This is a genomic window from uncultured Methanobrevibacter sp. (assembly GCF_902764455.1).
GTDB lineage: Archaea > Methanobacteriota > Methanobacteria > Methanobacteriales > Methanobacteriaceae > Methanocatella.
Window position 1 is genome coordinate 1 of sequence record NZ_CACWVY010000001.1, and the last position, 57671, is coordinate 57671.

At 33.6% G+C, this 57671-nt stretch carries 62 protein-coding genes and 2 tRNA genes (1 of these 64 running past the window's edge); 16 read left to right on the plus strand and 48 right to left on the minus strand.

What is annotated here, in order from left to right:
- Nucleotides 1-272: 272 nt before the first annotated feature.
- Nucleotides 273-1064: a diphthine synthase gene (dph5, locus tag QZU75_RS00005; protein WP_296880896.1), complete on the minus strand. Its 792-nt coding sequence runs from the start codon at nucleotides 1062-1064 to the stop codon at nucleotides 273-275.
- A 35-nt stretch (nucleotides 1065-1099) separates the two neighbouring features.
- Between dph5 and QZU75_RS00010 the strand changes: the two genes are divergently transcribed.
- Complete coding sequence (locus QZU75_RS00010; RefSeq protein WP_296880897.1) at nucleotides 1100-2104, plus strand: class I SAM-dependent methyltransferase family protein; 1005 nt, start codon at nucleotides 1100-1102, stop codon at nucleotides 2102-2104.
- A 178-nt stretch (nucleotides 2105-2282) separates the two neighbouring features.
- On the opposite strand, the gene QZU75_RS00015 is transcribed toward QZU75_RS00010, so the two are convergent.
- From QZU75_RS00015 to QZU75_RS00055, 9 genes are all read right to left on the minus strand, one after another.
- A complete protein-coding gene (locus QZU75_RS00015; RefSeq protein WP_296880898.1) occupies nucleotides 2283-2609 on the minus strand; it encodes a hypothetical protein in 327 nt (108 codons plus the stop codon).
- Nucleotides 2610-2828: 219 nt separating this feature from the next.
- Nucleotides 2829-3758, minus strand: a complete 930-nt coding sequence (mtnA, locus tag QZU75_RS00020; protein WP_296880899.1) for an S-methyl-5-thioribose-1-phosphate isomerase — start codon at nucleotides 3756-3758, stop codon at nucleotides 2829-2831.
- A 225-nt stretch (nucleotides 3759-3983) separates the two neighbouring features.
- A complete protein-coding gene (locus tag QZU75_RS00025; protein WP_296880900.1) occupies nucleotides 3984-4904 on the minus strand; it encodes a manganese-dependent inorganic pyrophosphatase in 921 nt (306 codons plus the stop codon).
- A 147-nt stretch (nucleotides 4905-5051) separates the two neighbouring features.
- Nucleotides 5052-5918, minus strand: a complete 867-nt coding sequence (locus QZU75_RS00030) for a radical SAM protein (protein WP_296880901.1) — start codon at nucleotides 5916-5918, stop codon at nucleotides 5052-5054.
- Nucleotides 5919-5989: 71 nt separating this feature from the next.
- Nucleotides 5990-6544, minus strand: a complete 555-nt coding sequence (locus tag QZU75_RS00035; RefSeq protein WP_296880902.1) for a methanogenesis marker 17 protein — start codon at nucleotides 6542-6544, stop codon at nucleotides 5990-5992.
- An 18-nt stretch (nucleotides 6545-6562) separates the two neighbouring features.
- The gene (locus tag QZU75_RS00040; protein WP_296880903.1) at nucleotides 6563-7804 is read right to left on the minus strand and encodes a methanogenesis marker 15 protein; all 1242 of its coding nucleotides are present in this window, start codon (nucleotides 7802-7804) and stop codon (nucleotides 6563-6565) included.
- A gap of 2 nt (nucleotides 7805-7806) precedes the next feature.
- The gene (locus QZU75_RS00045) at nucleotides 7807-8262 is read right to left on the minus strand and encodes a methanogenesis marker 5 protein (RefSeq protein WP_296880904.1); all 456 of its coding nucleotides are present in this window, start codon (nucleotides 8260-8262) and stop codon (nucleotides 7807-7809) included.
- Between the two features lie 13 nt (nucleotides 8263-8275).
- Complete coding sequence (locus QZU75_RS00050; protein ID WP_296880905.1) at nucleotides 8276-8743, minus strand: methanogenesis marker 6 protein; 468 nt, start codon at nucleotides 8741-8743, stop codon at nucleotides 8276-8278.
- On the minus strand, nucleotides 8715-10262 hold the full coding sequence (locus QZU75_RS00055; protein WP_296880906.1) for a methanogenesis marker 3 protein: 1548 nt from the start codon (nucleotides 10260-10262) through the stop codon (nucleotides 8715-8717). Before QZU75_RS00055 ends, QZU75_RS00050 begins: the two co-directional genes overlap by 29 nt.
- Before the next feature lie 126 nt (nucleotides 10263-10388).
- On the opposite strand from QZU75_RS00055, the gene QZU75_RS00060 reads away from it, so the two are divergent.
- On the plus strand, nucleotides 10389-11126 hold the full coding sequence (locus QZU75_RS00060) for a thermonuclease family protein (RefSeq protein ID WP_296880907.1): 738 nt from the start codon (nucleotides 10389-10391) through the stop codon (nucleotides 11124-11126).
- Between the two features lie 13 nt (nucleotides 11127-11139).
- Here the strand turns inward: QZU75_RS00060 and QZU75_RS00065 are convergent, their stop codons facing one another.
- The 4 genes from QZU75_RS00065 to QZU75_RS00080 are packed head-to-tail and all read right to left on the minus strand — an operon-like array spanning nucleotide 11140 to nucleotide 14554.
- On the minus strand, nucleotides 11140-11931 hold the full coding sequence (locus tag QZU75_RS00065) for a DUF4013 domain-containing protein (protein WP_296880908.1): 792 nt from the start codon (nucleotides 11929-11931) through the stop codon (nucleotides 11140-11142).
- Nucleotides 11932-11943: 12 nt separating this feature from the next.
- A complete protein-coding gene (locus QZU75_RS00070; RefSeq protein ID WP_296880909.1) occupies nucleotides 11944-12918 on the minus strand; it encodes a methanogenesis marker 2 protein in 975 nt (324 codons plus the stop codon).
- 17 nt (nucleotides 12919-12935) lie between these two features.
- Nucleotides 12936-14051 carry a DUF2117 domain-containing protein gene (locus tag QZU75_RS00075; protein ID WP_296880910.1) on the minus strand — a complete coding sequence of 372 codons (1116 nt, stop codon included), beginning with the start codon at nucleotides 14049-14051 and terminating at the stop codon, nucleotides 12936-12938.
- On the minus strand, nucleotides 14048-14554 hold the full coding sequence (locus QZU75_RS00080; protein WP_296880911.1) for a type II toxin-antitoxin system VapC family toxin: 507 nt from the start codon (nucleotides 14552-14554) through the stop codon (nucleotides 14048-14050). The genes QZU75_RS00075 and QZU75_RS00080 overlap by 4 nt, the downstream gene beginning before the upstream one ends.
- A gap of 267 nt (nucleotides 14555-14821) precedes the next feature.
- Here QZU75_RS00080 and QZU75_RS00085 point away from each other — a divergent pair, with 267 nt between their 5' ends.
- The 4 genes from QZU75_RS00085 to QZU75_RS00100 are packed head-to-tail and all read left to right on the plus strand — an operon-like array spanning nucleotide 14822 to nucleotide 17232.
- Nucleotides 14822-15613, plus strand: coding sequence for a winged helix-turn-helix domain-containing protein (locus tag QZU75_RS00085; protein WP_296880912.1), 792 nt, complete (start codon nucleotides 14822-14824; stop codon nucleotides 15611-15613).
- On the plus strand, nucleotides 15610-16404 hold the full coding sequence (locus QZU75_RS00090; protein ID WP_296880913.1) for a winged helix-turn-helix domain-containing protein: 795 nt from the start codon (nucleotides 15610-15612) through the stop codon (nucleotides 16402-16404). Before QZU75_RS00085 ends, QZU75_RS00090 begins: the two co-directional genes overlap by 4 nt.
- Nucleotides 16405-16424: 20 nt before the next feature.
- Entirely contained in the window at nucleotides 16425-16715 is a 291-nt protein-coding gene (locus QZU75_RS00095) for an ArsR family transcriptional regulator (RefSeq protein ID WP_296880914.1), read from the plus strand.
- Nucleotides 16716-16725: 10 nt separating this feature from the next.
- The gene (locus QZU75_RS00100; RefSeq protein WP_296880915.1) at nucleotides 16726-17232 is read left to right on the plus strand and encodes a molybdenum cofactor biosynthesis protein B; all 507 of its coding nucleotides are present in this window, start codon (nucleotides 16726-16728) and stop codon (nucleotides 17230-17232) included.
- Between the two features lie 27 nt (nucleotides 17233-17259).
- Here the strand turns inward: QZU75_RS00100 and pyrE are convergent, their stop codons facing one another.
- Together pyrE and QZU75_RS00110 are read right to left on the minus strand one after the other, a co-directional pair.
- Nucleotides 17260-17787, minus strand: coding sequence for an orotate phosphoribosyltransferase (gene pyrE / locus QZU75_RS00105; protein ID WP_296880916.1), 528 nt, complete (start codon nucleotides 17785-17787; stop codon nucleotides 17260-17262).
- Complete coding sequence (locus QZU75_RS00110; protein WP_296880917.1) at nucleotides 17787-18017, minus strand: PRC-barrel domain-containing protein; 231 nt, start codon at nucleotides 18015-18017, stop codon at nucleotides 17787-17789. Before QZU75_RS00110 ends, pyrE begins: the two co-directional genes overlap by 1 nt.
- Before the next feature lie 132 nt (nucleotides 18018-18149).
- Between QZU75_RS00110 and xseA the strand changes: the two genes are divergently transcribed.
- Nucleotides 18150-19403, plus strand: coding sequence for an exodeoxyribonuclease VII large subunit (gene xseA / locus QZU75_RS00115; RefSeq protein WP_296880918.1), 1254 nt, complete (start codon nucleotides 18150-18152; stop codon nucleotides 19401-19403).
- Nucleotides 19404-19622 (plus strand): exodeoxyribonuclease VII small subunit, encoded by a 219-nt coding sequence (locus QZU75_RS00120; protein ID WP_296880919.1) that lies wholly within the window; start codon nucleotides 19404-19406, stop codon nucleotides 19620-19622.
- On the opposite strand, the gene QZU75_RS00125 is transcribed toward QZU75_RS00120, so the two are convergent.
- The 11 genes from QZU75_RS00125 to QZU75_RS00175 all read right to left on the minus strand — a co-directional run bounded on the left by QZU75_RS00125 (nucleotide 19612) and on the right by QZU75_RS00175 (nucleotide 31252).
- Nucleotides 19612-20616 (minus strand): adenosylcobinamide amidohydrolase, encoded by a 1005-nt coding sequence (locus tag QZU75_RS00125; RefSeq protein ID WP_296880920.1) that lies wholly within the window; start codon nucleotides 20614-20616, stop codon nucleotides 19612-19614. The genes QZU75_RS00120 and QZU75_RS00125 overlap by 11 nt on opposite strands.
- Nucleotides 20617-20659: 43 nt before the next feature.
- Nucleotides 20660-22249, minus strand: coding sequence for a thermosome subunit alpha (gene thsA / locus QZU75_RS00130; RefSeq protein WP_296880921.1), 1590 nt, complete (start codon nucleotides 22247-22249; stop codon nucleotides 20660-20662).
- Nucleotides 22250-22668: 419 nt separating this feature from the next.
- Nucleotides 22669-24201 carry a hypothetical protein gene (locus tag QZU75_RS00135; protein WP_296880922.1) on the minus strand — a complete coding sequence of 511 codons (1533 nt, stop codon included), beginning with the start codon at nucleotides 24199-24201 and terminating at the stop codon, nucleotides 22669-22671.
- A 230-nt stretch (nucleotides 24202-24431) separates the two neighbouring features.
- Nucleotides 24432-25481, minus strand: a complete 1050-nt coding sequence (gene asd, locus QZU75_RS00140; protein ID WP_296880923.1) for an aspartate-semialdehyde dehydrogenase — start codon at nucleotides 25479-25481, stop codon at nucleotides 24432-24434.
- Between the two features lie 8 nt (nucleotides 25482-25489).
- Nucleotides 25490-26311: a 4-hydroxy-tetrahydrodipicolinate reductase gene (dapB, locus tag QZU75_RS00145; protein ID WP_296880924.1), complete on the minus strand. Its 822-nt coding sequence runs from the start codon at nucleotides 26309-26311 to the stop codon at nucleotides 25490-25492.
- A gap of 12 nt (nucleotides 26312-26323) precedes the next feature.
- Nucleotides 26324-27217: a 4-hydroxy-tetrahydrodipicolinate synthase gene (gene dapA / locus QZU75_RS00150; protein WP_296880925.1), complete on the minus strand. Its 894-nt coding sequence runs from the start codon at nucleotides 27215-27217 to the stop codon at nucleotides 26324-26326.
- A complete protein-coding gene (locus tag QZU75_RS00155) occupies nucleotides 27214-28434 on the minus strand; it encodes an aspartate kinase (RefSeq protein WP_296880926.1) in 1221 nt (406 codons plus the stop codon). The genes dapA and QZU75_RS00155 overlap by 4 nt, the downstream gene beginning before the upstream one ends.
- A gap of 227 nt (nucleotides 28435-28661) precedes the next feature.
- The gene (locus QZU75_RS00160; RefSeq protein WP_296880927.1) at nucleotides 28662-28859 is read right to left on the minus strand and encodes a 30S ribosomal protein S17e; all 198 of its coding nucleotides are present in this window, start codon (nucleotides 28857-28859) and stop codon (nucleotides 28662-28664) included.
- Nucleotides 28859-29188 (minus strand): chorismate mutase, encoded by a 330-nt coding sequence (locus QZU75_RS00165; protein ID WP_296880928.1) that lies wholly within the window; start codon nucleotides 29186-29188, stop codon nucleotides 28859-28861. The genes QZU75_RS00160 and QZU75_RS00165 overlap by 1 nt, the downstream gene beginning before the upstream one ends.
- A gap of 115 nt (nucleotides 29189-29303) precedes the next feature.
- Nucleotides 29304-30170 carry a shikimate kinase gene (locus QZU75_RS00170; RefSeq protein WP_296880929.1) on the minus strand — a complete coding sequence of 289 codons (867 nt, stop codon included), beginning with the start codon at nucleotides 30168-30170 and terminating at the stop codon, nucleotides 29304-29306.
- A complete protein-coding gene (locus tag QZU75_RS00175) occupies nucleotides 30167-31252 on the minus strand; it encodes a glycosyltransferase family 4 protein (protein ID WP_296880930.1) in 1086 nt (361 codons plus the stop codon). The genes QZU75_RS00170 and QZU75_RS00175 overlap by 4 nt, the downstream gene beginning before the upstream one ends.
- A 1044-nt stretch (nucleotides 31253-32296) precedes the next feature.
- On the opposite strand from QZU75_RS00175, the gene budA reads away from it, so the two are divergent.
- Both budA and QZU75_RS00185 read left to right on the plus strand, forming a co-directional pair.
- Entirely contained in the window at nucleotides 32297-33106 is an 810-nt protein-coding gene (budA, locus tag QZU75_RS00180; RefSeq protein ID WP_296880931.1) for an acetolactate decarboxylase, read from the plus strand.
- Between the two features lie 110 nt (nucleotides 33107-33216).
- The gene (locus QZU75_RS00185; RefSeq protein ID WP_296880932.1) at nucleotides 33217-33684 is read left to right on the plus strand and encodes a DUF2115 family protein; all 468 of its coding nucleotides are present in this window, start codon (nucleotides 33217-33219) and stop codon (nucleotides 33682-33684) included.
- A 158-nt stretch (nucleotides 33685-33842) separates the two neighbouring features.
- Here the strand turns inward: QZU75_RS00185 and cbiD are convergent, their stop codons facing one another.
- Together cbiD and QZU75_RS00195 are read right to left on the minus strand one after the other, a co-directional pair.
- On the minus strand, nucleotides 33843-34931 hold the full coding sequence (gene cbiD / locus QZU75_RS00190) for a cobalt-precorrin-5B (C(1))-methyltransferase CbiD (RefSeq protein ID WP_296880933.1): 1089 nt from the start codon (nucleotides 34929-34931) through the stop codon (nucleotides 33843-33845).
- A gap of 24 nt (nucleotides 34932-34955) precedes the next feature.
- Nucleotides 34956-35219 (minus strand): thioredoxin family protein, encoded by a 264-nt coding sequence (locus QZU75_RS00195; protein WP_296880934.1) that lies wholly within the window; start codon nucleotides 35217-35219, stop codon nucleotides 34956-34958.
- Nucleotides 35220-35348: 129 nt separating this feature from the next.
- On the opposite strand from QZU75_RS00195, the gene QZU75_RS00200 reads away from it, so the two are divergent.
- Nucleotides 35349-37427 (plus strand): DEAD/DEAH box helicase, encoded by a 2079-nt coding sequence (locus QZU75_RS00200; protein ID WP_296880935.1) that lies wholly within the window; start codon nucleotides 35349-35351, stop codon nucleotides 37425-37427.
- A gap of 17 nt (nucleotides 37428-37444) precedes the next feature.
- On the opposite strand, the gene QZU75_RS00205 is transcribed toward QZU75_RS00200, so the two are convergent.
- Together QZU75_RS00205 and QZU75_RS00210 are read right to left on the minus strand one after the other, a co-directional pair.
- A complete protein-coding gene (locus QZU75_RS00205) occupies nucleotides 37445-37744 on the minus strand; it encodes a DUF2098 domain-containing protein (RefSeq protein ID WP_296880936.1) in 300 nt (99 codons plus the stop codon).
- A gap of 17 nt (nucleotides 37745-37761) precedes the next feature.
- Nucleotides 37762-38037 carry a PRC-barrel domain-containing protein gene (locus QZU75_RS00210; RefSeq protein ID WP_296880937.1) on the minus strand — a complete coding sequence of 92 codons (276 nt, stop codon included), beginning with the start codon at nucleotides 38035-38037 and terminating at the stop codon, nucleotides 37762-37764.
- A gap of 101 nt (nucleotides 38038-38138) precedes the next feature.
- Between QZU75_RS00210 and QZU75_RS00215 the strand changes: the two genes are divergently transcribed.
- Together QZU75_RS00215 and deoC are read left to right on the plus strand one after the other, a co-directional pair.
- Nucleotides 38139-39803, plus strand: coding sequence for a tRNA uridine(34) 5-carboxymethylaminomethyl modification radical SAM/GNAT enzyme Elp3 (locus QZU75_RS00215; protein WP_296880938.1), 1665 nt, complete (start codon nucleotides 38139-38141; stop codon nucleotides 39801-39803).
- Nucleotides 39804-39854: 51 nt separating this feature from the next.
- On the plus strand, nucleotides 39855-40592 hold the full coding sequence (deoC, locus tag QZU75_RS00220; RefSeq protein WP_296880939.1) for a deoxyribose-phosphate aldolase: 738 nt from the start codon (nucleotides 39855-39857) through the stop codon (nucleotides 40590-40592).
- A 114-nt stretch (nucleotides 40593-40706) separates the two neighbouring features.
- Here deoC and QZU75_RS00225 read toward each other — a convergent pair.
- The 7 genes from QZU75_RS00225 to tes form a co-directional block, all read right to left on the minus strand.
- Nucleotides 40707-40779 (minus strand) — tRNA-Phe (locus QZU75_RS00225).
- A gap of 3 nt (nucleotides 40780-40782) precedes the next feature.
- Nucleotides 40783-40854: transfer RNA gene (locus QZU75_RS00230), tRNA-Val, on the minus strand.
- A 167-nt stretch (nucleotides 40855-41021) separates the two neighbouring features.
- A complete protein-coding gene (locus tag QZU75_RS00235) occupies nucleotides 41022-41222 on the minus strand; it encodes a histone family protein (RefSeq protein ID WP_042691314.1) in 201 nt (66 codons plus the stop codon).
- Nucleotides 41223-41421: 199 nt separating this feature from the next.
- On the minus strand, nucleotides 41422-42702 hold the full coding sequence (locus QZU75_RS00240) for a tRNA (N(6)-L-threonylcarbamoyladenosine(37)-C(2))-methylthiotransferase (protein ID WP_296880940.1): 1281 nt from the start codon (nucleotides 42700-42702) through the stop codon (nucleotides 41422-41424).
- Nucleotides 42686-43330, minus strand: coding sequence for an HVO_0476 family zinc finger protein (locus QZU75_RS00245; protein ID WP_296880941.1), 645 nt, complete (start codon nucleotides 43328-43330; stop codon nucleotides 42686-42688). Before QZU75_RS00245 ends, QZU75_RS00240 begins: the two co-directional genes overlap by 17 nt.
- A 24-nt stretch (nucleotides 43331-43354) precedes the next feature.
- Complete coding sequence (gene hacB, locus QZU75_RS00250; protein WP_296880942.1) at nucleotides 43355-43840, minus strand: homoaconitase small subunit; 486 nt, start codon at nucleotides 43838-43840, stop codon at nucleotides 43355-43357.
- 98 nt (nucleotides 43841-43938) lie between these two features.
- Nucleotides 43939-45441 carry a tetraether lipid synthase Tes gene (gene tes, locus QZU75_RS00255; RefSeq protein WP_296880943.1) on the minus strand — a complete coding sequence of 501 codons (1503 nt, stop codon included), beginning with the start codon at nucleotides 45439-45441 and terminating at the stop codon, nucleotides 43939-43941.
- A gap of 146 nt (nucleotides 45442-45587) precedes the next feature.
- Here tes and QZU75_RS00260 point away from each other — a divergent pair, with 146 nt between their 5' ends.
- On the plus strand, nucleotides 45588-46148 hold the full coding sequence (locus QZU75_RS00260) for a CDP-2,3-bis-(O-geranylgeranyl)-sn-glycerol synthase (protein WP_296880944.1): 561 nt from the start codon (nucleotides 45588-45590) through the stop codon (nucleotides 46146-46148).
- Between the two features lie 34 nt (nucleotides 46149-46182).
- Here QZU75_RS00260 and QZU75_RS00265 read toward each other — a convergent pair whose 3' ends face one another.
- The 9 genes from QZU75_RS00265 to QZU75_RS00305 all read right to left on the minus strand — a co-directional run bounded on the left by QZU75_RS00265 (nucleotide 46183) and on the right by QZU75_RS00305 (nucleotide 54988).
- The gene (locus QZU75_RS00265; protein WP_296880945.1) at nucleotides 46183-47205 is read right to left on the minus strand and encodes a hydantoinase/oxoprolinase family protein; all 1023 of its coding nucleotides are present in this window, start codon (nucleotides 47203-47205) and stop codon (nucleotides 46183-46185) included.
- 1 nt (nucleotide 47206) lies between these two features.
- On the minus strand, nucleotides 47207-48295 hold the full coding sequence (locus QZU75_RS00270; RefSeq protein WP_296880946.1) for an ATP-grasp domain-containing protein: 1089 nt from the start codon (nucleotides 48293-48295) through the stop codon (nucleotides 47207-47209).
- Nucleotides 48279-49601, minus strand: coding sequence for a non-hydrolyzing UDP-N-acetylglucosamine 2-epimerase (wecB, locus tag QZU75_RS00275; protein ID WP_296880947.1), 1323 nt, complete (start codon nucleotides 49599-49601; stop codon nucleotides 48279-48281). The genes QZU75_RS00270 and wecB overlap by 17 nt, the downstream gene beginning before the upstream one ends.
- Nucleotides 49602-49646: 45 nt before the next feature.
- On the minus strand, nucleotides 49647-49967 hold the full coding sequence (locus QZU75_RS00280; protein ID WP_296880948.1) for a hypothetical protein: 321 nt from the start codon (nucleotides 49965-49967) through the stop codon (nucleotides 49647-49649).
- A gap of 30 nt (nucleotides 49968-49997) precedes the next feature.
- Nucleotides 49998-50867, minus strand: a complete 870-nt coding sequence (truA, locus tag QZU75_RS00285; RefSeq protein ID WP_296880949.1) for a tRNA pseudouridine(38-40) synthase TruA — start codon at nucleotides 50865-50867, stop codon at nucleotides 49998-50000.
- Between the two features lie 55 nt (nucleotides 50868-50922).
- Nucleotides 50923-51429, minus strand: a complete 507-nt coding sequence (locus tag QZU75_RS00290; RefSeq protein WP_296880950.1) for a GNAT family N-acetyltransferase — start codon at nucleotides 51427-51429, stop codon at nucleotides 50923-50925.
- Nucleotides 51430-51482: 53 nt separating this feature from the next.
- Nucleotides 51483-52337 carry an ABC transporter permease gene (locus QZU75_RS00295; RefSeq protein ID WP_296880951.1) on the minus strand — a complete coding sequence of 285 codons (855 nt, stop codon included), beginning with the start codon at nucleotides 52335-52337 and terminating at the stop codon, nucleotides 51483-51485.
- Nucleotides 52330-53259, minus strand: a complete 930-nt coding sequence (locus QZU75_RS00300) for an ABC transporter permease (protein WP_296881018.1) — start codon at nucleotides 53257-53259, stop codon at nucleotides 52330-52332. Before QZU75_RS00300 ends, QZU75_RS00295 begins: the two co-directional genes overlap by 8 nt.
- A gap of 109 nt (nucleotides 53260-53368) precedes the next feature.
- Complete coding sequence (locus QZU75_RS00305) at nucleotides 53369-54988, minus strand: ABC transporter substrate-binding protein (RefSeq protein ID WP_296880952.1); 1620 nt, start codon at nucleotides 54986-54988, stop codon at nucleotides 53369-53371.
- A gap of 343 nt (nucleotides 54989-55331) precedes the next feature.
- Between QZU75_RS00305 and QZU75_RS00310 the strand changes: the two genes are divergently transcribed.
- A complete protein-coding gene (locus QZU75_RS00310) occupies nucleotides 55332-56024 on the plus strand; it encodes a 4Fe-4S double cluster binding domain-containing protein (RefSeq protein ID WP_296880953.1) in 693 nt (230 codons plus the stop codon).
- Here the strand turns inward: QZU75_RS00310 and QZU75_RS00315 are convergent.
- The gene (locus tag QZU75_RS00315; protein WP_296880954.1) at nucleotides 56019-56579 is read right to left on the minus strand and encodes a GNAT family N-acetyltransferase; all 561 of its coding nucleotides are present in this window, start codon (nucleotides 56577-56579) and stop codon (nucleotides 56019-56021) included. The genes QZU75_RS00310 and QZU75_RS00315 overlap by 6 nt on opposite strands.
- Before the next feature lie 146 nt (nucleotides 56580-56725).
- On the opposite strand from QZU75_RS00315, the gene QZU75_RS00320 reads away from it, so the two are divergent.
- Nucleotides 56726-57671 carry the 5' portion of an ABC transporter ATP-binding protein gene (locus QZU75_RS00320; protein WP_296880955.1) on the plus strand. 14 nt of this gene lie beyond the right edge of the window, so only the first 946 of its 960 coding nucleotides appear in the window; the start codon lies at nucleotides 56726-56728; its stop codon lies off the right edge, out of view.

A 57671-nucleotide genomic window follows, 5' to 3' on the forward strand; every position in this document is an offset into this window, starting at 1 on the left:
AAACTAAAGAAGGAATTCTGACATTTTTAGACTTCCAAATGCAAAATTGGACTCAAAATCACATAAAAATTAAATAAGCCTATAAAATTTTACAGACTCGAATAAAATAATAATATTTAAATAATAATAAAACAAAATTAATAAACGATATGAATTAAATTACATATCTAAATCGGAAATCAATCACCCTTTTTATAATCTTAAAAAAAGTTATAAAAAAGTTCTAAATTCGGGAAGTGGAAAAACACTACTTCCCCACTCTCCCTTTCAAATTAAACATCATCAAGAATACTTGAGTCTGCTCCAGCAATTTCTACCAGATATTCAGCTTCTACAATGTGAAGTTTTGAAGGAATTATAATACAGTGTAAAGGACCTCCAAAATCAAAATCAATCAATTTGCTAATTTTTCCGGCTCTGACACAAACATTTTTTGAACCAACACGGGCAATACCCATAGCCAAAGTGTCCTCATCTATCAATCCCTCACGGTCAAGGTCATTTTTAATGTTTAAAAGATATTCCAAACCCTGATTGACAGTCATGTAACGGTCTTTGTGGGCCTGGATGTCTAGTAAAACCAGAGTATGCAAATCCATTTTAAGATTTTCTTCAATGGCTTCATATGGTGATTTCGGATAAAAGTTATAATCCGGAAACGGAATGGTTGTAACTTTACCGAACTTGTATCCCTGAAGACCTGAAATGGCTGGTGCTGAGGATAAAATTGAAGAACCGTGAATAACTTCAAATTCTATGCCTTTTTTGGAACACTGAACTAAAAAATCACTGTGAGTTGTTGCAATCAGAGGATCTCCTCCAGTAACTAAAGCTACATTCTGGGTTTTTGCCTCTTCAATAAATTTATGTTCCTCTTCAACCTCGTTTCTAACCAAAACTTCAATTTCCTTACCTATCAGTTCCTCGATTGTATCGAAACTGGAACCGAATAATCTTGAAGTGAAAAATTCGGCATATATCTTATCTACATTTTTTAAACATTCCAATCCTTTAAGGGATATGTCTTTCTCATCAAATAATCCTAAACCCACTAAATAAAACATATACATTATATAATAATTTAAACATAATAAATGTTATGAAATGCGTAAAAGTTCCATTAAAACAAATTAATGATACCCGTTTAAAATTAATGGCCGACGGTCAGATGAATATGGATTACAGGATAAAAACATCCGACGGATTTGGATACATTCCTGTAAACAGCGAAATCGAAGGCCATGAAATTGTAGACATTGAACTGGAACCAATGAAAAAAGTCGCCCACAATTTTTCAGAGCTGCTTGAAGGCGAATTAAGCCACGAAGAAATTGAGAATCTGAAAACCTCCTTTGATACAATTGGAAATATCGTGATTTTGGAAATTCCTGACAATTTATATGATAAAAGGCAGATGATTGGTGAAGCAGCACTCAAATTTACAGGTAAACAGGCCATCTACATGAAAAAAAGTGCAATTAAAGGAACAATACGCATTAGAGATCTGGAATTTTTAGCAGGAACAGACGATTCAGTTACAATTCACAAGGAACATGGAGTTCGCCTAAAGCTTGATGTCCGTGAAGTTTATTTTTCACCTAGGCTTGCAACCGAAAGAATACGCATAAGCAACAGTGTATCTGACGGCGAAAGGATTTTAGATATGTTCTGTGGAATCGGACCGTTTCCAATTTTAATAGCTAAAAACCATAATGTCGACATTGCTGCAGTTGACATTAATGAAGCTGCAATAAAATATCTGAATGAAAATATTGAACTTAACAAACTAAAAGGAAACGTTAAATCATATTGCGGAGACATAAGAGATGTTAGCGAGTCATTTAACTGCAAGTTTGACAGAATACTTATGAACCTTCCGGGCCTTGCATATACTTTCCTTGACGTTGCCGTGAATCTGATTGAAGAAGGAGGAATAATCAACTATTATGAGTTTTCAGATTCATACGAACAGGGAATAAACAGGTTAAGGCATGCTGCAGCCCAAATCGGAAAGGATGTTGAAATCATAAACACCCGCAAAGTGAAGTCAACAGCACCGGGAGAATGGCATGTAGCTATTGATGGAAAGGTCATATCAAAATGATTTTAAAATTGAAACTATCAAAATTATAAAAGCAACTTTACATTAACAGTGAGCAATTGCAGTTAACAGTTAAACGAAAAACAAGGATATATATCAAGCACTAAAAAACAGAAGTTCAAATAAAAAAAAGTTAAATTAATGTAAAAAAAAATAAAAAAAAGAGAAAGGCATTCAAAATTTAGAACTGGATTCTATTACCTGTCCATAAATCATCATCATTGAATGCATCAGCTTTCTTCTGGTCTTCCATGTATTTATTTATATCTCTGTATACTTTTACTCTAAAGATATCAGGATAAGCTATGTATAACATATCCCCATTAGCGCTTGTTTCTTTAACGTAGGTTTCTTCAAATTCAATAATGCAGTCAGTTTCCTTATTAAAATGATGAACCTCATTGGCACATAATATTTTGAAATGTACAAAATCGCCTTTCAATAATTCCTTTACTAAATCCTTAATCAAAGGGGGATAATCTGTTGATTTATTACTTTTAACTTCCATATTTTCTCCTCACCATTATCAACAAGTTTCAAATCTCTAAGTATTACAATATTTTTGTAAATTTCATCAAAAATAAACTCAATACTTTAATTTATTTTGATGGGTATTAGTAGAAATTATCTCAAATGTTATTTAATAATTTTAATTTTTATTGTTTAAATACTTAACATATAATCAAATTTCAATTAATAAAAAAAATTAAAGGTAAAGAATTATCATCTAAATCGGGTCAATAATTCCTTTTTCTGTTATGATACCTGTAATCAGTTCCTTTGGAGTTATATCAAATGCAGGATTAATGACTTCAGTGCCTTCAGGACAGATTCTTGCACCTCCATAATACCTTACTTCATCACCGTCACGCTCTTCAATAACTGTATCATAGATATTGATTTCATTGTCAAATGTTGAATAAGGTGCAGCTACATAAAATGGAATATCATGGTGTTTTGCAGCAAGAGCTACCATAAATGATCCTACCTTGTTTACAACACCGCCTTTTGCTATTCTGTCAGCACCGATTACAACCTTATCAATCTTTCCTTGAGACATTAAAAATCCTGATGCAACATCAGGAATCAATTTAACTGGAATGTTTTCCTGCTGCATTTCCCAAACACTCAGGCTTGCACCCTGCCCGCGCGGACGGGTCTCGTCACAGATTACATTGATGTTTTTGCCAGCATCCCTTGCAGCCCTAAATACTCCAAGTGCAGTTCCATAATCAACACAGGCTAATGCTCCTGCATTACAATGAGTCAAAACAGTATCCCCATCATCAATTATCTCAGAACCATATTTTCCTATAGCTCTATTTGTAGCCATGTCTTCCCCATACATTTTTAGTGCTTCTGCAAGTGCATCATCACTGCCCAATACCCTGTCAACTGCCCAAAACAGATTAACCGCTGTCGGTCTTGCCGCTTTAATTTCTACAGCTGCTTTATCCAAGTCAACACCGTTAATGTCAGCCAGTGCCATTCCAAAAGCAGCTGCCACTCCAATAGCAGGAGCTCCTCGAACAGTCATATTTTTAATTGCAACAATAACATCCTGATAGTTATCACAATAAACATAAGTCAACTCATCAGGAAGTTTTCTTTGATCAATAAGTTTTAATTTGTTATCTTCCCATTCAAGTGTTTTCATTTTAACACCTTAAAAAAAATAAAATAAGAAAAAAAGCATAATTAAGTGTTAGTTTCTAATTTTGTTTAATGCTTGAGCATCGTTTATAACTATGCTTTTTTATAAAATATCCTAAAAAGGATTTGATTAGAGACGTATTAAAAATACATCTTATATATTATTTATCAAGTTATCATTTATAAGTTTTTATATGAAATTGAAAAAAGCAATGCAAAATGTAATACTTTAAGCATTTTCAGTCATAATAGGCACTACTTGTTTTTTACGTGAAACAACACCTTCAAGCAATGCAGTATTATCTTCCAATTTCACACCGTATGCTTTTTCAACAAGTCCTGCATCTTTTCCAAGGACAATTACCTGAGAGTTGCTGTTAACAATATCAGTTATTAAAAGCATGAACAAGTCCAAATCTTCATCTTCAATGATTTTATTAATTCCAGCTTCCAAATCCTCTTTCATTGCCATTACATCAGAAATATCTGCAGTATTAACCTGATTTACAATGGATTTAACATCTTTAAAGTCGATCTGTTTTGCATCCAATGCCAATATTTCATCAATGGTGAAACTGCTTAAATCAGTTCCAGCCTTAAGCATATCCAAACCGTATTCCTCATAGTTAATTTCAGCGATTTTTGCAAGTTCCTCAACAGCTTTCTTATCATCATCAGTTGTTGTAGGAGATTTTAAAAGTAAAGTGTCTGAAATAATAGCAGACAACATTAATGTTGCTATTTCTTTAGTAATTTCAACACCGTTTTCTTTATATAATTTGCATAAGATAGTTTCAGTACATCCAACAGGTTCAAACCTTAAAAATAAAGGATATGAAGTTTCCAGAGCCAATTTATGATGGTCAACGACTTTTAAAATATTTGCATTTTCCAAATTGTCAACAGATTCTGCCGGAGAGTTGTGATCGACTAAAATAACATCGGCACCATCTTCAACATCCTCCAAAAGTTCAGGTGCATCAATGTCTAAATAATTTAAAATAAATTCTGTTTCTTTATTAATGTTACCTAATCTGTAAGCCTGAGCTTCAGAGTTTCCTAATTCTTTTTCCAAGTTAGTCATTACCAAACTTGAAGTAATACTATCACTATCCGGACTTTTATGTCCAAAAACATAAGTTTTAACCATATTATCGATTCCTTAAAAAAATTAATATTAATAACACTTAATAATATCTTTTTCATCTTATTTAATATTGCCATTGCAAAAAAAATCAGTAAACTCTCAAAAGAAACATATTTTGAAAAATTTAATAGTAAAAATAAAAAAAAGTATTTAGTAATGACTTTGTGGAGTCATTCCCAAATGATGATCTTCGCTTTTCTTACCAGGTATTCCATAAGCATCTGCTCTGCATTGAGTACATGCTCTAAATACAGGTATAATCTCTTCAACTTGTTCTCTGACACTTTCCATCATGGAACAGTCAGGACGTGAATAATGTTTCATCTTAGCTAAAGGAATTAACGGCAAGATATTCATTAAAGAAGCACCGCGTTTTTTAACTTCCTTTGCAATCTCAACGATATGTTCATCATTCAATCCCGGAATTAAAACGGAATTAACTTTTACAACCATGCCATTGGCTGCTGCTTTTTCAACACCATCCAATTGATTTTTGATTAGAATATTGACTGCATCATAGCCTTTATAGATTTTTCCCTCGTATTTAATGAAAGAATAAATATCAACAGCAATGTCCGGATCGATTGCATTTATTGTTACAGTAACAGAATTTACTCCAAGTTCTGCAAGTTTATCTGCATATTTTGGAAGTAAAAGCCCATTAGTACTCATACATTTAATTAAATCAGGCTGCTCTTTTGCTAATTTTTCAAAAAATTCAAAAGTTTCTTCGTTAGCAAGAGAATCACCAGGACCTGCAACACCTACAACTGAAATAGGACCTTCTGCAGTTACATCATTAACATGTTTTATTGCGGCATCAGCATCCATAACACAGCTTGCAACACCCGGCCTGTCTTCTTCATTGTTAATATCTCTTGTACAGAAGTTACAAAAGATATTACATTTTGGTGCAACAGGCACATGTGCTCTTCCTACTTTATCATGCATTTTTTCATTAAAACATGGATGTGCTTTTGTTATGTGTGCGAATCTTGAACCTTTATGCTCAGCCATACTATCACTTCCCTTCATATAACATCTGTTAATTTGTATTGATACGAACAATTATATAAACTTTTCTATATTTATCCGTTTAATTCAGATATATATTCATTAGCTTTTTCTATCCATGCATCCTTGATTAACTCATCAGTAGCCACTACAGTTACAATATCTTCAGTGGACATGTCTTTAATGATTTTAAAACCTTCAGGCAATATTCTAAATATTGCATCGTAAATTCTCCTTTGTAAATTGGAATGAGGATCATCAATAACAATGGTTTTCAAATCTACATGGTCGCCTGCAATTTCGAGCTGATACCTGTTCGGCTGATAAATTTCATCTCTTGAAAATCTTCTCCACAACTGTTTTAAAATGTTCGGGAGATAATTTTCGTTATCAACAATAATACGAGTAATATCATCTTCTTTAACATAGCTAAGATTAGCAACATCTTCAAATGTAACCACACTTGAAGTTTTCTTCATTTTAATAGCTAAGACAAATACAGGATCATCAGGATTTACATAAGCTCTCAAATCATCAACGGCAGCTCCCAAAACCAAATCCTGAAATATCTGCTTGATGATGATTTCATAAACTTCTGCACCTCTTTCATCATAGCATTCAACTAACATTTTATCAACCCTTAATAATTATTTGTCATCTTGTCTGTGTCCCATTCCTGATACTAAAAGAGCTGCTCCTACAGCACCGATATGTTGAGAATATTCAGGAACAATAACTTCAATTCCACCTAAAGTTTCACTTACCGCTTCAACAAGACCTGAAATTAAACTTGTTCCTCCAACTTGGATTAAAGGTTCACGAATATCAATTTCCTGAAGTTGCTGTTCATAAACCTGTTCAGATACTGAATGACATGCTGCAGCTGCTACATCAGCTTTGGAACCTCCTGCCGCAAGGGTGGTAACAAGATCCTGAATACCAAATACGATACAATATGAATTCAACATTGCTTTTCTCCAGTCACCCTGAACTGCCAAAGGACCCAATTCAGTAATGTCAACATCCAGCCTACGGGAAGTCATGTCCAAAAATCTTCCAGATGCTCCTGCACAGATACCACCCATGGTAAAGTTATCCGGAATACCGTTATTTACAGTAATTACCTTGTTATCCATACCTCCGATATCCAATACAGTAGCTTCACCTTTCTGACAGTCTGCAAGATATACTGCACCTTTTGCATTAACTGACAATTCTTCTTGAATAAGTTCAGCCTTGAATTCCTGACCCATGGTAAATCTACCGTAACCTGTGGTTCCAATACCATCAAGGTCATCCCAGTCATAATCTGTTTGTCCGAATGCTTCTGCAGCGGCTGTTTTTGCAGATTCAATGATGTCTTTGGTGGATGTCCAACCGGTACCGATAACCTCATTGTTTTCCATGAGCACTGCTTTTGTAGTTGTTGAACCTGAGTCAAGACCAAGAGTAAGACCTTCTTGTTTTTCACGAGCAAGAATGCTTCTACGAGTTACAGTAGTAGCCAATGCTTCCATACGGATGAATAGTTCATCAGCTTTTGTTCTTTCAGTGAATGAGTAAGTAACTACTGGAATACGAGTATTATTCTGGATAAAACGTCTGACTTCATTTCTGACCAATGCTGCTTCTGCACATCTAAAACAGGTTGCAATAAATACTGCATCAGGTTTGGACCTGCCTTCAACAATAGCCATAGCTCTTGCAATCATTAATTTTAAGCTTGAACTTTGAGCTGAAAATCCGAATTTTTCATATGATTCATCAATATAATCCAAATCGATTTCAGGAAGAACAATTTCTGCACCAAACTTATTTGCTGCCTTTTCAATTTCCTTTTGAATTCCACTATATTCAGTTCCACATGAAACTAAAGCAATTTTAACCATTCTTATTCCTCCTCAGTAGTTTCTTCAAGGGAATCTACAAATTCGTTAATTTCATTTACCATAACATATGTTTCATCTTGATTAGTAGGATAATTAAGTTCCAATACAGGAATACCTTTATTTCTAAGTAAAAATATAGATAATTCGTTAGTCCTGGCACAACCGATACATCCAAATCCGTAAGGAGCACCATCAACAACAATTGCTGCTTCAGCTTCATCTATAATCGGTCCGATAATAGCCATTCTTCCACGAACCCCTGACGGAACCTCAATAGCTGCATATTTAAGTCCTTTAATCGGATCTTCTTCAGTAATGTTCATTGGAGGAGAATCAATCTCCGGATCTTTAATCTTCTGCCTAATTTGTTTTTGTAAAACTAAAGGAGTGTGACCTTTCCTTTCAAGTAAATCTGCCAAAATTAATGAATTTGGAGGATAAACTGCAATTTTAACCATATTTTCACCCATATTATTTATTTTCTAAACATTCATCCATAATTTTTTTAAATTCGTCAACATCAACCGGTTTTTTCTCTTCAAGCTCAACCTCTTTAGGATTTTCCAAAGCTTCAGAAACAAAACCGAGTATACGGTATTCCTTTTCCATTTGGTGGAATCCTTCCCTAGGACCAAATCTATGACCTCTGCATCTTCTAGGATCACCAGGAGCAAAACCTCTTTCCTTTGTGAAAATGTGGTTTGGATCGAGTTTTCTTATCTCTTCAATAGCTTTATAGACATCTTCACTTTTTCCACTTATCATAGACCCATAACAAGTGTTCTTTATTGTAAGAGGCAAACCAAGCATATGAAATTCACTTACAATCTCCTGTTCACTTACATGAGCTCCAGGCCCAATAAATATCATACGAGTAATTACATCCGGGTCCCAATCTTCCTTACCCAAATCAGGACTCATTGTTAGATTCTGTGACATATACTACAACTCCTTCTTTTAATTCTTCAAGAGCATCATAATCTGAAACAATATCACCAATAATATTAGTCGCTTCAAAATTTTCTGCAGTAGGACCAAATTCAAAATTGTCTTCGAATCTGATACCTATTAAACCTGCACTTTTTGAAGCCATGTTTGTAATACCGATTTGACCTCTTATAACCTTATCGACAGGATTATTTTCAGGGATTAAACCTTTAGCTGATTTCTTATCCCCTTCAAACATAACAATATGCATTCCAGGTACTGCAAAATGGACTTTTATTTTTCCTACAGGATTTTCTAAAAGACCAGATAAGCGTTTGAAATATTTAACAGACCTTGGTGCATCATCTGAAAACTTAATTTTACATAAATCATCTTCACTGATAGCTTTAGTGATTACACTGCCCTCTTTTAGGATATCTATTGTATGTTTCGGATTTTGTTCGACGATTATTGCATCATCATCAATGATTCCATCAATCAAATGCTCAATACCTGCAGCAGACAATAATTCTGTAGCTTCTTTTTGAGTTTTGTTCAATAACATCAGCCTTTGTCTTTCGGATTTGACAGTTATGAAATCGTTTTCCTTTGCAATATCGATGATTTCCATACCGTTTATAATTTTTCCAACAGTAGTATGGTTCGGAGTTAAAACCCTATTTTCACGATATACGAAGAGTTTTCCGACACCAACACCATTATTTCTGACAGTGATTGTTCCCCTGAGTCTTTGGGTAGTATCCTCTTTAGGTTTTTCAATACCTTCCAAGTCATAAAAACCTATGAAAGATTCACTATCATAAGAAACTTTGATTCTGCCGTCTTTAATCAGTGAAAATAAATGTTCCACACAGACAGGAGATTCCTCATCAATATCAAAAGATATGTAGGTATACAACTCATTTCCTTCTTCCAATATTGTATTTAAATCAGATACTGAAGCGCTATCGGTAGTTGTACTTCTTTCTATAATCGGCTCAACACCTGTTACACTGTCATCATCTGTGAGGTTTTCCAATGTTTTTTTACCTCCAATGACACGAGCAAAAATACCCTTGTTATATGGCGGCACACTGTAAACATTAGTGGTATTTTCCTTAAGCATTATTAAATGAGTAGACTCATTACTAAAACTGGATAAACTTAAAACAACATCTCCTTCATAATATTTGTATTCTTCAGAAGTCGGTTCCAAATCAGTTACAACAGGACCAACAGCCACTTCAGTTGGAGTGGACCATCTGATATTCAAGTCAACAAAATCTTCATATTGACTTTTCCATACGTCAACCAAAGGTTTTGCTTCATCAGATTCATCCAATTGAATGATTATAGAACCCTTATTTGTTTTAATTTTATACTTGCTTATATTTTTCTCAAGTTCCTTTTTTCCCTTAATCAAACAAACAATACTACCAGGAGTATATGGCGCATTAGTTTCATCAATCACATCCTGAATTGAGGAACCTTCTGCCACATTCATTTCTTCTCCATTAATTTTAATTAACATACAATCTCCTAATAAGAATTTTTAATATTATATATTTATTATCTTTTTATATATTAAAATTATTTATTTGATTTCAAAAAGTTTATTTACACACAGTGCTAACAATATTACAAGGAGGAAAAATAAATGACCATTACAAAAAAACATGTTTTTTCTTTAGTGATAATATTCGTTTTGGCCCTTGGAGCTATTTCAATAGCCAGTGCTTATACAGGAACCGGTTTTTCACACAGCATTCCAAGTTCCAAATACTATGACATGTCTGCATCAGACATTCTAAGTCAATATTCCGACAGCGAGTGTCACGTTGAAGAAAGTGCGGTTTGTACTAATGTGGTTGATGGAGACACAATTTATTTAGATAATGGTAAGAAGGTTCGTTTTGTCGGTGTAAACACTCCCGAAAGAGGTGTTGAGGGCTACATTACCTCCAAGAATTTCGTTCAGAAACTATGTCTGAACAAGGAAGTCGGACTGGACATCGACGATAGAAAACACAATGACAAATACGGACGTACATTGGCTGTCGTTATTGTTGATGGAAAAAACGTTAATGAAATGCTTTTAAAAGAAGGGCTTGCAGAAATTATGTACATGCCTCCAAGTGAATTTTACCCTTATGACTGGGCTGGAAGCAATACCCATGTAGCCGACACACACAGTTCATCATCTTCATCAAGCAATTCTTCAAGCGATACGTCATCAGCTTCCGGAAATTATGTTGGAAATTCAAACAGCGGAAAATTCCACATTTCAAGCTGCGGAAGTGTGAGCAAAATGTCTGAAGGCAACAAAGTATTTTTCTCAAGCAGGGATGAAGCGATAAATCAGGGATACGTACCCTGCAAAATATGCAATCCCTAATCTTTTCTTTTTTTTAATTTAAATATTTTAACTGCTGGACTTCCCTATTTAATTTGTCCAAATTGCCTTCTCTTACAGCAATATTTGAATATAACAATCCTAATGAGTAGTTAGCTATACTTTCCAGTGTTGGAATGATAACACAGAAGTAAATTAAAAATCCAACATATGGAATTGACATTACCAATGATGAAATAGCTGAAACGACAACCATACATATCACCATAAGAATTAGCCATTTAATAATGTTTTTTAAACCAATATTTTTAATATCCAAAACAACTTTATGCATCTTTAATGCTTCAGACAGACTGTTCAAATAAGCAAGTCTAGCCTTTGCGAAGAATAATAAGAACTCAAATAAGAGATATATGACTAAAATTATAATAAAAGTTAAACCCAGAGTCAGCAGAAATTCTATAACCTTTAAGTTTTTAAGAAGATCAATGCTTGAAACTCCCAATGTAGAAAGAGCAATAAAAAAAACCAAAGCAGGAACAATCATATATACAATTCTCAATACCCATAAACGAAGACTGTTATAGACATTCCTTGTAAAACTTATGGACGGGAACATGGAGGATTCATTCAACCCGAAATCAATCATTGAAAACATATATCCAGGTGCAATCAGAATGAATAAAAAGAATGCAAATACTCCAATAATAGTAACATATCTGTTGTCAAATATTATTCCAATTGGTATAATAGCCGATAAAATAAATATAATAAATAGAATAGGCAGTTTTTTAATATTTCTAAAAGGATATCTGAATGAATTTGATATTATTTTGCCTACGTCCATAAAATCACATCATTATTTAAATATGAATACAGGATTAATATTCTGGTTAAATACTTCTGCCTGCTGGTCTTTGTAATTTAATATCATATTGTCGGAGTCAGTTACCTCACCAACCACTTCTGCTTCAATAGAATATTTCGCCAAATATTGTTTAATGAAATCACATTTATCCTCTTCAGCAGTGAATACAAATCCTGAACCAGGATAAGAGCGAAGCCAATCCACCCATTCAACACTTTCATTTCTTGGAATGTCTTCAAGATTAACGACTGCACCCTTGTGTGATGTTTCAAGAAGCATTTCAAGAGTTCCAAGAATTCCAGGATTTGAAATGTCCTTTCCGGATTTAATATAATCATTTTCAGCAAGGTATTGGACTGCAGTAATCTGGTCTCGAACCAGCTGTGCATCCTTATCGTAAGTGGTATCCCAGTTCAGAGCGAACATTTCATGAGGCTTGCCGTCAAGATCTATTGCCACTATTACTTTATCGCCAACTTCAGCTCCAAAACTTGTTATGATTTTGTCTTTTTGCGCAATACCTGCAATAGCTACACCCAACGAGTCGACTTCACCATCAGGATGCAGGTGGCCTCCCACCATAGGAACACCGAACTTAAGACATCCGTCTTTAATTCCATTCAATAAATCTTCATAAATCTCATCATTGCTTATTGACATTATGTTTACCATTGCAAGAGGTTTTCCGCCCATTGCAGCTATATCATTAACATTTACAAGTACAGAACAGTATCCTGCCCAATACGGATTTACATTCATGATATCGCCCCAAATTCCATCTGCGGCAATTAACAATACCTGATTGTTTCCTATGTCAATAGCTGAAGCATCATCTCCTATATCAATGACAACATCTCCTGAAACATTATAAGATTCCTTTAAAAGAGATATTACATTATCAATGGAGCTTTTACGTGACACTCCTTTAAATTCTTGAATTTCCTTAACGAGATTTTTAAAATTCAAAGATTACACTCCCTATCTTAATTAATATAATTAACTTTGTATTTGCAATTAATATTATTTATTATTTCTATGATTTTATCCTTAACTTCTTCAGTATCTGAGAAGCTGCATGAAACCTGTTTGTCGCCAAACATTATCCTTTTAATATCTTGACCGCAGATGTCATCAAAACCACTTTCAACTTCAAAGATGATAGAATTTTTAACCTTGAATCCGTCTTCCACAACCTTGTCCAAATCCCCATCAGTTATTCCAATTATAGGTATATCAAATCTATACAGAATGTCAGAAGATATCAAAGTTGTATCATCACCTACAGTAATAACCAAACTGGAATCCCGGAATCGATAAACATCTTCACCAGCATGGTCCAGAAATGTCACTTTAAAATTATCTGGTTTATCTTTTGAAATAACACGTGGAGTTACCTTTGCATGCCTTAAAAGTCCTGTTTTAATAATTGCACTATCAAGATCCACCTCACCCAGTTTTTCAAGACCGTGCTGCTTGAGCTCACCCCCCATTATATCGACAATGTGATTGTCCTTTGAAATCAGCGTGAGTCTATCTGAATTTGTCTTTCCTATAACAACACTGTTGACCATTATATTTTCACCAGGACTTACCCCATGAACCACTCTCTGATTAACACCTGCATTATCCTGTCTGATGTGGGCATCATAAACTTCTTCAGGTTTTACAACAGTCAAATTCAGCCTTCGAGACAGTTCTTTAACTAGGTCACAATCATTATTCCACGGGATAATGCTTCCGTCGTCTTCACCCGGCCGTTCTATTTGAATTATTGGAGCATCATTATCATCAATCTTTTCAACATAATGATTATAAACCTTATAACCAAAAACCTGGCCAGTAACATCTGATTTTCCATAGTTAAGCAAAAAGATTACATCAACATTATCATCATGAAATATTTTCAAAGAATCGCTTGGAACCAATTTGCGGGAAATGTCAATAATATCCTCCAAACTGGCATCAATAACAGCAGTTCGACCCATTGTTCCACCAAGCCTTACTGAAATTTCACCATATTCCCCAAGGAGATTAATTAACTTTAATGCATAGCCTGAATCGATAATATTCGGACCGTGAACTACAATACCTATTCTCATTTATTCACCTTGATTCTTTTTTTGAATATTTTTGATCCACAAATCTCACAATCATCAAAAGGATAATCCTCATCAAATTCCTTTTTACAACCTTCACATACCTTTTTCCAATTATAAATTCCTTTAATTCCTTCAGTTATAACACCTGAAAAAGGAATGCCCATTATTTTTAAGGTATTCTGAATAGTATAATCATCAGTAATGACTTTGACATTCTTGCCTTCATGGGACAATTTATATGCAAGTGCAATTAATTTCTTATCAGGTAAGGATAACCTTAAAATATCACCACTTTCATATATAATATCATTCACACACCTAATATACTTTTTATTCACATCAGATATAACCAGTAATCCTTCGGCTATAGCCGAATCCAATTTTAAACGTGACTCGAAATCCTTGATTTCGGCTGTAATTTCAGAAACCGTGTAATTTTCATTAGAAGTTAATTGAAAACCATTAATGAATGCAGATGCATCTAATACGTAACATGTTTTCATGCTTGATATTATAATTTTATAAATTAATAAATCTTAGCCATGAAAAAAATATTGAGTGCAACCTGATATGGACATGATTGGGACAAGATAGGTAAAAGTTTGGGACAAGTCTGGGAGAAGATTGGAATAACCTTGGAAAAGCTTTGGAATAAGTTATGGAGAAGTTTGGAACAATCTATTTAACTTTAAATAGCAAAATGACTTATTACAGAAAAATTCTAGGAAAATTTCAAGAATTTTTATGAATAAAAAAAATGGAGGAAAAAAATGTATCCACAAAATGAAATCAATAATGATATAAAATTTCTTGCAAAATCAGAAATTCGTTTGAAAATCCTTAATGAATTGAATATTTGCCCAGACAATGTTCGTGGAATTGTTAAAAGAACAAAACTTGCATACAGTACTGTTTCAAGCAATATTAATAAGTTAGAGGAGAAGAAATATATTGGAAAAGTTAAAAAGAGATACCACTTAAATCCAATGGCTAAAATCTATTTTAACACCCTGATGGAATTTAAAAGAAGTGTTGAGATAATCAACAACTTCAATGCATTCTGGTATATGCACAATCTAAATCAGCTGAGCATGGATTCCATGCAGAACATTACCGATTTGAAAGATTCCAAACTGATTGAAACAACCCCTCTTGACATTTATAAAACTCACAATACCATAAAAAAACAATTGGTAGAATCCAAAGAGGTTAAAGCAATATTTCCTTATCTTCATCCGGAGTATCCCGAATTGATTGAAAATATTTTAAAAAACGGAGGCACAATAGAATTGATTGTTCCGAAAAACATCCTAAAAGCAATGATGGCTCCAGTTAATGAACAGCTGAAAAAGGATGCAATAAAAAACGGCAAATTGAAACTTCATTCAGTGACAGATGAGATATATTTATATTTAACCATCTGTGATGAAAAAATGAGCCTGGGCTTATTTAAAAATGATGACAGTTTCGATCAGAACAGAATTCTGATTTCAGATGATAAAAAGTCATATGAATGGGCTGAAGAACTCTTCAATCATGTGAAACACGAGGTGATACAATGAAACACGAAAGCAAACAGGAACTAACACGAGAATACAGGGATATCAAATACATCCTAACATCCAGTATGCGTGCTAAATTACTATTAGCACTATACGAAATTCCTAAAAATTTAGAGGAATTAAGAAAAGACCTATCCAAACCATCAGCAACCATATTGCATGGGCTTAAAGAACTGGAGACGATAAACCTTGTCAGAAAAGCTCAAAAATGTTATGAATTAACATCAAACGGCTATTTATTGACAACCAATATGGTAAAGTTAATCGAAAACTGGTATGCTTTAAGCAAATGCGAGTCCTTCTGGGACAATCATGATTTATCTGACATTCCAGAGGACTCTATGAAAAAAATTTACCTGTTAAAAGATGCAAAATATATAAATTCCACCACAAGCGATTTATCCATTGCATTTAACAAATACATTAACTTACTTTCACAATCTAGCGAAATACGAATGATTCTGCCAATATACTCAGAAAATCATTTTAAGCATATAATTGACCTTTTAAATTCAGGTAAATTAGAAAAATTGGAAATGATTGTTAGTGATGAGATTTATAATTCAATTGAAAACAATGAATTATTCAAAAAGGAGTTACTTGAAAACAAAAAAGTAAATCCGATTATCACTAACAGGACCATGAAAATATTTTTAACCCATTCTGAAGAATTTATGTCATTGACATTATTTTTTAAGGACGGGCATTATGATGATTCCCAAATTCTAATTGCACAAGATGCCAATGCAAAAAAATGGGCTTCATCATTGTGGAAATATTATATTGAATAAAGATAAAGGTGATATTTTATATGAAAGATAAAGAACTATACAACCTTTTAATCGGAAGACCCGGTGGGAAAAACACAATGCGTATTTTAGATGCAATTATATTAAAGCCTCAAAATGCAAATCAGCTTTCAAAAGCACTGTGCCTCGATTACAAAACAATTGTCCACCATATGAAAATAATTTGCAACCATCAATACGCCACTAAAGAAAAATTCGAAAAGTATAACTATTTTCATCCAAGCGATAAATTAATTAAAAACCTGGATGAATATAAAATTATCAAAGAACAATTTTATGAAAAAAAACAATAAGAGGCATACAATGAAAAGTGAAACATCAACAGAACATCAAAAAGAAGCATCTGCAGACATTAGCTGCGGAATAATAACTCTCAGTGATAGTAGAAAGTCAGAAAAATTAGATTTATCTGGAAAATACATTGCTGGAGAAATTGAATCTAGATATACCTTAAAATCTAGAAGCTTGATTCCTGATGAAAAAGACGATTTGATCAATTCTATCGAAACAATGATTGAGGATGAAACTGATGTTATTATAACCAACGGTGGAACCGGTCTTGCACCAAGAGACATCACTGTTGAAACTGTTGAATCACTTTTCGAAAAAAAACTGGACGGGTTTGGTGAAATTTTTAGAGCCGTGTCATATGAAGAAATAGGTTCAGCTGCTCTACTTTCCAGAGCAACTGCGGGGATTTATAAAAAAACACTTATAATATCAATGCCCGGCTCACCTAATGCTGTTAAAACTGCATTGAGGATAATAATTGATGAACTTCCCCATATTGTCCATCATGTGAAAAAATAAAATTATTTTTTTTCTTTTTTTCTTTTTTTAATCAAAGAATTCGTTAACAGTTATTAATGGCTCTAGTTTTATTCCTGCTTTTTCAAATTCTTCGATAGCTCCTTCTTGTCTGTCTACAACAACAAAAGCCCTTGTTACATTACCTCCATTATCCTGAATAGCTCTGATTGCTTTTAATAATGATCCTCCTGTGGTTGAAACGTCTTCAACAACAATGACATTATCATTTTGGTTCAGTACACCTTCAATGAGTTTGGATGTGCCGTAACCTTTCTTTTCTTTTCTAATCATCAATAACGGCAATCCTGATTCAAGAGAAACTGCAGTAGCTATTGGAACTGCACCTAAAGCAGGCCCTGCAACCTTATCTATTTCATCATCTTTGATTTTATCAGTGATTAGTTTAGAAATAGTTGATAAAATTTCCGGCTCTGTAATGGCCTTTTTCATGTTAATGTAATAATTGCTTTTCTTTCCGGAAGACAAAGTAAAGTCGCCTTCAAGAAATACTTCATTTTTCTTCAATAAATCGATTAAATATTCTTTGGATATCATTAAATATCATCTACCCCTTTAAGTATAATTTTATCGCCAATTACTTTGACAAGTTCTATAGGAACGACATCTTCGCTTGATTTTATCTGTTGGGAAAATCCTGATTTTTTAACAATCAAATCAGTTACTTCATAAGTATCTTTATCCATAACAACATCTATGACTTTTCCTGCAATCTGAATATCAGCATCCAGAACTTCCTTTCCACATAATTCATTTTTTATCCTCATTATGTCACCTTATCAATATATTGTACAATCAATTTTAAATAGATTACCTTATTTAGAATAAATATTGCAATAAACAAAAAAAAGTATTAAATAAAAACAATATAGTAACATCATTGAATTTAAGGTGAATGCATGCAAGAAGAATATTTAACGGTATCCCAGATTAATTCTTACATCAACAGAAAGATGAAAATGGATGCCAATTTAAAAAACATTTACATTAAAGGAGAAATTTCCAATTTTAAGACTTACTCCAGCGGACACAGTTATTTCACTTTAAAGGATGAAGCCTCCCAAATTCCTGCCGTGATGTTCAAAGGCAGAAAGAGATTTTTAAACTTTGAGCCTAAAGACGGAGACAAGGTAATTGTCAAAGGTAAAATCGAAGTCTATGAACGGGACGGGAAATATCAGTTATATGCTGCATCCATTACTAAAGATGGAATTGGAATTTTATATGAAAAATTTGAAAAACTGAAAACAGAACTCAATGAAGCAGGATATTTCGATGAACAGCACAAAAAGGACATTCCAAAATATCCTAAAAGAATTGGAGTCGTTACATCTCCAACCGGAGCTGCAATAAGAGATATCATCACTACAATCAAACGAAGATATCCTATTTGTGAGATTTTAGTATTTCCAACAATGGTTCAGGGTGAACAGGCCTCAGGACAAATTGTCAGACAGATTAAAAATGCTCAAAGTTATGACATTGACACACTGATTGTTGGACGTGGAGGAGGAAGTATCGAGGACTTATGGTCATTTAATGAAAAGGAAGTGGCATTTGAGATATACAACTGCAAAATACCTGTAATCAGTGCAGTAGGCCATGAAATTGATTTTACCATATCCGATTTTGTTGCAGACTTGAGAGCAGCTACACCAACAGCAGCTGCTGAGATTGCAGTGCCAGAATTGTCTAAAATTAAAGATAATGTAGACCAGTTATCCAAAAGATTAAACAAAAGTGTTAATGACAAAATAACATTGAATAAAACCAAACTGGAGAATATTTCTCAAAAAAATATTTTTAAAAATCCCGAAAGCATATACGAAATCAAAGGAATGACTCTTGACAATTTAGTCAACAAATTGAGCTTCAGCTCAAAAAACATTATTTCACAAAATAAAAATAAATTGTTCAAGCTTGAAAACGCTCCAATTTTGAAAAATCCTAAAGAGCTTACTAGAACAAAACAGGACGCACTCCTTAAAAACATCAACAAATTAGAAGTATTAAATCCCCTTTTGACATTAAAAAGAGGTTATACCATTGCCAAATCCGGCAATAAGGTGCTGTCTTCATCCAAGGATGTTAAAACAGGAGATGAAATTGATATTGAATTTGATGACGGAACAGTAAACACAAAGGTGATATAGATGCAAGATTTAAGTTTTGAAGAAAGTTTAGAAAAATTAGAAGAAATTGTTAACAAATTAGAAAACGGAGATGTCCCATTAGATGATGCAATTGATGAATTTAACAAAGCCATGCAACTTGTTAATGTCTGCAACAAAAAACTGGAAGCAGCAGAAGAATCAATTGCTAAAATCGTTAAAGAAAACGGAGAACTTGCTGAATTTAACACTAACGAATAAAATAGTTAATCCAGTATTCCAATAGCGTTTTTATTGGATAACTATTACATTTTTCTTTTATTTCAACTGCCAGATAATAGGCATCCTCTTTTTTGATTAAATTACAGTGAACTTCATCAAAGAGATTTAAAATGCTTGTTGTAATGGCCACATTATCCTGTTTTTTCATATCTTTTTGAAGTTCAGCAATAAATTCTTTTTTATCATAATCTAAATTCTTATAAAACTCATTAATGTCCAAATTATAACGATTTAACCTTGACAATACGTTTGACTGTGATTTATTTGATATCCAGACCTGTTTTTTAATGGCTTTTTTAACCGATTCAATAATGCATTGTCCAATTAATTCACCGAATTTGGAATGTTTTCCAGCATTTGTCAATGTTATTTCAGATTCAGTATTTGAAAAAACGGCCAGTCCATCAGTTCCAGTTCCTGTTGCATAGAAATTTGAGTATTGTGAGGGAATCTTTAAATCGCTTAAAGCAACCGTCTTTGCTTCGGTGGCACACATGAATGCTTCAAGCAGTGTCTCATAATCCAAATTGACATTTGTTAAAATAATTGTATTTATTGTACCGAATTTTCCGTTCTCCTCATAATATGATGAAGGATCACCCGCTCTTGAAGCATTGGTTCTGACTCCTGCAGTGGTAATAGCTACAACTTCAATATTTTTAAATATACGGCAAACAATGCTCGTATTTTTCATTTCCGCTAAAGTAATCAGACCTGTTGAATAATCAGAATCCATATTTAATGTTCCACACAGCCGGATTAGATAATCATTGACATCATGGTCTTCAAGATAGTCAATATTTTCCTGTGAGAGATGATGGTTAAATACGCTTTTATATTCACTGGAAAATCCGCCGTTAAGCTTGGATGTGGAAATTCCATTACGTTTAACATTGAAATTAACAAAAATAGTATCCTTCAGATAAAAAACTTCATCGTCAAGTGATGTGTTAAAAATAAGTCTGTGTTTCATAAAAAATAAAAAAAGAAAAGAAATTATAAAAATTTCTTTGTATCTACATCATTGGAGGCATTCCGCCCATTGCGGAAGGATCCATACCCATATCTTCAGGGCCTTTGGTTGATGCGATTACATCATCGATTCTTAAAATCATTTCAGCTGCTTCAGATGCAGATTGGATAGCTTGTTTTTTGACACGTTTAGGTTCAATTACACCAGCTTCTTTCAATACATCTAATCCCATGTAGAATGAGTCTTCTTGTGCAGCTCTTAAATCTACTAAGGAGTCGATGCTGTCTAAACCTGCGTTTTCAGCTAAGGTTTTTGGTACGATTTCTAAAGCTTCTGCAAATGCGTTTACAGCTAATTGTTCTCTTCCAGAAATAGATTCTGCATAATCTTTGAGTTTTTTAGCCATTGCAATTTCAGGAGCTCCTCCACCAGCAACAACTTTGTCATCTTCTACGGTAGCTGCTACTACACCAATTGCATCTTCAATTGCTCTTACAATTTCGTCTACAATGTGTTTGGTACTTCCTCTTACAAATAAGGTTACAGATTTAGCTCCGCTACATTCTTCTACGAAGATCATGTCTTCACCGGAGATTTTTCTTTCTTCTACAAGACCAGCATCTCCTAAGTCTTCAGCAGTTAAATCATCTAAGTTTGTAATTACGTTAGCACCAGTAGCTCTGGATAATTTTTCAATATCAGATTTTTTAACTCTTCTTACAGCTAAAACACCAGCTTTAGATAAGTAGTGTTGTGCTAAGTCGTCGATACCTTTTTGTGCGAATAATACGTTTGCACCAGCACCAACTACTTTGTCTACCATATCTTTAACCATTTTTTCTTCTTGTTCGATGAAAGCTTGCATTTGAGCAGGATCGGTAATAGTGATTTCTGCATCCATTTCAGTTTCTTTAACTTCTAATGGGGTGTTGATTAATGCAATTTTTGCACCGTTGATTTCAGATGGCATGCCTGGGTGTACTCTTTCTTTGTCTACAATTACACCTTCAACTAAGTTGGATTCTTCAACAACAGCTCCATCTTTTTTCTCAATTTTAATGTTGTCAATGTCAACACCGTCTTCATCTGCTACAGCTTCAACAGCATCTACGATTAATTTTGCTAATGGTTCACGTGCTGCTTCAGTTCCTTTACCAGTCATAGCAGTCATAGCTACTTTTAATAATACTTCGGAATCAACATCTTCGATTGCAATTTCATCTAAGATTTCTTGTGCTTTTTCTGCTGCTTTTCTGTATCCCATAGCTATGATTGTTGGGTGGATGTCAGAGTCAAGTAAAGTTTCGGATTTTTTTAATAATTCTCCAGCAATAATTACTGCAGTAGTAGTTCCGTCTCCAACTTCATCTTCTTGGGTTTTTGCAACTTCTACGAGCATTTTTGCTGCAGGATGTTCAATATCCATTTCTTTTAAGATTGTAACACCGTCGTTGGTTACAACAATATCACCAAGTCCGTCAACTAACATTTTGTCCATTCCTTTAGGACCTAAAGTAGTTCTTACAGTTTCAGCTAATACTTTACCAGCTAAAATGTTATTTCTTTGTGCATCTCTACCGACAGACCTGTTAGTACCTTCAGGTAAAATAAAAATTGGTTGTCCTTGTGCCATAAATAATCACCTTTTTTTAATTTTATAAATAATTAGATCAGTTAAATTATCAACATGAGAAAATAAGTTATAGTGTTGACAAAACCTTTCTACATAATACATGAGTTTAAGGTTATATAAATACTTTACGGTATAAAGTAAATTAAAGTAAGAAAAAGATTATGAAAAAATCATACCTAAAAATTACCTATGATTAAATGCCACAATACTTGCAGTTGCATACCATAATATTAACATTAATAATTATGTCTATCAAAATTAATGCAGGTTAATGTGAATAAATGAAATGAGTACCTTAAAAAAATATAATGTTATGCCGACATGTAGATACGACAGTATAAAAAATAGAAAATGTAGAAAAATGAGATTAAAAATCTCATTGATTACTAGAAATCCAACCCCAATTAAAGGAATTCTAATTATCTACGTTTTTGCTTTTTCTCCAACCTGAAAGGAGGAGTCTTTTCAACAGTATCAAAAGCTTCTTGTTCTTCTTGAAGTTCATTAAAGAAAGTATTGATTTCTTCTAGTCTTTTGATTTTATCATTTTTCCTGTTCAATTCACCTTGAAGTTTGAGATATTCTTCACGGGAAATAGTTTGCTCTTTCAAATACTTGAGCTCATTATCTCTGGTATTGATTTCACTTTCAAGCTGATTTTTCAAAGACAGGTAATCTTCATGAGGAACAGTGCTCTCTTTTAAATATTTAAGTTGATTATTCTTGGTATTGATTTCACTTTCAAGCTGATTTTTCAATGACAAGAAATCTTCACGAGGAACAGTCTGTTCTTTTAAGTATCTAAGCTCATTGTCCTTAGTGGAAATTTCATTTTCCAATTGTCTTTGAAGAGAAACAAACTCATCACGAGGGACAGTTTTTTCTTTCAAATACTCAATCTGACTATCCTTAGATTCCAACTCAGACTCCAACTGATTTCGAAGAGAAACAAACTCATCACGAGGGACAGTTTTTTCTTTCAAATACTCAATCTGACTATCCTTAGATTCCAACTCAGATTCCAATTGAGTTTGAAGGGAAACAAATTCATCACGAGGGACAGTTTTTTCTTTCAAATACTCAATTTCACTATCTTTTGATGCCAATTCAGATTCCAATTGAGTTTGAAGATTTGTATATTGATCTTTAGGAATAGTGCTTTCTTTAAGAACTTTGATTTGATTATCCAAATTAACCATTTCAGTTTCAAATTGTGACTGAAGGTCATGATAATCTTCTTTAGGGATAGTTTGTTCTTTTAAATTATCTATTTCACAGTTCAATTCATTGATTTTTGAATCAAATTCAGACTGCATATCAATATATTCTTGCTTAGGAATGGTTTGTTCTTTTAAAATGACCATCTGGTCATCTTTTTTAGACAGTTCATTTTCTTTTAGTGTAATTTCACTATTTTTGAGCTCAAGCTCCTTTTCAAGTTCCATGATTTTAGTTTTGGACTCAACGTTATTCTCCAACTTGATAACCTTGATTTTGTATTCATCAATGGTTCTTGAAAGTGAGTTGATTTGAGCTTCTTTTTCAGCTACACTTTTGAATGATTCATTTAACCTTTCATTAACATCGGCCAACTCTTTTTTCTTGTAGTCTCTTAACTGTTCAGCAAAATATTCCTTAATCTCATCAAGAGAATTGTTAACATAATCAAGTTCGTAAATTCTGTCTTCCTGATTTTTTATTAAGCTATCCTTTTCTTCGAGTTGTTTTTTCAAAAGGTTAATTTCATCTTCTGCCTTGAACTTTATTACAGAAACTTCTCGTTCTTTCTCTACAATATCTTTTTCGAGTTCTTTAATCCTTTGTGGAGTATTATCATTAGCTTTTTCCACTTCAAGTTCAGTTAAATCAAATTTTAACTTATTAAGCTCTAATAGGCAAGACCGAATTAAAGATTGTAGTGTATCTTTTTCAGCATCAATTCCTATTTCCATTCTATCCCTTAGTTTAAATTTTATCCCTATATCAATTTCAAATAATTAAATATTTATGAATTTGAAAATTTCGATATAATGTACAATATAATTCCTTGCTATAAAATATTTATTTTATACTATTTAAATTAAACCCTTACAATAACCTAAAATTAAAAATAAAAACAAATAGAAAAAAGATAGAAAAAACAAAAAATTTTAAAAAAAATAGAAAAAATAAATTGATAAAATTAAAGTATTTTATCATTAATTAATTCAGCATTTAATATTGATGCTCCAGCCGCACCACGAATAGTATTATGCCCAACAAGAACATATTTAAAACTATTATCAAATACTACATCTTTTCTTAATCTACCAACAGTAACAGCCATACCATTACCGGCATTTCTGTCCATTCTTGGTTGAGGTCTGTTATCTTCTTCTTTGACAATGACTGGATTTTCAGGAGCTGAGAATAAATTTAGTTCTTGTGGCAATGCTTTGAAGTTTGCCATTTTACTTTTTACATCAGCAATGTCAAAGTCCTCATCACACTCAATAAATACTGCTTCAGTATGACCATCAATAACAGGTACCCTATGACATGATGCACTTAATTTGAAATCTGCATTAACTACATCGCTACCATCGAAAGAACCCAACAGATAGAGGGATTCGCTTTCCATTTTTTCTTCTTCGCCTCCAATGAAAGGAACAAGATTATCGACAATAGCCATTGATGGAACTCCATTATAACCTGCACCGGATACTGCTTGCATTGTTGATACCCTAACTGCATTAACATTGAAATTATCCACAATAGGTTTTAATGATAAAGCCAAAGCAATAGTTGAACAATTCGGATTGGTAACAATGAATCCGTCCCAGTCATTTTCCTTTTGCTGAGCATCAATCATGTCTAAGCATTCCGGATTGACTTCAGGAATTACCAAAGGAATATTTTTTTTCATCCTATGTGCACTAGCATTACTTGCAACAACATAATCTTTTGCGAAAGCCTTTTCGACTTTTGCTGCAAATTCTGTAGGAAGAGATGAAAATACAATATCAACATCATTATCCATTTTTTCAGGATCAGTTTCAACGACTTTAATGTCTTTGACAGAATCTGGCATTTCATTATCTAAATACCAGGTAGTAGCATCCTCATATCTTTTTCCAGCTGATCTGGAAGAAGCTGCTAAAGCTGTAACTTCAAAATCAGGATGATTTTCAAGTAACTGAATAAATCTTTGACCGACCATACCGGTTGCGCCCAATACACCAACATTTACCATTTTTTCACCTAATCCAATCCTAAAACATCATTCATACTGCTGACAATTCCTTTTTCAGCTTGAGGAATATATCTGATAGCCCTGATTACACCTGCAATAAATACTTCTCTTGTATGAGCCTGATGTTTGACTTCTATTCTTTCACCATCACCCACAAACATTACAGTGTGGTCTCCGACAATATCTCCACCCCGAATTGCATGGATACCAATTTCTTCAGGAGTTCTTTTTCCGACTAATCCTTTTCTTCCGTAGACTCCAACTTCTTCAGGATCACGTTCCAATGATTCAGCTATAACTTCAAATGCAGTCACAGCAGTTCCAGATGGAGCGTCCTGTTTCTGATTGTGGTGAGCTTCAATAATTTCAATATCAAAATCATATAAAAGTGGGGCTAATTTCTTTAAAGTGTTAAAGAACACGTTAACTCCAATTGCCATATTGGAAGAAATTACTGCAGGAACATTGTTCTTTTTAACATTTTCAATGTTTGACTGCATCTGTTCATCTGTGAATCCTGTTGTTCCCACAACAACACCCACACCACAGGAAGTAGCTACTTCAATTGCGTTTGCAGCTGCAGGAGCAATAGTGAAATCAACCAATACTTCTGCACCGGAAGACTTTAATGTTTCTTCAAGTTTTTCAGCACCTACAATTTCAACACCAAGTTCTCCAATTCCAGCCTGAAGACCAACGTCTTTACCTGCCAATGGAGTATTTGGTATTTCAATAGCTGCAACAACTTCCATATCTTCTTGTTCAGTTATTTTTTTTACAATACCGGAGCCCATTCTTCCAGCTGCTCCAGTAACTGCGACTTTAATCATAATAATACCTACTTAAATTAAATTTGAATCTTTTAATGCTTTTTTAAGAACTTCTAAATTCTCTTCTTTCATCTCACACAAAGGCTGTCTGAAAGGTCCTGCAGGAAGTCCCATTAAATTCATTGCAGTTTTAACAGGAACCGGATTGCTTTCAATGAAAAGAGCTCTTATCAAATCAAGCATTTCATAGTGAAGTTCAAATGCTCTTGTATAATCATCATTCAATATGCTGTTTACCATTAAAACCATTCTTTTAGCATCGATATTTGCAGATGCACTGATAACACCAGTTCCTCCTACAGCCATGATAGGCAAAGTAAGTGAATCTTCACCGGAAAGAATGTTCAAGTCATCTTCAAGACCTTCACGAGTAAGAGCCCTGTAAATGTCAGATATTTTATCAACACTACCGCTAGCTTCTTTAAGAGCGTCAACACCCTCAATTTTTGCCAATTCAACTGCAGTTTCTACAGCAATGTCGCTTCCTGTACGTGACGGTACATTATAAGCAATAATTGGAATATCACATTTTTCCGCAATTGTTGCATAATGATTCACAAGCGCGTGTTGCTGAGGTTTATTATAATATGGAGTAATCAGTAATGCTCCATCTGCACCTGCATCAGCGGCAAATTCTGTAAGAGATAATGCCTCTGAAGTAGAATTACTTCCAGTTCCGGCAATAGTTTCAACTCTTCCGTCAGCTTCATCAATCAAAATCTCAATGATTTTTTTATGTTCCTCATGGTCAATTGTAGCAGACTCACCAGTAGTTCCCGCACCAACTAAACCGTCAACACCCTGATCGATTAAATAGTTGATGTTTGATCTAAAACCTTCCTCATCAATTTGTTTGTTATCATCAAAAGGAGTTACCATTGCAACATATGTTCCTTCAAATTTCATCCTAAAACCTCGTTAACTAATTTATGTGCTTTTTCACCGTCTTTCCATTCAACAAACAGCACTACAGCTGTTTGAGATGAAGTGATTTCAACAATATTAATATTATTTTGTCTAAGCGGTTCTGTAATGCTGGAAATAATTCCAGGGGTTTCAATAATATCCGGGCTGACCAATGTAATCATTGCAGTATCAGCACCAAGAGATAATGAGCTTAAAGCATCGGCTTCAACAACCAAATTATGTAAAATATGATAAGCTTGTTCAGAATCCTTTTTGCTTACAAATGTAGTAATTGAATTTTGACCTGCGGAGATTCCAAAAATGTTTATATTATTTTTAGCAAGACAAGAGGTAATGTCTGCTAAAAGCCCAACTTTTCTAAGCATAGCCTCACCTACAAGAACTATGAGTGAAATAGGTTCGTGATAAACAGATACTGATTTTAAAATATCTCCTTCAAAAGGACCGGTAATTCGGGTACCTTTTGAGTCCAAATCACCTTCTTTAAAATTAATAATCTTTGCACTTATTAATGGATCTTTATATTTCAATGCGTGAGGATGCAATACCTGTGCACCATGAGTAGCCAAATCCCTCATTTCTTCAACACTGATTTCATCAAGCAATTCAGCTTCCTCAATTTTATTAGGGTCAGTAGACATTACACCATCAACATCAGTAACAATGACAACTTCATTTGCATTTAAACAATGTCCAATTAAAAATGCAGATATATCACTTCCTCCTCTTCCGAGGGTTGTGATTTCACCGCTAGGGCCTTTTCCTAAAAATCCGCAAATGACCGGAATTATTCCCTGATTTAAAAGATTTTCAATACCTACAATTTTTTTGTTTGTGGTGCCAAAATCAATTTTAGCTTCAAGAGAATTTGAATCAGTCATTATTGGCCACATATCATTATAAGGGTCAATAAATTCAGATTTTACGCCTAAAGATTCAATAGTTGCTGAGAATACTCTAGCACTAGTCAATTCACCCATAGCCATAATTTCTGCCTTTTGTTTATCAGTCAATCCTTCACCGATTGCTTCATTGGATAAACCAATCAAATCATCTGTTGTCTTATTTACTGCAGAAACTACAACTACAACACGATTGCCTTTCATATACTCATTTACTACGGACTGCGCCGCCTTTTTAATCCGTGAACCATTTCCAACAGAGGTTCCACCAAATTTTGCTACTATCAAATCCATTAAATTCACCTATTTCAATAAGATAATTTTTAAATTTCATATTTTTGAGTAAACAAAAATATTAATATATATTTATATCTAATCATATTAATAAACTTTTAAATAAAATATCATGAAAAAAGTGACTAAAAACAAAAAATTAATTGGTAAAACAATATACAAAATAGAAAATATTCAAATTAAAAATAAAAATTATAAAAAAGTAGTAAAAAAAATATGAAAAAAGCTTAATCTCTGGTTTGTTCTAACCTAACAAGCCTTGTAACATATCCTGCGATTTTATTTCTTAAATGTTTAGTACTTACGGTAGAGTATTCTTGTACTAATTTTTTGTTTTCTTCAAAATCAGTAGTAAAAACTCCTTGGTGAGTTTCAATAAGTTCTTTAGCTAAACGTTTAACAAATGAAGTTCTAATATTGCCCATTAACATTCCTCCTTTAAAATTTTATTCTGCTCATTCTTATTTAATATAGTTAGCATGTCTATAATTTGATTAATAATATCAACATCAAGACCTTTTTGCTCAGATAACGTTTCTATTTTCCTATGAATTTCCTCTTCTCTACTTTTATCAAAGATTGGCATACCAAGATATTTTTTAGCAACAGCAATATCCTTTGCAATAGAAGTTCTCTGAGAAATTAAATCAAATAATTCATTATCAATTTCATCAATACGAATTCTTGATTTTTTGAGAAGATCTTCAGCCTCTTGCTTATTTTTAAAAGATATTTTTTCTTGTTCACTTTTCAAAAAATCACCAAATTGATAATAATGATAATAATATAATTTATTACAATCCTAGTATATAAACTATATGTTTATTCCCACTTTATTTTTTTGATTGAATTAAAAATTAAAATTAATCTCATATAAATTGACAACCTTCGTTGTCAACATGAGTTTCCAAAACATTACCCTCATATCTGCTCCAGGCATCCTTAACATCATCGATTGACTCATCACTGACAACGGCAACAAATGAGGAACCAGTACCGGATAATCCTGAAGCAATTGCACCTGCTTCCAAGGCATCAACGGCAATTGTTGAGTCAAAACCCAATGTTGCACAATATAAAAGTCCATTTAAATTAATTGCCTTGAAATAATCCCTTTGCTTTGCAAATCCGAATGCGGTTTCAACAAGCGGAGCAAGTAGTTTCATCCTTTCAGGATTGGAATCACCAGATTTTGAAAAGAAATTAGGCATATAAACCAAAATAGGACAGTCCTCCATTTCCTCTTTTATAATAAATTCCCTATTTTTATTATCTGTTACAACAACACCTCCAAAGTATGATGCTGTTGCATCATCAAATGAACCGGTAATTGTAACTCCCGCATCCAGTGATGCGTCAATTGCCATGTTGATTATTTCCAAATCATCGAGAGGTTTTAAATTAAATTCCTCACTGACGATTGAAGAGACTGCCTTTACAATAGCATTTGATGAAGCGCTACTACTTGAAAGGCCTGATGCCATCGGTAAACTAGATTCTGTTTTTAAATCGACTCCAAATTCATCAACGTTAATGTCATAATGATTGAAAACCTTTTTTACACATAATTCCATTAAAGTGTTGTCTGCCCCAACATCATTGAAACAGGTTATTTGACTATCAGCGGATTTTGCATGGCATTTAATGTCGAGACCAATTCCAAATGCAGAACCGAAACCTGTTGCAATTGCATTGATTATTGTTGCAGAACCAGGTGACCTTACTGTTTTTTTCATTGTTTTACCTCATCATATGGAATATCAACTTTTGAAAATTTCATAGCTCTTTCTCTTGCATTAGAAGATAATTCTAATCTGAACTGATTATCATTAACTATTTTATCAATTGCACCTGCGATGGATGATACTTTATTCGGATTGACTAATAAACCCACATCATCAGTAATTATCTCAATGATTCCCCCAACATTACTTCCAATTACGGGTTTACCGCAGGATAACGCTTCAATCAAAACAAGACCAAAACTTTCAGAAAATGAAGGCAAGACCAAAACATCACAGCTTGGAATGATTTTATCAACATCATCCCTCGAACCTGTGAAAATCACATCACGAATGTTTTCATCTTCAGCTTTTTGCTTAAGTTTTTTAAACAGCGGCCCATCACCAACAATAACCAGATAATAATCACTGTTTGCAATTTTTTTGGCTTCTAACAATGATTCGACATTTTTCCTCTTGATGATATTTCCAACAAACAAAACAATCGGCTTGTCAATCAAATTGTTTTCAATTTTAAATGAATTGTTTCTGTGGAAGGAAAACTTTTCAACATCAACGGAATTCCAGGACAACCTGGTTTTTTGTGAAATACCGTTTACGCCTGTTGCAATGATTTCATGCCTTAATGCATTGCTTACTGCAAGAACGCAATCAGCACGTTTTAATACATTTTTAATAGTGGAACGCATTAACGGTTGCTTTTTATAAACTTCAAACATATCGGAACCATGTGCAGTAACATATGTCTTTATACCTCTCTTGTTTCCAACTTCAACAGCAGCAGCACCTGCCGGAAACAGATAATGACCATGAATAATATCTATATCCTCTTTATCCAAGAGATTTTCCAATGCCTTTTTTGCATTCTTTTTAAACATCAATCCTCTAACACCCGGAATATTAAGACCCTTTGTTCCAATCACATGAATCCCGTCAATATCCTGAATATCCTTATGAGGATATGTTATAACATATACTTCATGTCCCTGCTTTACAAGTTCTTTTGATAAAGTGTGTATATGAACACCGACACCACCTACATGCGGTGGAAATTGACCAACCATTGCAATTTTCATAAAAATAAAACTCCACTAATTTCTAATATTATTTAGAAAAGTTATTGTTTAAATAAATATGCAAAATCAGTGAAAATCAATGATAAAAAAAGTCAAATTTGAATATTCTCTTTTTATAAAAAAATATCCCTACTAACATTAAAATAATTCAATTTTGTTTCCCGATGAATGTTTACTTTAAATGTAATTCTCCTGTAAAATCCAATTATTAAAATATTATATAACATTAACTATTAGGATTGTAATTAAACAGTTTCCATCTTAGAAAATTTTAAAAATGATTTATTTCAAAGTTTAAGGTCGAATTTAATTTTAAAAACATTAATGGTAATGTTAAATCCTGTTTAACAAGTGTTAGTAATGAAAATATCATGATCCCTTGTTCGGAGGTCAATTGGACGCTGGATTAGAAAATGAAAAATGTTCACAGTAAATTGTCTACAGTATAGAAGATTCAATGCTTAACCAAGTTACAATTTTGAGAATATGAAATGATTGACCCAATAATTATGGGGTCAAAAAGGAATCATTTTTATATTAAAAAAAAGATATGATAATAAGTTAAACTCAAAACAGTACATCAATTACTTTTTGAGATATTCTTTTAGATGTGTGTCCGAGTGGTCAAAGGAGTAAGATTCAGGGTCTTATGCATTAGTTGCTTCATGGGTTCAAATCCCATCACATCTATTTTTTGTTTTTTAACTTTTTTTAAGAGGGAAAATGACCTTAAAGAAATTATCATCGTTTAACTTCTGTTTTAATCGAGTAAATACGTATTTTTCACAAATATGAAATAATACTGCATGAATATGGAAATTAAGCACCAACTTCAATAGAAACATGATATAATTAATCAGGTTTGGTTGATTTATCCAACTACCATATATTTATTATTCAGATTTGAAAAAACACGAATTCACTTTCAAAATATTTACACATCTAAACATACCTATTATTTCACGAATCGATTTGAACTTCTATTTAAAACATGATCTTATTAATTAATTCCAATAGAAATTTAATATACTAAAGGAGGAAATTATGATGAATAAAAAAATAGTTTTTGCATTGATTGTAATTGGCCTGCTTGCTGTTTCAGCAGTCAGCGCTCAAAATTCATTATTTTTAAACAATAATAATGATGATGATTCAATGTATCAAGTCTCTTTAATGCAGGCTTTCATGCATGGAGAATATAATGGAGTAATCACCGTAGGCGATTTAAAATCACATGGTGACATTGGTCTTGGAACATTTGAAGGAGTAAACGGTGAGATGATAGTTTTAGACGGTGTTGTTTATCAGGCAGCAGCTGATGGAAGCATTAATGTCATGGCAGATAATGAAACCATACCATTCGCTACAATCACCAAATTTGATGAAGACGGAAAAATAGATACTATAACCGCCAAGGACTTTAACGATTTAACAAGTCAACTGGACAAGACCATTGAAAAATATGGTACAAACAACATGTATGTAATCAAAATAAAAGGTGATTTTTCAAACATTACAGTTAGAAGTGTTGAAAAACAAGAAAAACCATATAAAGAATTCACTGAAGTTGCAACTGTAGACCAAAAAGTATTCAACCACACTGACCAAACCGGAACAGTTGTGGCAGTATACTTCCCAGAATACATGAAGGAACTTAACATGCACGGCTGGCACCTTCATTTCCTGTCTGATGATAAGACAAAAGGAGGTCATGTCCTAGGATTCAATAATCTTAAAGGATCAGGTCAAATTGATGAAATCCATGAATTCAACATGATACTTCCAACCGATGACACATTTGCAAAAATGAATTTCACAGAAAACATGACCAGTAAAATCAATAGTGTAGAATAACTCTCAATAGAGTTATTCCATTTTTTATTTTTTTATAGTTTAAAATATGCTTAAAGCCAAATTTACAATTATAGAAAAACACATATATCCGTCAATACATTAATTTAGTTATGAAAGCAACAAAATTACTTGAAGAGATTAAAGAAAACTTAAAAGATTATCCAATTGAATATCTTAGAAACAAAGTAACAGACGAGAGATACAAAGATCCTCTAACAAAACAGCTTGCCAAATATAATACAGAAGCATGGGATGAAATTTTCTCCTTAAATATCACTGAAGACTATGAAATTAAAGAGGGAATTGTCGAAAATATTAAAAAAGACATAGATTTTTATTTTGATACATATGCTGGCGGCGATGAGGAAACAAGAGAATTTACAAAATACATTTCACTTTATTTAGTATTGCTGGCTAAAAGGCCGTTACATCCTGTCGGAGAAAATCCTGCAAAAGACCAAGTATTTTTAGAAAATGGAGAATATAAATGTAAAACCAGAATTATGAGTATCAGGGATGAAAATTCATTATGCAGATATTGTATCTGTAAAAATGCAGGATACTCATTTGGATTTTAGTTTTAAATAGTATGACTATTTTCAACTGTTTTTATTCTCTTCAACTTTGTTAAAATACTATATACTATTTTTTAATGACATACAATTTGGCGGGAAAAATCCCTCTTTCAAATTTAAATAAATAATTTTGGAAAAAACTATAAAAAAAGATAGACACACTACTTATCAGTGTTGAGTTGCATATTGCTATTAAGATAATTTCCTTCCATATCAACTAAAATGACATTCAAATCCAAATCAAAACGCTGCATACATCTTTCATGAATGGCGGAGGCTATACTGTTTGAAACTTCAACTGAAAGACCAATATCATCTAGAATATCCATCATATCATCGGTTGTTTTGGAATCATACAGCTTTTGAAGCGACTCCCTGTCAGCTCCACAAAGGGCTGCATGTGTAACCATTATTTCACGTCTTCCATCTGCAACGGCATGTTTTGTATCAAATATTCCTCCTGCAACCTTAATCAGCTTTCCCATGTGTCCGAAATAGGTGAACTTTTTAACACCTCTTTTTTCAGCTTCTTCAAACATGAAACCTACAAAATTTCCTGTCTGGATGATTTGTTCCTTATCTATGTCCAATTTTTTTAAGGCAAGTTTTTCACCGATATTTCCAGGAACAAAAATCAGATCGTTAATCTTAGAGGCAAGTGCAACATCAATCTGAGTTACTATGGAATTTTTATATGCATCACTGGACATGGATCTTGCAATTCCAGTGGTTCCCAAAACGGAGATGCCACCAACAATACCCAATTTAGGATTCATTGTTTTACGGGCAATTTCTACACCTTCAGGAATGGAAATGGTGACTTTAGCCACTTTACCTTCCGGAACCTTTTCCTCGAGATTTCTAATAATCATGCGTCTCGGAACAGGGTTTATTGCATATTCACCAACAGGTATCTGAAGACCGGGTTTTGTAATCTTCCCAACACCTTCTCCACCAGTAATTATCACATTGGACTCCTCATCTGACTTGTCCAACAGTTCAACAGTTGAAAAAATTTCCAGATTAACAGTAACGTCAGGGTCATTATAAGGATTTTTATGAGCGCATGCCTGTGCTTTAAAAGAAGATAACATCTTACACTCATCAATTATAATGTCCAATGTTTTTTTGGGAGTGTGAACTTTAACACATGCAATATCTGCAGAGTCAAGGATTGCATCCAGCGCCGCAAGAGAACAAGCTGTTGCAATAGTACCTGTCGTGACCCCAGTATAATTATTTTCAGTCATTTTAAAAATAAAAAAAGAGAGAATCTATAATAAAGATTCTAATTTTCCAATAAGTTCGTCATCGGTTGGTGCACCAACAAAAGCAACATCGCCGTCAATGACAATTGTAGGAACTGCCATGATTTGGTAATTGATTGCTCTTTCTCTGATTTCATTACTTTCATCTATTTTTAATACTTCCACATCAATAGCATCACCTAATTTGTCTTTAGCGTTTTGAGCAGCATCTATTGCTGCAGGACAATGAGGGCATGAATTGGTTGAAAATACTTCTACTTTGATTGCCATTTAAAAATCTCCTTAATTTTAATTTAAGAATATTTTATAATTTAGTAATATATAATTGTTACCCAAAATATTATTTATCAAATGCTCTCTCTGGAAATATTTATTATATACTAAAAAAATAACATTTAAATGATTAAAATGGAAAGCTTACCAAACGAAATTAAAGAAATAATTAACAGCACATATCCCTACATCAAAGACTTCAATCCTGCACAAAAAGCAGTTATTGAATCCGGCTATCTGGATGATGACTCAAATTACATTATTTCAATACCAACAGCAAGTGGAAAAACAGTGCTTGGAATCCTCCCTGCCCTTAAAACAATTTTAAACGGAGGAAAAGCTGTTTATGCAGCGCCTCTCCTTTCAATACAAAACGAAAAGGTAAAGGAATTCAAGGCATTTGAAGAGCATGGAATAAGCGTCGGCAAACATCCAAGCAGTTCTGATTTGTCAGTGATGGTTTTTGAATCATTTGATGCTCTTACACGTTTTTCCTGGGATAACCTGCGTGACGTGGACACTCTAATAATTGACGAATTTCACATGATTGGAGAATTTACAAGAGGCCCAACACTTGAATCTGCAATAACACGTGCAAAAATCATCAATCCGTCAATGCGAATAATAGCTCTTTCTGCAACTTTAAGAAACATTGAGGAAATTGAAGGCTGGCTTGAAGGGACTTGTGTGGAACATGACTACAGACCTGTGCCGTTGAACAAAGAAGTTTTGGATGCAGAGATGTTCAATACGAAAAACAAAAATGATGTTATCGTAAAGGTAATTGAAAAGGCAATCAAAGACAAATCACAGGCTCTTGCATTTGTATCAACAAGAAGATTTACTGAAAGCCTTGCAACTTATGTTTCAGGTAAAATCAATAAAAAAATAAATGTGGAGCAGAGAAAAAGATTTAAGGAAGTTGCAGAGAAATTACTTGAAGTTCCAAAAAGGAAAGGCTCACTTCCAACAACAACCTGCGTCAAGCTTGCAGAAGCCGCTGAAAAGGGAGTTGCATTTCACCATGCGGGATTGTTCAATGAGCAAAAAGAGATTATCGAGGATGAATTTAGAAAGGGAAATATTCTTATGATAACCGCAACTCCAAGTTTAATGTATGGAGTTAATTTGCCGTCAAAAACAGTTATAATTAGAGACCATACCCGATGGACCAGCAACGGCCCTCAACCGATTCCTGTCTTTGATTATGAACAGATGTCCGGAAGAGCAGGAAGGCCTCAATATGATGATGTCGGATACTCATATCTTGTTGCAAAAACAATGGATGAAGCTCAAAACCTACAGGAATTTTATATTGAAGGGGAAATCGAATTAACCAACTCCAAACTGATTGATAATAAAGATGCAATATACAGGCAAATCATTGCACAGATTGCATCCACTCTTTCAAAGAATCTGGAAGACCTGACTGACTTTTTTGGAAAAACACTCTACGGATATCAGATGAGTAACAATCCTTCAATGGCATTGTTTGCAGAAGACAGTTTAAGATTTGAACTTGAAAGCGCACTGGAATTCCTGCTTCACAACGGAATTATCAGAGCCACACCGGAAGGCCTTAAAACAACAGATTTCGGAAATCTTATAGCCAAATCAAATTATTCTGTTGAAACTGCAGTTAAAATAAAAGAATACATTTCCCACATCAACGAAATCAATGTTGAGGAATTCATATATGCTCTGTCTGAAACTCCGGATTTACCTCTGATATCATTTAAGGGAAGAAAATCAAAAGATCCAGTTCGGGACAAACTGTCTGAAGTTGGACTCTTTGCAGTTGACATCGGAAATCCCGAAGCTACAACAGTTTCCCTAATCGAATGGGTTAATGAGAGAAATGAATTTGAAATCGAAAATAAATACAATGTTTATTCTGCATCAACCCGGCGCTCAGCCTATGAGGCATCAAGACTCGTCAGATTTGCCAAAAATACCTCAGAAGTCCTTGGAAATTATTCCAACCTTAAGGACTTTGACATATTGTCTGCAAGATTGTACTACGGAGTAAAAGAAGATATTATACCTCTGGTTGTCGGTGTAAAAAGACTCGGCAGAAAAAGAGCTAGAAATATTGTCAAAATTTTCGGTAACGATTTAAGTGGAGTTTCAAAAAAAGAGCTGGAGCAAATTGAAGGTATAGGGCCTAAACTTGCTGAAAAAATTAGATTGTTTGTTGAAAATTAAAAAAAATGGAGGTAGAATTAACCTCCTCCTTCAGCAACACTGGAATCCATTTGAATGTTTTCCATTTTTTCTGCTTTTTCTTTTAATGCCTCGATATCCAGTTCATTATTGCCGTCATCATCAAATCTTTTCTTCAAGTCTTTTTCATCGAGCAATTCAACCAAATCTGAGCGATACCACAAATCAGTTTTATCGATTTTGACCCAATCAACACCATCAGTGGTTTTAATCTTTAAAACCTTGCCGATTGTGCCTGTATCAACATATCTGACATGAGAATCAAGAGTAATCTCTTTATCTCTTGCATCAAAAGCCATAAAAATTACCTTTTTGTTTATTCGTCGTCTTCAACTTCAATAGTAGCTTCAACAGTTTCAGCTTTATCTTCTTCTTTAGGAATTTCTTTGTTTAAGATAACGTATGCACCGATGGTTGCAATATCTTCAAAATTAATTTCAATTTCATCTTTGGAGAAGATATTTTTTTGTAAAGTTAAAGTAATAGTGCCAATTGCACCAGTTTCAGGGTCGAAATCAATGTCGCCTACTCTTCCAACTTCATATGCATTTTTATCTAAAACGGTTGAACCTAAAAATTCTTTAATTTTCATTTTTTCACCTTAAAATTTTATTGTTATATAATAATATAAATCATTAAGTATTTAAATAAAACTAATATATAAAATTAACTATTAATTGAATGGTGAAAAATATGGAAAAAGCATGTCGAATAATCATTAACAATATCATTGATGGAGAAATATCCACTCGACGTGAACTTGAAGTTAAAAAAAGGCAACTCTGCCGTGATTTAAAACTGTCAAAATTCATGAGCAATGCAGACATTTTAAGATATGCAAAACCTGAAGAAAAGGAGATGGTCTCAGGAATCCTAAAGAAAAAACCGACTAGAACAATGTCAGGCGTTGCAATTGTGGCTGTAATGTGCCATCCCCACAAATGCCCTCATGGACGATGTTTCTATTGTCCTGAAAGTGAAATAGCACCTCCAAGTTACACAGGAGAAGAGCCTGCAGCACTCAGGGGAAGAATGTATGAATTTCACCCTTACATCCAATGCTTCAATAGATTAAAACAGCTAAAACAAATCGGACATCCGATTGATAAAGTGGAACTGATTATCATGGGAGGAACATTTCCTTCAAGAGATTTGTGCTATCAGGAATGGTTTGTCTCACAATGCCTGAAAGCGATGACAGATTTTGGACTGATTATTAAAAACAAGCCTGACAATTTTGAATATAATCTGAATACTGAAGAAATCAGAAGCTTTGAAGATGGAGTTTTGAAGACATACCCTCCAAACGACTATGTTTTGATAAGTGATGTTCAAAGGGCTAATGAAAGCTCCAAGGTAAGATGTGTAGGAATGACCTTTGAAACACGTCCGGACTACTGCAAAAAAGATCACATTAACAGAATGCTTGACTTTGGAGTTACCAGGGTGGAGCTCGGTGTTCAGACATTATCCGATGAGCTCTACGAAAAAATCAAGAGAGGTCATAAAATAGCAGATGTCATTGAAGCAAATCAGCTTTTAAGAGATTCTGCCGTTAAAGTGGCCATGCACATGATGCCTGGACTTTTTGTAGATGAAAAACAGGATTTAAAAATGTTCAAACAGCTCTTCAGTGACGACAACTTCAAACCAGACATGCTTAAAATCTATCCCTGCCTCGTTACAAAGGGAAGTGAACTGTATGATTTATGGGCGGAAGGAAAATACAGTCCTTATACCGATGAGCAGGCTGTTGAACTGATTGTTAAAATAAAGGAAATCCTTCCAAAATGGGTCAGGACAATGAGAATTCAAAGAGATATTCCTTCAACACTGATTGAGGCAGGAGTTAAAAAATCCAATCTGGGCGAGCTTGTCTACAACAGACTGGATGAAGAGCACATCAGCTGTAAATGTATAAGATGCCGTGAAATCGGTCACAAAAAGACCTCAAGAGAATATAAACTGGACGAGTTTGAATTATTCAATGAAAAATATATGGCATGTGAAGGTGAAGAAAACTTTTTGTCCATCGAAGATGTTAATGAAGAAAGCATTGCAGGATTTTTAAGACTGCGTTTCCCATCTGAAAATCATTTCAGAGAGGAAATAACCGATAAAACTTCCCTTGTACGTGAGCTGCACGTCTATGGAAATATGATAAAAATAGGTGGCAAAAATCCTAAAATCGGCCAGCACACAGGATTCGGTGAAAAACTTCTTAAAGAAGCTGAAAACATCTCCATTGATAAAGGATACGAAGAAGTAGCTATAATAAGCGGAATTGGTTCGAGAAACTATTACCGTAAATTCGGATATGAAAAAGTAGGCCCATACATGAAGAAAAGGATAGCCTAAATGTTTATATACTTGTTCGTATAAATACTAACTAATTAAGAGAGTGGTAATATGGTTACACACAACATAAGAAATTCAAAAGATTTAGCAGGTTATATTAACTATACTAATTTAAACAATATGATTAGCGAAAGTGAAATGAGAGAATTTTTAGAAAAAGCAAAAGGAATGAACTTTAATTCTGTAATTGTCTCTCCCACATATGTTCCATTAGCTAAAGAAATGTTAAAAGACACTAATGTAAAAATAGGAAGTGTAGTTGGATTTCCTTTAGGTTTTGAAAATACCGAAACCAAAATTGCAGAAGCAACTTCACTTGTTGAAAACGGAGCAGATGAAATAGACGTGGTTATCAATTTGAGCTATCTTAAAAATGAAAACTACGATCTGCTCGAAAATGAAATAACTCAGATTAAAGAAGCAATCGGAGATAAAGTATTGAAAGTTATTATTGAAACAAAAGTGCTTGAAGATTATCAAAAGGCAAATGCATCCAAACTTGCACAGAAAGCGGGTGCGGATTTCATCAAAACCTCAACAGGATTTGTATCTCCAAATCATATCTACGAGAATGTTAATGACATTAATATCTTCCTGAAACATGCACCAAAAATCAAAATTGAAATTTCAGGAGGAATAACCGACTATAAAAATGCAAATCAAATCATTACTGCAGGAGCAGATAAAATTGGAAGCGATTACGGTTATGAAATCGTCAAAAGATACAAAGACTTAAGAGAAAACACACAAGTAACACCAAAACCTATCACATTAACCAAAAAAGATTAAATGATACAATCATTTAATCAAAACCATCACATTTAAATTAATTATACTCCTTTTAAAAAAAAACGATAATATTGTCATGTAATGAAAAAAATATTTAAAAATAATAAAAGGGAATGCCATGTGCCGGACTTGAACCAGCGACATCTAGATCTTCAGTCTAGCGTTCTCCCATCTGAACTAACATGGCATATGGACCGAACGAGATTCGAACTCGTGATCTCCTCCACGTCAAAGAGGAATCATACCCCTAGACCACCGGTCCTATACAACATAATTATATTTAAAACAAGTACTATATAAACTTTTCTTAATTGACAGACCCAGTGTTAAAAAAAGGGCAAATTTTAAAAATAAAAAAAATTGACCAAAGAAATGGCCAATAGATTTTATTCTAAAAAAGCTTTCCATGAAAATAAACAATTAGTAAATCTATTTGATTGCTAATTTGATATCTTCTGCTTTTACAGTTTTTCTACCAGCGTGGCGTGCGAAATTAACAGCTTTTTGTGCGATTTCGTCACCTTTTTCTTCTAATGCTTCAGCTAATGCAATTTTTGCATCGTCACTAATTCTTTGTGCGCCAGCATTTTTTAAGATACGACCAACTGGTGCGATTGGTAATTCACTCATTATTACACCTCCAATTAAAAGGTAGTATAAAATAGTATATAAAGGTATCGGTAAAAATGACTAATAATCGTCCATATTATAACATTTAAGTTATTCATATATGCTTTTGAAATTAAAATAAATATAATATCATTATATAAAATTAAAGCATAAAAATTAGGTAAAAATATGAAAATAAGAAATAAAATAAAAAATAAAATTATTTTTCAACCAGTTCACTTTTAAGATATGTGGCAGTTGCATCAGTTATTTTAACCTTAACAAATGAACCTAACTCAACATCATCAACAATTACTGGAATATATGAATTTGTTTTGGCAATAAATCCGCCTTTAGAACCTTTTTCAACAACCAAAACATTTTGAATGCTTCCAACCAGCTGCACATTTTCATCAGCAGTAATCTGTGATTTAATTTCAGATAAAAATTTTGATCTTTTCTTCATGACTTCAGGCGGAACTTCTTGAAGTGAAGAGGATATTGCACCTTTCCTGTGCTGATATTTTGAAAGATGTATCAGACTCGGTTTGATTTTTTCAAGCAAATCAACTGTCAAATCAAAATCTTCATCGCTTTCTGTCGGATAGCCTACAATAATGTCTGTAGCCAAGGTTATATCTGGAATTTCACTCTTGAATTTTGATACAATATCCATATACTGCTCAACAGTGTGACCTCTTCTCATGTCGGATAAGACCTTGTCACTTCCTGATTGTATAGGTAAATGAATAAAATCATATACCTTCGGATGTTTGATTGCATCAATTATTTCATCAACATCATTTAAAATGTTTTTAGGGTGCATCATTCCAACACGAACACGGAAATCTCCTTCTAAATTAGCGACTTCTTTAATTAAATCAGATAGTTTTTCACCACTATCACGGCCAAAAGCTGCAGTGTCCTGGGCAGTGAGCTGGATTTCACAGGCACCATTTTCAATAGCTTTCCTGGCTTCACCGACAATATCGGAAATTGGATAGCTATTTAATGGCCCTCTTGCAAAACGGGTACAGCAAAATGTACATGCGCCAAGACAACCTTCACAGATTTGAATTATATGAATCAAACCATCTTCAACAAATTTTGGAACACCAACTTTACTTTCCTTTGAAAATCCGCTTTCACGAATTACATCTCCGCAATATGTTGCATTGACGATTTCTGCAGATTTGTTCAGCTGATGAGGACCAATCCATGAGCAGTTCGGTCCGATTTTTTCAAGCTTTTCAGGGTCAATTTCAACCATACATCCTCCGACGATGATTTTTTTGTCTGGAAAGTTCTTTTGAAGCTGCTGAATCTTGTAGACTACCTTGTTTTCGGTAGGCAATTTAACATAACATGTGTTTATAATAATTACATCCGCATCTTCGATATTGTCAATAATATCAATTTCATTTTCTTTTAAAACACCTGCAATAATCTGTGAATCGGCCTGATTAAATGTGCATCCGTAAGTTTCAATATATACTTTCATGCTTTTTACCACTGTGCTTTTTGAAGATGTCCTTGGTCAGGTCATAATCATAGTTGTTGAATTTAACCGGTTTTGAATAAACCCTTTTAATCACATTAGCTTTTGCAAATCCTGAAGTGAGTTTTCTCTCCTGGGTCTTAATGACATGAACTTTAACTATATGATTATCTATTTTGACTATATCTCCAGGAGCTATTTCAAAATCCCTTTCCAAATCAACTTTATAGGAGTCAACTTCACCATGTAGATCTACTGAAAATCCTATACGTGCAGGAATTTCAATTGAAGAAGCCCATATTGTGTCAACATCTTCAAGTTTTGCCTTGTTTAATCTTTTGTCTTTTATTTCAATACTGGTAACTTCAACCTGACCGAATTCAGAAAGCAAAACATCACCTGTTTTTAACTCATCACTTGGTGACAAATCAATAGTTGTTTTGTGAGACTTGTCCTGTTCTGAAATGATTACTCTGTATGGTCTAGGTTTCTTATATGAAAATGCATCCTTAAAAACATGACCGCATTCTTCACATTTAAGCAGATACTCTTCTGTAATTTTCTTCTTTGATGATTTCTGTTTCGAGTTTAAAATTTCTATATCATCGCTACCGCAAATTGGACAATCCATTTTAATACCTCATAATCGTAATGTTTATTCTTTTTCGTTTAAGTAGTGGTTTACTAATCCACCATCTTCCAAAATATTTAACATGAACTCTTTAAATGGTTCAAATGTAGTTGATTCACCGTTTGTCTCATTTATTAAGGTTCCTTTTGATAAGTCTATACTTATAATATCTCCGTCTTCCGCTTTAATGTCTGATACAATAACAGGAAGTCCTATATTGATTGCATTCCTATAAAAAATCCTTGCAAATGATTTGGCAATTATCGCATCAACACCTGCAGTTTTGATAGCTACAGGGGCCTGTTCTCTTGAAGAGCCACAGCCGAAATTTTCATCGGCCACAATGATATCCCCCTTCTGGACATTTTTTGTAAAGTCAGGACGTTCGCCTTCAAGGACATGATCTGCCAAATCCTGAGGATTGAATGTTCTTAAATATCTTCCAGGGATAATTACATCAGTATCAATATTTTCCCCAAAAGTCCATGTTTTTCCTTTGATAATATCCATTTATATCACTAATAAGAATGAATTGAATTATAAAAAAATGTTAAAAGTATTTGGGAGGCCCAAATACAAAATAAGTTTTTGGTGATTTGAAAATTAAATTATTTATTTCTTAAAGGTTGTGCAAACTGCTGTTCCACACTCTGACGGTACTTAGAATTCATGGTACAGAACGGTATGATTCTGCCGTCAGGAGTTGCATAATGGATAACACATTTTTTAACTCTGTCAATATCAAAATTAAATGGATCCATAAAGTGCATGCATGAAATAAGCATTGCATCTTTGGAGAAATCTCCTAATGATTCATAATCTCCTTTAATAAATACGTTAAGCAGGATTTTAATAATATCGAGCTCTTCAGGAGTTCTGCTTGGATGAACCATTTTAGTAAGGTTTCCTGTTAATCCAGCTAAAACCCTCTTATGAGAACCGAATTTACCTTTTTCAAGTTTTATGTTATATTCCCTCAATTTGTTAACCAGATCTTCAACATCAATGAAATCAGTAATCGGAATCAGTTTGTCCTTGCCGTCACCTTCTGTTTTTTGTCTAAACACATAAGTTGCAATTCCACAATGCTGGTGGCAGTTTAAAGTTACTTTTGGAGTTTCTTCACCATCTAAACGAGAAATAAGTTCCGCAATAGGTTCAATAAATGATGGAGGATAGAATGAAGATACAGGAACTTCACCGTCACTTTCATCTTCAATGATTTGAACAAAATCAGGAATAGTAATCCTTTGTTCTTCAACTTCATCTGAAGGAGTTCTTCCGGCAAATGATACAGGCTGGAAGTTAACACCGTATATAATGTCATTATTATCAAATGCGAACTTGATAATATCGCCCACCTGGTGGTCGTTGATTCCCTTAATCAATGTTGGAACCAATACAACACCTAAACCTGCTTTTCTACAGTTTTCAATAGCATCCAGTTTAAATTGAAGTAAATCTTTGCCTCTGTTGTTGATGTACGGTTCAGGAGTTACACCATCAAATGCCAAATAAATGGTATTACAGCCAGCTTCTTTTAACTGTTTAGCCAATTCTTCTTTCCGGGCTAATCTTAAACCATTGGTAGCTATTTGAACATGAGTAAAACCTTCTTCTTTTGCCATTTCAACAAGTTCGACAATGTCCTTTCTGACAGTAGGTTCACCGCCAGCATATTGAATAGCAAGACATGGATGAGGTTTCAAATCCCTTAAGTTTTTAAGCATTTGCCTTATTTCATCCTGTGAAGGTTCATATTTATATCCGGCAGCTGCAGCATTAGCAAAACAAACCGGACACCTTAAATTACACCTGTTAGTCACATCAATTAATCCCAAAACAGTTGAAGTTTCATGTTTTGAACATAATCCGCAGTTGTCAGGACAGCTTGTAAAATCATCAACAGAAGGATTCTCAACCGAAGTAATTGATGGAGTAAAACTATCAGCCCTATTATATAATTCTTCATTTCCCCAGTAAGTATTTTTGAACTCTCCATGCTCATCACAAGTCTTTTTAATGAAAACTTTACCATCTTCACTGAAAACTTCAGCATCAAGAGTCTTTCCACACTCAGGGCATAAACTTTTTGTATCTTTAATTTTCAATCAAATCACCCTCTACTAACAATGTTAAATCATTAGTACAAACTTACATAATATTATATATTTAACTTAATGTAATATTTAAACTTAATTAATATATATTAGTTAAGATATATTATCATATAACAAAAATTTTAACGAGAGATTAAATGGATATTCAAATGATTCTTTTCATATGTGTGACAACACTTTACTTCCTGCTGCCGGCATATTTTTCAAATGGAGGTGGACTGCTTTTCGGAGGAGGATTGCCTGTGGATATGGGAAAATCAGACAGCAAGGGAGTTCGCTGGATAGGTGACGGAGTAACCTGGAGAGGTTTAGTTGGAGGAACAGCAATAGGAATTTTTACAGGAATCATTCAAGGATTATTTGGCCCATATATTATTTCTAATTTTGGAGAATTTATAACAACACCAATAATTACAAACGTTCCGGAAGGAATAATAGTCGGATTTTTACTTGGTTTCGGTGCGCTTTTAGGTGATGCATTAGGCAGTTTCATAAAAAGAAGAATAGGAATTGGAAGAGGAAAACCTGCACCTATTTTAGATCAGCTTGACTTTTTAATAGTTGCTCTGATACTGGTTTCACTTGTTGTTAAACTGGACTGGCTATTTATTGCACTGGCAATCATATTGACATTAGTCATTCATTTACTGGCCAATACAGGCGCATATTTGCTTGGCTTAAAAGACGTGTGGTATTAGCTAAAAAAAAAATAGTTTTGAGTGTAAAACACTCTTAAATCATATACTTGTTCATCATTACGGCAGTTCCAACAGCAGGTGCGACAACGCACTCTTCATCTGTTAAGATATCTCCCATGGATTTAACTTCAAGGCCTAAAAGTTCTGCGGCAGGCCCATCCAAAATGTCCTTGCCCAGACCGGTTGTGACAATTAGATTCAATCCCTGGGTTTCAACAACCTGCTTTAAACCGTCTGCAATCTGTTCAATCTGTTTTTTATGTATGAATTTTGACATCTCAACAATATCATCCATTGACAGCATTTCCAAATCAGCACATACTACACGGGCAATTCTTTTGGCACAGTCAATTTTGGATTTACCTTCACCGTCAAATGTGTCACAGACATAATCTTCTGGGTTAATCAGGTCCAATACAGTATAAACATCTGCAGTTTGTGCAAACAGTTCAGATGCTACCCTGTATTCTTTTCCATTCAGTTCAACTTTATCCAAAAAGCTTGCAAGATTTGTTCTTAAAGTTCCAGTGTATACCAATTCACCTGTAGCTGACCTGTCAAAGTCTGATTTTCCAATGGCACATTCATTTCCGTCTTTGATTGGTATAATATCTGTTGTGGTACTTCCTGTGTCAATGAAAATACAGTCATTAGAGATTAATGTTGCAATTTGAGCAGTTGCAATCCAATTGGCAGCAGCTGCCTTAAGTGGAGTTTTTTCAATTTCATCCTTTGAAAGCATCCCTTCCACTCCAACATATGCAATAAGACAGTCAAATGTTTTTTCGCATTTATCAACCACGTCCAGGACTCCATCTTTTTTGGTGTCATATGCGTCAACGAGTTCCGCAGTCATGGAAATTCCAACTGCATCAATTTCACTAATCGGGCAGATGTTTTCAATAAGCTCCATTAAAACACGTGACAAGTCATCATTATTGCTCCACATAGGAAGATATGCAAAATCAACTTCAATATTCTTGATTTCATCATCTTCAAAGTCAATGACTGCAAGGTCTGTATTTGCACCGCCAATATCAAATCCGGCTACTTTCATATTAAATTCTCCTGATTTCCAGATTATCTCCGGATTTTTTGAATTCAACTTCACCATCGAGAGACATGTCAATATCATCAATTGCTATTTCGCCATCAATCAACTCAACAATTGTTTTACCAATATTAAAGCAGGCAATTTCTTTTAAGCCCACATAAGGAGTTGTAAATCTTGAATTGACCTCCAAAAGATATACTGAGTAAACATCTTTTTCATCAGCATTGATAATAAGGTCAACACCCACAAAGCCTTTAAGGCCTTCCATTGATTCGACAGCCTTTTTAGCTATTTCAAAGGCCTCATCTTTGTATTTATTTTCAAATGGCAGTTTTCCACCTAAATATGTTCCCTTATCATCTTTAAGTTCAACAAACTGTTCATTTAAGCTTATCGGAACGGCAGTTTTACCGTCAGATATTAAACTTACACTGACATCAGTTCCTTCAATAAATTCCTGTACAATTACCCTTGAGCCGGGAACGAAAATCTTATCCAAATCCAGTGTTAAATCATCAATATCCTCAATTACCACAATATCTTCACAGTCAACACCTATCAATGGCTTTATAATAATTTTCAATTTTGTTAAAGGGTCTTCCGCCTGCCATTTTTCGTAGAGATGTTCAATTGCTCTTTTCCAGTATCCTTTTGGATCTATCTTGAATCTGAATGTTCTAGGCTGTGGAACCACATCATAAAGGGCCTCGTAGGATTCTGATTTGTCAGATGATTTAAAACATGCCTCTGAAGAGGAAGTGTATGTTTTTACATTATTTTCTTCGAGGATTTTAGTAATGTTGTAGAGGTTGTTGTTGTTTTCAGCGGAGATAAAAATAGCTTTGCTGAACTGAGATGCATTATCTGCCAGCCAATCAACAATATCGCCTTCAATAAGGATTGGATTTACATTATCAAAATCTTTTATAACATTTTCATATGATTTGTTTAATACCACATCTTTTTTAAAATCTTTTAAATCATCTAAAAGTGCAAATATCAATGCTTCTGCTTCAGAAATTATACATTTATCCTTTTCACCGGAAGCAGTGAAATATTCAAACACCAAAATTGAATCATTTTCGTTTGTCATAAGTAATCATCATTCCTTTTAAGTTCATATCATCAGTAGGGAATCTCATTTTCACACCGTCATGGACCATGTGGACCAGAGCGTTTTCAGACTGTTCAAATTCACTGACAGTAATATCTGCGTCAATTTGTGTCATTTCTCTTGTAAATGAGTCCATTATATCTTCTGGAGCAGTGATGTTCAGTTTACCTTCATGGTAGTATTTTTCTATTGCATCAACAGTTTTTACTGCAGCATCACCATCACCATACGGATTTACTGCATTTTTCATTTTGTCTGCAAATTCTTTATCATTCAATATCCTATTTGCATTTTCCAAAATGGCCTCTTTATTAGCTCCCACAAGGATGTTTCCTCCTGCAGCAACTGTTTCTGGCCTTTCGGTATTGTATCTTAATGTCAATGCAGGAACATCAAGAGTTATTGCCTCTTCCTGCAGACCTCCAGAATCTGTAAGTATCAATACGGATTTTGAAGTTAAAAGCAGGAAATCCAAATATCCTATTGGTTTAACAATGTGAACATGACTTAAACTGTTTAACTCTTCAAACAGGCCAAATTTTTCAAGAGTATTTTTAGTTCTTGGATGAATCGGAAAGATAATATCCACATCGGTTAATTCCTTTAAGGCATCTATAATATTTGTCACCCTTTCTTTTATATCAACATTTTCAGCTCTGTGCATTGTTAAAGTTAAAATGTTATCCATACCATCAATGTCAAGTTCTTTAAGAGATTCCTCTCCAAATCCTCGTTTTTTAGCAATCTCCAGATGCCTGAAACATGCATCAACTACAGTGTTTCCAGTTATAAACAGATTTTTTCTTGAAAATCCTTCAGCCAAAAGGTTAATTGCAGACTCTTCAGTTGGAATATAATACATTACAGAGCATACATCAGCAACTCTTCTGTTAATCTCTTCAGGCATAGTCAAATCAAATGACCTGAGACCTGCTTCAACATGACCTACCGCAATGTGCAATTTGGCACTGACCAGTGCGCCTGCAAGAACAGCATTGGTATCTCCCTGAACAAGGACAATATCTGGCTTTTCTTTTAGCAATATTTTTTCGATGCCGCTCATCATCAGTCCGGTTTGCTTAGCGTGAGTTCCTGATCCAACATGAATATTATAATCAGGAGCAGGAATTTCCAAATCCCTGAAAAAGTTATCTGACATTTCCTTATCATAATGCTGACCCGTGTGCAAAACAACATGATTAATGTTTCTTTTATTGATTTCAGCTATAATGGGAGCCATCTTAATAATTTCTGGCCTGGTCCCTAAAATTGTCGCTATCTTCATAAGAATCCCCCGATTAATTAATTATTTAAAATTTTAAGAAAAGAATTAATGTGCAATGTAATTGCCTATTAAAAACGAAGCTATTACAATTCCAAACGCAGTACAAACAGTTAAAATACCCACATTTAGTAGGAATGCTTCAACTAAAGCATTAATAGGAAGTTTATTATTATGCTTATCTTTTGATACAAATACATCAATTATAAGAGGCATCGTCAGTATAAAAGCCACTACAATAATAACTGGAACGGCAACAAACCATAAATCAGAACTATTATGATTTAAACCAAGGTAAAATCCCAAGACAAAACCTATAAATATAGTTAATATTGTAAGTTTATCGAAAATTTGATATACTCTACCCATAATATGACCCTTTTTAATTTTATTATTTAATTAATATATTTGATGCAAGTCATTTAAACTTTTTATCATTGATTCACGAATTGCATATCTTTTTTGAAGATTATCTAATGCGTCGACCAAATCACGTCTGAATCTCTCACAGGCATAATCATCATATCTGAATTTAATGCCATCATACTGAATGTCCATCAAAATAAGATATTCTGCATCCATAACTTTAATATAAGCTCTTGGCTCATCTTCAGAGGGATTCAATAATTTTTCCACTTCATCAAGAGTCATCCTGTCAAGTGCAACATCAACAAAAACCCTCATCATTTTACGCACCATATTCCATAAAAAAGATTCTCCATAAATATCAACAAAAATCGGACATAATGTATCATGAAGATTTGGAAATTCCCTTTTGTGATAATCGTCAAGACTGACTTTTGTGATTTTAATATCATCTATTGTTCGGGTAGTTGTTTTTTGAAATCTTTTTGTAAAATTAGTGAAGTTATGTGTTCCCTTAAAAATTTCAGCACATTCCTGAAGTTTATCAATGTCCAAGTCCCTAAACAACATGTACCTGTATTGCCTCATCTGAGCATATCTTGGTTTAAATGCATATCTTACAGGAGCGCTTGCAAGAATTTGAATATCATCGGGCAGAGAATTGTTGATTTCATTAACCCTTACTTCCTTTTCAGACTGAAAACTGATAACATTACCCAGGCTGTGAACTCCAGCATCAGTTCTTCCGGCAATTCGGAATCTGGATTTTTTCAAATCATCAATGTAATCTAATTTTCTTAAATGATAAATTAATTCCTCTTCGACTGTTCTTAAATCAGGCTGTCTTTGAAAGCCATGAAAATTTGTTCCTATATAACCTATTTTAAGCGCTGTTCTTTTCATTATTAATAATATATGATTCTATATAAAATAAGTTTTTAGAAAAAAATAAGGAGAATTATTTTAAATTTTTAACCATGTGAGTTGTCTCATCATAGTCATCTTCCTCAACAGTAATTTCATAACCTACAGATTTCCAGAAAGGAAGTCCTGATTCAAGATATCTGTGAGTATGCAAATATATCCTGCAATAACCAGTATTTCCTGCAAAATCCTCTACACAACGAACAAGCATCCTTGCAAGACCATTCCTCCTGTAATCCTTATCAACCATCAATCTCCAGATACTTGCAGTATCCTCTTTTGAGTAAATACCTTTGAAAAATTCAAAATCCTTATCATATGGCCTAATAGCAACAGTAGCAACAATTTTTTCACCGTCGAAAGCAACAAATAAATTACTGTTAGCAGGAGCAATATAATACTCAGTTAAACCGAATATATCATAATGAAACCTAGGTTTTGGTCCGATATGATATTCAAGGTTAATCTGATTAAATAAAAAATCTTTTACTGAGTTAATTTCTGATTCATCATCTTTGATTTCTCTAATTTCTATGTCCATAATATCACAAATTTTTTAAAAAAAAAAATAACAAGAGAATAGTTAAATTTCCCTTATTCTTGAGCAGTTTCAGGATTAAGCAATTTTTCAACATTTTCCCCGATTAAATCAAATAACAATACGACAAGCAATAAAGATACACCAGGGTAAAATGCTAACCACCAATAACCTGAAGACAAATAATGCATAGATTCTGACAATATAACACCAATTGCAGGCTCATGAGGAGGTAATCCAAATCCTAAAAATGTGATTGCCGCTTCATGCATGATTGCATGAGGAAACATTAATATTACTCCAACAATAATTTGAGATACAATTAAAGGCAATATGTGTTTAATTGCAATCCATGCTCTGGATTTCCCAAGATTTTCAGCCAGATGAACATATTCTTTAGTTTTAATTTCTTTTACTTCAGATCTTAAAACCCTTGCAAGGGGAGTCCAGTGAGTTAAACCTACACCCATAATAACCCCATATACTCCACCGCCAAACATGACTGAAACAAGAATAATTAAAAGAATATGTGGAATTGAACCGAATAAATCAATAATACCTGCAACAAACTCGTCAGCAACCCTATTAAAACTTGAAAATAATCCTAAGATTATTGAAATAACAGTACTTACTGCTGATGCAATAAAACCTACCATAATACTTAATCCAAGTCCTGCGATTGTACGCTGAAACATGTCTCTTCCCATCCAGTCAGTACCGAACAAGTGTTGTAAGGAAGGCATCTGATTGGCGCTTGCAAAATTTGATGGAATATCCTTTATAAAATATCCTGAAATGAAAATAGATACAATAACTATTACTGATATTGCTATAACAACGAGAGTTTTTGTCCTGAGATTTGCAGAATATAAAAACCATTGTCTTTTATCATCCTTTTGCTTTTTAATCACTGAACTCACTCTCCTTGATTCTAGGATCAATAAAGTAATAAGAGATATCTGCAAGCAAGTTACCTATAAATACAAATACTGCACTAAAAATAACAATTCCTAAAAATAGGGGCACATCACTTTGAAGACCTGCCGCAACTGCCGTTTGACCAATTCCAGGATAGGAAAATACCTGTTCAACAAGTACTGCACCTCCAAACAATTCACTGAATGACAAGAATTGTAATGTAATTGCAGGTAGTAATATATTTCTAATTCCATGATTTTTAACTAAATCCCAACCTTTTTCACCTCTGGATTTTGCAAACAATACATAATCAGAAGATAAAACTTGAATTAATTCATTACGAGTGTACATTGCAATAGGTGCAAGACCAACTAAACTCAATGTTAATGTAGGAAGGATAAGTCTTGTTACCCACTCCATAAATGTTGCATCCGTACTTTTAACACCAATTGGCACACCAAATCCAATTGGGAACCATCCTAAATAAACTGAAAATACCATTAAAATAAGCATTCCAACCCAAAATGAGGGAGCAGATTGAATTGCATAACAATAAACTTTAACCGCTTTATCAATCCAGGATCCTTTGTTTTTACCTGCCAATACTCCTAAAATAAATCCAAAAACACCACTCAGTACCCATGAAATTGCCATCAATACTACAGAAGCAGTGAATTTTTCAAAAATAACATCCATAACAGGAGCACGGTATATTAATGAAGTTCCTAAATTACCTTGAATTAAATCCAAAAGCCAGTGATATATTTTTGTAGTCAGTGGAACATTAGTCCCGAAATATTGTTCTAAGATTTGTCTTTGTGCTTCAGATACTGCAGCACCTTTTAAATAAGCACTAACTGGATCAATAGGGGATAAATCTAATAACACAAAACTAAAAATTGCAACTGCAATCATTAATATTATGAAACGTACTAATTTAAAACCAAAATATTTTGCCAATTTTTGTTTATTCAAAAAAATAACCCCCTTAAATTTAAAAAAAATAAAAAAAAGGAAAAAATGTTTAAGCTGTGGAGTTGGCTCTAGTCCAATCACAGATATTAATTAAAACATCGTTTCCTAAACCGTCAGGTTGTTGGCCAATATCAATTCCATCTTTGATGAAATAATTGTAGTCATAGTTTACAAGCCATGCAAATGGAGCATCTCCAGCAGGACCCCAACCTCCGCTGTTTACAAGAGCGGATTGTGACCATAAGGTATTAGAAGCATTCAAGTCAGTTGAATGCATTGCGTCTTCCATCAATTTATCGGAATCTGAATTGTTGTATAAACCAGGGTTCATATAGAATTCATCAGCATCTTTACTGTGGTATTGCTGATAGATTGATTTATATGGGTCAGGAGAAGTTTGTTGCATTAATGCAGCAGAGCTGTACATGTTTGCATAAATAGTATCCCAGTCTGCACCTTTAAGATTTACTTCAATTCCTATTTCTTTTGCTTGTTCTGCAAATACAGTTGCTAAAGATTGCCTGTCAAGATAATCTGGTGGATAGTATAAATCGAATGATGCTTTTGTACCATTTTTCTCTACAATTCCGTCACCGTCAGTGTCTTTCCATCCGCCATCGCTCAAGATTTTTTTCGCTCCACTTACATTTGCATCATGAACTTTTGCAGCATCGTTAGCATAGTCTCTTGTATCTACACTGGTATATTCAGGACTTGCATGACCTGAAAAGATTTCATCACACATTGCTTGACGATTAACACCAACATTTAATGCTTCTCTTATTGATTTATCAGCAGTTACATTGTTACCAATTTTCCAACCACTTTCATTAGTCACTTTACCAGTATCTTCAAGGTAAGGGAAAGATACACCTTGTGCTCTACCAGCAGACTTTTCAACAAATTGATATCCGTCAACGGTTTGGTTTAATGCAGAAGTTGCAACAGGCACTACATCAACTTGACCAGATTTAGCGAGTTCTAACCATGTAGATTCTTCAGGGAATAATAATGTAATTTGAGTAAAGTAAGGTTTTTCACCATAGTAATTGTCATTTACTTTGAATATTGCTTGTTGACCTTTATCCCAGTGGTCTAATACATAAGGTCCAGTACCGATAGGGTGTTCACCATAAGTATTATTGTCATATTCTTCAGGAACAATACCAACATATCTTAAATCATAAATAAATGTTGACCTAGGTTCAACTAAACTAAATTCAACGCAAGTATCATTTTTAGCAGTTGCATTTGCAAGATTAGTTAAATCCAAATCTGTTTCTGTTTCTTTTGCTTTATTAAATGTAAATGCAACATCTTTTGCATTGAATGAAGAATTATCTGAGAATTTAACATCGTTTCTTAAATTTACAGTCCAAGTTTTACCATCGCTACTGATTGAATAATCTGTAGCTAAATCTGGAACAATAGTTCCATTTTTATCAGTTTTAAATAAACAACTTTGTACTAATGGATTATAATTTTGGTGTCCACATCCCCAACCTGTAAGCGGGTTAAAACCTGATTTAGGTTCTTTGATGTTACTGTGTGCCGCCACAGTTAAATGGGTAGGATCACTATCCTTTGAACCCCCCATAAATGCAAAAGCAGCGACAACAATAATTACAAGTGCTATAACACCACATATAATCATCATCTTTTTATCCATAACTTTCACCATTTTAAATAAATAGAAAACATATTAAAATAAAAGTATTACTTTTCATCTAAAAATTACCTAATTAGTAATACTTTTCATAATTATTTTAATATTAATATTATTATATACAAAATAAATATAAAAAAGTATTTATTACTTTTAAAATTCGCTTGATTATTGTTTTACTTTTAAAATCTAATTAAAAAAATGAATAATAACATGTGATATTGGAAACAAAATTTGACAGCATACAAAAGTTTAAATTAAAATTTTAAAGAATAAAGAACTGTGAATAGAATCAAAAGTAATACCTTCCTTAAATTTAAATAACATTACCTTCAAATATTCGGCCATGACCCTATCTCTTAAACTTAAAAAATATCTAATAAAAAACGGTGCAACACAGGTAGGTTATGCAGACATTACTGATTTTACGCCCCAACCTAAATTAAAAATAGGAGTTGTTTTCTATATAGCTTACCCGAAAGAGATTATAAGAACTATGAAAAATGCACCCTCCCCAGAGTATCTTGAAGAATTAATTAGTTTAAATACAAGATTAGATGCTCTTGGAATGAAATGCGAAGAATTTTTAATAGATAATGGGCATAATGCATATGCACAAACAAAAAAAAGACTGGGAACTGATTTTGGAGAATTTAATTCATTTGAACTGCCCCATAAAACAATAGCTACACGTGCAGGTCTAGGATGGATTGGAAAATCAGCATTGTTTACAACAAAAAATTACGGATCAGCTCTTAGATTATCCTCCGTTTTGACAGATGCCCCTCTAGAAATTGGAAAACCAATACTTAAATCAAAATGCGGCAAATGCATGGAATGCAGAGACGCATGCCTTGGTGGAGCAATAAGCGGAAGAGAATGGAACTACAAATTAAACAGAAATGACTTTTACGATGATAAAAAATGTGAAAAATATGCTCTGAAAGTTTCAGAAGAAAATTTAGGAAAACCAGATACCGTATGTGGAAAATGCATATTCGCATGCCCACATACTCAAAAATATATCAAAAAATTATAATTTTACGGCATGTGAAAAATCAATAGCTGAAGGATTGATATCTAAAGAGTGTATTTTTTTATCCATATGAACGGTTTCAAGCTCATCATTAGAATCCAAAGCCACAACAAACCCCATTTTTGTCCAATACTCCAATGCACCAGGTAATGTTTTATGAGTATGCAAATAGATATCATCATATCCTGTTTCATTTGCAAAATTCTCAGCAATGCTAAACAGTTTAGAAGCCAGACCACAACGGCGACACCTTCTGTCTACAAATAATCTCCATATACTTGAAGTAGTATCTTTTGAATACAAATGTCTGAATTCCGGAAAGTCTTTATCATAAGCTCTTATACCAATTGTTCCTATTATTTCACCTGTTTCAGTATATGCGACAAAAAAGTTATTTCTTTTTGGAAAAATATAATATTCTTCCATGTTTACAATATCCTGATGCCATTCTGGAACATAATCATATCCGAATTCCTGTTTTATCATGAAAAATAAAAATTTTTGAACATTACTAATTTCTTCAGGATTATCACTTAACTCTTTAATAGTGACCTTCATAAAAACACCATTATAAAAAGTATTACTATTATGCATTAATTTATGTTATTAGTAATACTTTTTTAATTATTTTGAATAACTTTAATATTAATAAAGTACAAATTAATATTTAAAAGTTATCATTTGAAAGTCCGAAAGGTGATTTAATGGAAAAATTATTAGATGTAGAAAATGTTTCAATTTCATTTATACAATATACGAAGGGATTAAATCAAAGGAATTTAAAAGTAATTACCGATTTGACCTTAGATATATCCGAAGGCGAAATTTTAGCAGTTTTAGGTTCTAGTGGTTCAGGAAAAAGTTTACTTGCACATGCAATATTTGGAATACTTCCTGAAAATGCAAGACAAAATGGAAAAATAAAATACAAAGGAAAAGAATTATCACAAGAAGACAAAGAAGAGCTTAGAGGTAGTGAAATTGCATTAATTCCACAATCAGTAAATTTCCTCGATCCATTAATGAAAATTTCAGACCAAGCAATAGGTCTTACTGAAAACGATGATGAGAAAAAAGAAAAGAAAATAAAACAACGAGAAATCTTTGAACATTATAACCTCGGCCCTGAAGTGGATGAAATGTATCCTTTCCAATTATCCGGAGGAATGGCCAGAAGAGTACTTGTTTCAACCGCACTACTATCCGACCCTAAACTTGTTGTTGCAGATGAACCAACACCAGGACTTGACGAAAAAACAGTAAAAGAAACATTAAATCATTTCAAACATATGAAAGAAGACGGAGTGGGAGTTTTATTAATTACACACGACATACATGCAGCACTTGAAATCGCAGACAGGATTGGAATTTTCTATTCTGGCTTTGTAATCGAAATTGCAGAAAACAAAGACTTTTCAGGAGACGGTGAAAACTTGCTTCACCCATACACAAAAGCACTATACAAGGCACTTCCCGCCAACGGATTTGAATTAATCAAAGGACATCAACCGTTACACGGAGAAATCTCAGAAGGATGCCCATATTATGACCGATGCGAAATGAGATTTGACAGATGCAAAAATGAAAGACCAGAACTAATTGATTTTGGAAAGAAAAAGATAAGATGCTTTAAATATGAAGAAGGTGTAA

Coding starts and splice junctions, on each gene's coding strand:
- dph5 (WP_296880896.1), bottom strand. CDS start 1,064: ATGTTTTATTTAGTGGGTTTAGGATTATTTGATGAGAAAGACATATCC.
- QZU75_RS00010 (WP_296880897.1), top strand. CDS start 1,100: ATGAAATGCGTAAAAGTTCCATTAAAACAAATTAATGATACCCGTTTA.
- QZU75_RS00015 (WP_296880898.1), bottom strand. CDS start 2,609: ATGGAAGTTAAAAGTAATAAATCAACAGATTATCCCCCTTTGATTAAG.
- mtnA (WP_296880899.1), bottom strand. CDS start 3,758: ATGAAAACACTTGAATGGGAAGATAACAAATTAAAACTTATTGATCAA.
- QZU75_RS00025 (WP_296880900.1), bottom strand. CDS start 4,904: ATGGTTAAAACTTATGTTTTTGGACATAAAAGTCCGGATAGTGATAGT.
- QZU75_RS00030 (WP_296880901.1), bottom strand. CDS start 5,918: ATGGCTGAGCATAAAGGTTCAAGATTCGCACACATAACAAAAGCACAT.
- QZU75_RS00035 (WP_296880902.1), bottom strand. CDS start 6,544: ATGTTAGTTGAATGCTATGATGAAAGAGGTGCAGAAGTTTATGAAATC.
- QZU75_RS00040 (WP_296880903.1), bottom strand. CDS start 7,804: ATGGTTAAAATTGCTTTAGTTTCATGTGGAACTGAATATAGTGGAATT.
- QZU75_RS00045 (WP_296880904.1), bottom strand. CDS start 8,262: ATGGTTAAAATTGCAGTTTATCCTCCAAATTCATTAATTTTGGCAGAT.
- QZU75_RS00050 (WP_296880905.1), bottom strand. CDS start 8,743: ATGTCACAGAATCTAACAATGAGTCCTGATTTGGGTAAGGAAGATTGG.
- QZU75_RS00055 (WP_296880906.1), bottom strand. CDS start 10,262: ATGTTAATTAAAATTAATGGAGAAGAAATGAATGTGGCAGAAGGTTCC.
- QZU75_RS00060 (WP_296880907.1), top strand. CDS start 10,389: ATGACCATTACAAAAAAACATGTTTTTTCTTTAGTGATAATATTCGTT.
- QZU75_RS00065 (WP_296880908.1), bottom strand. CDS start 11,931: ATGGACGTAGGCAAAATAATATCAAATTCATTCAGATATCCTTTTAGA.
- QZU75_RS00075 (WP_296880910.1), bottom strand. CDS start 14,051: ATGAGAATAGGTATTGTAGTTCACGGTCCGAATATTATCGATTCAGGC.
- QZU75_RS00080 (WP_296880911.1), bottom strand. CDS start 14,554: ATGAAAACATGTTACGTATTAGATGCATCTGCATTCATTAATGGTTTT.
- QZU75_RS00085 (WP_296880912.1), top strand. CDS start 14,822: ATGTATCCACAAAATGAAATCAATAATGATATAAAATTTCTTGCAAAA.
- QZU75_RS00090 (WP_296880913.1), top strand. CDS start 15,610: ATGAAACACGAAAGCAAACAGGAACTAACACGAGAATACAGGGATATC.
- QZU75_RS00095 (WP_296880914.1), top strand. CDS start 16,425: ATGAAAGATAAAGAACTATACAACCTTTTAATCGGAAGACCCGGTGGG.
- QZU75_RS00100 (WP_296880915.1), top strand. CDS start 16,726: ATGAAAAGTGAAACATCAACAGAACATCAAAAAGAAGCATCTGCAGAC.
- pyrE (WP_296880916.1), bottom strand. CDS start 17,787: ATGATATCCAAAGAATATTTAATCGATTTATTGAAGAAAAATGAAGTA.
- QZU75_RS00110 (WP_296880917.1), bottom strand. CDS start 18,017: ATGAGGATAAAAAATGAATTATGTGGAAAGGAAGTTCTGGATGCTGAT.
- xseA (WP_296880918.1), top strand. CDS start 18,150: ATGCAAGAAGAATATTTAACGGTATCCCAGATTAATTCTTACATCAAC.
- QZU75_RS00120 (WP_296880919.1), top strand. CDS start 19,404: ATGCAAGATTTAAGTTTTGAAGAAAGTTTAGAAAAATTAGAAGAAATT.
- QZU75_RS00125 (WP_296880920.1), bottom strand. CDS start 20,616: ATGAAACACAGACTTATTTTTAACACATCACTTGACGATGAAGTTTTT.
- thsA (WP_296880921.1), bottom strand. CDS start 22,249: ATGGCACAAGGACAACCAATTTTTATTTTACCTGAAGGTACTAACAGG.
- QZU75_RS00135 (WP_296880922.1), bottom strand. CDS start 24,201: ATGGAAATAGGAATTGATGCTGAAAAAGATACACTACAATCTTTAATT.
- asd (WP_296880923.1), bottom strand. CDS start 25,481: ATGGTAAATGTTGGTGTATTGGGCGCAACCGGTATGGTCGGTCAAAGA.
- dapB (WP_296880924.1), bottom strand. CDS start 26,311: ATGATTAAAGTCGCAGTTACTGGAGCAGCTGGAAGAATGGGCTCCGGT.
- dapA (WP_296880925.1), bottom strand. CDS start 27,217: ATGAAATTTGAAGGAACATATGTTGCAATGGTAACTCCTTTTGATGAT.
- QZU75_RS00155 (WP_296880926.1), bottom strand. CDS start 28,434: ATGGATTTGATAGTAGCAAAATTTGGTGGAACCTCTGTTGGAAATGGT.
- QZU75_RS00160 (WP_296880927.1), bottom strand. CDS start 28,859: ATGGGCAATATTAGAACTTCATTTGTTAAACGTTTAGCTAAAGAACTT.
- QZU75_RS00170 (WP_296880929.1), bottom strand. CDS start 30,170: ATGAAAAAAACAGTAAGGTCACCTGGTTCTGCAACAATAATCAATGCA.
- QZU75_RS00175 (WP_296880930.1), bottom strand. CDS start 31,252: ATGAAAATTGCAATGGTTGGTCAATTTCCACCGCATGTAGGTGGTGTC.
- budA (WP_296880931.1), top strand. CDS start 32,297: ATGATGAATAAAAAAATAGTTTTTGCATTGATTGTAATTGGCCTGCTT.
- QZU75_RS00185 (WP_296880932.1), top strand. CDS start 33,217: ATGAAAGCAACAAAATTACTTGAAGAGATTAAAGAAAACTTAAAAGAT.
- cbiD (WP_296880933.1), bottom strand. CDS start 34,931: ATGACTGAAAATAATTATACTGGGGTCACGACAGGTACTATTGCAACA.
- QZU75_RS00195 (WP_296880934.1), bottom strand. CDS start 35,219: ATGGCAATCAAAGTAGAAGTATTTTCAACCAATTCATGCCCTCATTGT.
- QZU75_RS00200 (WP_296880935.1), top strand. CDS start 35,349: ATGATTAAAATGGAAAGCTTACCAAACGAAATTAAAGAAATAATTAAC.
- QZU75_RS00205 (WP_296880936.1), bottom strand. CDS start 37,744: ATGGCTTTTGATGCAAGAGATAAAGAGATTACTCTTGATTCTCATGTC.
- QZU75_RS00210 (WP_296880937.1), bottom strand. CDS start 38,037: ATGAAAATTAAAGAATTTTTAGGTTCAACCGTTTTAGATAAAAATGCA.
- QZU75_RS00215 (WP_296880938.1), top strand. CDS start 38,139: ATGGAAAAAGCATGTCGAATAATCATTAACAATATCATTGATGGAGAA.
- deoC (WP_296880939.1), top strand. CDS start 39,855: ATGGTTACACACAACATAAGAAATTCAAAAGATTTAGCAGGTTATATT.
- QZU75_RS00235 (WP_042691314.1), bottom strand. CDS start 41,222: ATGAGTGAATTACCAATCGCACCAGTTGGTCGTATCTTAAAAAATGCT.
- QZU75_RS00240 (WP_296880940.1), bottom strand. CDS start 42,702: ATGAAAGTATATATTGAAACTTACGGATGCACATTTAATCAGGCCGAT.
- QZU75_RS00245 (WP_296880941.1), bottom strand. CDS start 43,330: ATGGATTGTCCAATTTGCGGTAGCGATGATATAGAAATTTTAAACTCG.
- hacB (WP_296880942.1), bottom strand. CDS start 43,840: ATGGATATTATCAAAGGAAAAACATGGACTTTTGGGGAAAATATTGAT.
- QZU75_RS00260 (WP_296880944.1), top strand. CDS start 45,588: ATGGATATTCAAATGATTCTTTTCATATGTGTGACAACACTTTACTTC.
- QZU75_RS00265 (WP_296880945.1), bottom strand. CDS start 47,205: ATGAAAGTAGCCGGATTTGATATTGGCGGTGCAAATACAGACCTTGCA.
- QZU75_RS00270 (WP_296880946.1), bottom strand. CDS start 48,295: ATGACAAACGAAAATGATTCAATTTTGGTGTTTGAATATTTCACTGCT.
- wecB (WP_296880947.1), bottom strand. CDS start 49,601: ATGAAGATAGCGACAATTTTAGGGACCAGGCCAGAAATTATTAAGATG.
- QZU75_RS00280 (WP_296880948.1), bottom strand. CDS start 49,967: ATGGGTAGAGTATATCAAATTTTCGATAAACTTACAATATTAACTATA.
- truA (WP_296880949.1), bottom strand. CDS start 50,867: ATGAAAAGAACAGCGCTTAAAATAGGTTATATAGGAACAAATTTTCAT.
- QZU75_RS00290 (WP_296880950.1), bottom strand. CDS start 51,429: ATGGACATAGAAATTAGAGAAATCAAAGATGATGAATCAGAAATTAAC.
- QZU75_RS00300 (WP_296881018.1), bottom strand. CDS start 53,259: ATGATTGCAGTTGCAATTTTTAGTTTTGTGTTATTAGATTTATCCCCT.
- QZU75_RS00305 (WP_296880952.1), bottom strand. CDS start 54,988: ATGGATAAAAAGATGATGATTATATGTGGTGTTATAGCACTTGTAATT.
- QZU75_RS00310 (WP_296880953.1), top strand. CDS start 55,332: ATGACCCTATCTCTTAAACTTAAAAAATATCTAATAAAAAACGGTGCA.
- QZU75_RS00315 (WP_296880954.1), bottom strand. CDS start 56,579: ATGAAGGTCACTATTAAAGAGTTAAGTGATAATCCTGAAGAAATTAGT.